Source organism: Mesorhizobium sp. WSM4829 (assembly GCF_055811475.1).
Map to the genome: position 1 here is coordinate 19,944 of NZ_JBVVQJ010000041.1, position 42,377 is coordinate 62,320.

Here is a 42,377-nt window from a genome sequence, read left to right on the forward strand (position 1 = left end):
CCCCCCCCCCCCCCGGTGGGGGGGCCTCCGGGGGGGGCCCCCCGGGGGGGCCCCCCCCGGGGGGGTGGCGCCGACGGCGACGGAAGAGGGGCATTCGTCAAGCTGGAACACCCCTCATCCGACCGAGCTTCGCTCGGCCACCTTCTCCCACAAGGGGAGAAGGGACATCCGCGCCCCTCATCCGCCCTTCGGGCACCTTCTCCCCGTGAACGGGGAGAAGGGATAGATGAGCCCCGCCAAGAAGTCCGACCTTTTGCGCGAGAACGAGCTGATCTATGGCCGGCTGCTGACCATCGACGAGCCGCATCTGATCCAGCGCTACAATAAGGCTTTGGTCGCCTTCGGCCTGAAGCCGACGAAGCTGAAGAGCTTCGAGATTGACCGCACCGGCTTCTCGCCGCAAGTGGCCGAGGAATGCGGCGACTACAGCTACCTCGATCCCAACGAGATCAATCGCCGCTTCATCCTCCTGACGCCGTCGCAGGTCGACCTGCCGGTGGTCCACACCGCCTTTTCCAACACCTCGCAGCTGATGTTCGAGTTCATGTCGACGAACCAGCGCGCCATCGACGCGCTGACCATCAAGGATGTCATCTACGGCGAGATCGAGGATTCGGTCCCCAAGGTCGACGACATCGAGGACCTGCTGTCGATCAACCAAGTCGAGTTCAAGGTGCTGTCGGCGGAGGACGTGCTCGGCAAAGCCGCCGAACTCGGCAAGCTCGTCGACCGGTTGAAGCAGGAGCCGGACGCCTGGCGCGACAGCGCCATGCTCACCCGCATGGTCGAGCTTGCCAAGATCTGCGGCGACATCCGCGAGAACGCGCTGGTGCCGGATCAGGTGATCTTTCGCCACAGCGCCTATTGGACCAGCCATTTCGGCGGGCTCTATGTGTTCATCGACCCCGACATGACGACGGTGATCAGCGACCCGGCAGCACCCGGCTTCCGCCGCTCGCGGCCGTGGCAGGTGAGCTACCTCTCGATCAATGATGCCGACAGGGTGTTCAAGTTCCTTGCCGCGACCGGCCGCATCGAACTGCCGCGGGCCTCGTGGATCGAAACATCAGGCTATCTCGAGCACCGCGCCGAAATGGTGGTGCGGGCGCTGATCCGCGACGCCGAGCCCGACCGCAACCTGACCGACGTCGACAAGGTCTGGCTGCAGACCTGGATCCACAGCCATGCCGACCTGATCACCAGGGACGGAAATTTTCCCTTTCTCAACGCCGCCAAGCGCGAGATCGCTCACCTGGGCTATCTCAAGATCGAGGACGTGTTCCCGCAGCAGCGTTTCCTGACGATCCGGGCCAAGCCCGGACATCCCGACGCCTGGCTGACCAACCAGTTGATCTCGGATTTCGTGCCGCAGGACTTCGTCTCGCGCTACGTCTTCAACAAACCGGGTTTTTACAGGGACTATGACGGCTTCAGCGACGCTTGGCGATCGCATGTTGTGGACGTTCTGAAAACCACATATCTGAAAGACAAGGTGGCGTTTCGCACACGCCTCTACGGCCTTACCGATTGAATGCCTAACCTTATCGAATACTTGGCTGACTGACGAGGGGTGACATCGCCATGCTTGATCCGATCGTGAATTTTTTCACACGGATATTCCAGTGGATCGGCCGCGGCATCGGCTTCGTCGTCGGCGTGATCCTGTGGCCGTTCCTGTGGGCCGGGCGCTGGTATACGCAGCGTGGCTGGATCCTGAAGGCGGTGCTCGGCCTCGCTCTGCTCATGCTGATCGGCCTCTACGGCTATTTCATCTGGAACACGCAGGTCTGGAGCAATTTCAATCCCGCCTATGCGGAAGCATATAGGTTCACGCAGCCGGCCGGAACCACGCCGGCACAGCCCGCTCCTTCCGCCACCGGGGAAACCGCTGGCGTCGAGGGAGAGGTCAAGACCTGCACCCACTCGGCCATTGTCCAGGTTACGGCCGATCTCATCGATTTCAACGTCAACGAGAATGCCTGGATCTCGTCGATGATACTCTACAAGCTCGGGCTCTTCGGCATGGACTGGGACCGCACGCCGTTTCTCGACAACAAGGCCTCCTTCCAGCGCGGGGTCAATCAGGCCATCCGGCGCACCACGGTCGAGCTTGTCGACACGCTGGGCCGCGTCCGCGGCACCAGCCAGATCGACCAGAACCTGCAGGATGCGCGCGGCGCGATCACCTTCGACGAGGAAACCTGGTATTTCGGCCTCAGGCCCTTTGGTCCGAAAACCCCGACGCCGAGTTTTTATCGCACGGCGGCGAACAGCCTTCGCGCCTTCAACGACCGGCTCATGAAATGCGAGGTTGTCTTCAACGCGCGCGCCGACAATCTGTTGCAGTTCGTCGACCGGATCGCGAGTGACATAGGCTCGACGTCTGACCTGATCCGTGACCGTTCGCAGAACTTCAACAGCGGCTGGTTCGACACGCGCGCTGACGACCGCTTCTGGTTCGCCTACGGCCAGCTCTACGGCTATTACGGCATCCTGACGGCGGCGCATCACGATTTTCAGCAGGTCCTCGACAATCGCGGCCTCACGCCGCTGTGGAACAGCGTGGAAGGCCAGCTCAAGGCAGCGCTCGCCATCCAGCCCCTGATAATCTCCAACGGCCGCGAGGATGGCTGGATCATGCCCACCCACCTCACCACGATGGGATTCTATGTGCTTAGGGTGCGATCGAATCTCGTCGAGGTCAGGTCCGTTCTGGATCGGTGAAGCAAGCGATTGGTGAAAGACGCCTTGGCTTGAATCACCGCTGGCCCCGTCGGGATCGGCAACGTGCTGACGCGGCAGTTCGGCTGCGCATTGCGAGGAGCGGAACCTGATCGTCTCGTCGTCGTTCAACCGTGGGCGGCAGCCAGCGAGGACACGCGATGGATATCCGGGAAATTGCTCGAAATTTCTATGCCACGATCGATGCGCGGGACTGGGATAGACTGGCCGGTCTGGTCTCTCCGGATCTCGCCGTTCACCTCGCCAGCGCCAATCCGATCGGCTTTGATGACTGGCGAAAATCCCTGACCGAATTCTTTGTTGGATTCCCCGACGGCCATCACGTCGTCGACGACTATGTCGGCGATGCCGACAGGGTGGTCACGAGCGGTCGCTTTCAGGGCACGCACACCGGCACCTTCCACGGCGTCGAACCGAGCGGAAATTGCGTCTCGGTTGGTGTGATTAACATTGATCGCGTCGAGAGAGGCATCGTGGTCGAACATTTCGGCCAGCTTGACGGCTTGGGGCTGATGCACCAGATCGGCGCATTCTAGCGAGACCCCTCGAAGCGCCGACCGGCGCTCGAACCCTGTCGCATTCCGTGCATTCCGCGGCTGTTTTGAGACGGCAGGACGGCGCGTGCTCTGGCTTCTATACGGCGCGACAACCCGCGAAGATCCGGGTCAGGTCGACCAGGAGCCGTCTTTCTCTAGAGGAAACATAGTTGCATGCAAGTTGACGCCACGGCAGCGACAGGGATAGAACGTGCCCTCGCCTGCAGCGCCAGGCTGTTCCGAACAGGCTTGCGACCACACTGATCAAACCCGTCCCCTCCACCGTCCAATCCAGAGGAAAGCCGCCATGGCCGAAGTGAAGTCCGACATCGAGATCGCGCGCGCCGCCGACAAGAAGCAGATCCAGGCGATCGGCCAGAAGATCGGCATTCCAAGCGAGCATCTTTTGCCTTACGGCCACGACAAGGCGAAGATCTCGGCCGAGTTCATCAAGTCGGTGAAGGCAAACAAGGACGGCAAGCTGATCCTCGTCACCGCCATCAACCCGACGCCGGCCGGCGAAGGCAAGACGACGACGACGGTGGGCCTCGGCGACGGTCTCAACCGCATCGGCAAGAAGGCCATCGTCTGCATCCGCGAGGCCTCGCTCGGGCCGAATTTCGGCGTCAAGGGCGGCGCTGCCGGCGGCGGCTATGCGCAGGTCGTGCCGATGGAGGACATGAACCTCCACTTCACCGGCGATTTCCATGCCATCACCACGGCGCATAATCTGCTTTCGGCGCTGATCGACAACCACATCTACTGGGGCAACGAACTCGGCATCGACATCCGCCGCGTCGTCTGGCGCCGCGTCATGGACATGAACGACCGCGCACTGCGCGAGATCATTTGCTCGCTCGGCGGCGTCGCCAACGGTTTTCCGCGCGAGGGCGGCTTTGACATCACCGTCGCCTCGGAGGTCATGGCGATCCTGTGCCTCGCTACCGACCTGAAGGATTTGGAAAAGCGCCTCGGCGACATCATCGTCGCCTATCGCCGCGACAAGTCGGCCGTCTATGCCCGCGACCTCAAGGCCGACGGCGCCATGGCCGTGCTGCTCAAGGACGCCATGCAGCCCAACCTCGTGCAGACGCTGGAGAACAACCCGGCCTTCGTCCATGGCGGCCCCTTCGCCAACATCGCGCATGGCTGCAACTCGGTCGTCGCCACCACGACGGCGCTGAAACTTGCCGACTATGTTGTCACCGAAGCCGGTTTCGGCGCCGATCTCGGTGCCGAAAAGTTCTTCGACATCAAGTGCCGCAAGGCCGGCCTGAAGCCGGCGGCCACGGTCATCGTCGCCACTGTGCGCGCCATGAAGATGAATGGCGGCGTCAAGAAGGAAGATCTCGGCAAGGAGAACGTCGAGGCGGTCAAGAAGGGCTGCGCCAATCTCGGCCGTCACATCGAGAATGTCAGGCAGTTCGGCGTGCCTGCGGTGGTCGCCATCAACCATTTCTATTCCGATACCGATGCTGAAATCAGGGCGATGAAGGACTACGTCGCCTCGATGGGCGAAGAGGCGATCCTGTGCAAGCACTGGGCCCACGGCTCGGCCGGCATCGAGGAACTCGCCAACAAGGTGGTGACGCTGGCCGAATCCGGCTCCTCGCAGTTTGCGCCGCTCTATCCCGACGCCATGCCGCTGTTCGAGAAGATCAACACCATCGTCCAGCGCATCTATCGCGGATCCGAAGCGATCGCCGACAAATCGGTGCGCGACCAGCTCCACGCCTGGGAGCACGCTGGCTACGGCAATTTGCCGGTTTGCATGGCCAAGACGCAATATTCGTTCTCGACCGATCCGAACCTGCGCGGCGCGCCGACCGGCCACACCGTGCCGGTGCGCGAGGTCAGGCTGTCTGCCGGCGCCGGCTTCATCGTCGTCATCTGCGGCGAGGTCATGACCATGCCAGGCCTGCCCAAGGCGCCGTCCTCGGAGAAGATATTCCTGAACGAGATGGGCCAGATCGACGGCCTGTTCTGAGAATTTCGAAGGCCGCAATGATAGGGGCGCCGCATCGCTGCGGCGCCCTCTTTTGCTTGGCCGCGCCAAACTTCTAAGCGGCGTTGCGCGCCAGCGCGCGCTGGTTGGAGGCATAGGGCGTATCGCGCTCGGGCAGCACGCCGGTCTTCAGGCAGTCGATCCATTCGGCGGTCTTGAGAACGGCGGCGAAGCGCGACTGCAGGACAACCGTCACCACGCGATGGATGTCCTCGGCCGAGGCGTAGCCGGCGCTGTTGGCATAGGGTAGCGACCCCGTTGCATCCGACAGGAACTCGACGGCAAAGCCCATATGGACGGCGTGGATGATCGTCGACAGATCGCAATTATGCGTCATGTAGCCGATGACCGTAATCGTATCGATAGCGTTGGCGCGCAGCCATTCCTCGAGGTCGGTGCCGGTGAAGGCGCTTGGCAAGGTCTTTTCGATGTAGTGGTCACGGTTTCGCCTCGCGATCTCGGGATGCAATTCGGCGCCATGGCTGCCCTTGGCGAAGACCGGTGAGGTTTCCGGCGCCAACTGCTTGACGACCACCACCTTGACGCCTGCCTCGGCGCCCGCGTCCATGGCGCGCGCCACATTGGCGACGGTGTCGCGGAAGGGCGGGTGCTTGATGGCGAGATTGCCGCCGTCATAGTCGTTCTGAACGTCGACGACGATGAGGGCACGGCGCGGCGCTTTGTCTTTGGCTGAGTCCGACATGGAGTTTTCCTTTCCCGTTGACATTGATGGATCGAGGATAGACTCGGCATCAGGCCGCAAAAGTGTCCCGATTGACATTGTTCGAAAGAATTGGGACATTCCGGAAACTCTCATGGTGCTCATCATGGCCGATCCGATCGTTGCCGCCATCGCCTTCGATGGCATCAGCCCGTTCCACCTCTCCGTGCCCTGCCTTGTATTCGCAGAGGATCGCACGACGCTCGGCCTGCCGCGCTTCGAGTTCCGGGTCTGCGCGATTGAGGACGGGCCGATCCGCACCGATGCGGGGCTGACCATCAGCGTCCCGCACGGGCTTTCCGCGCTTGATGACGCCGACATCGTCATCTTGCCCAGCTGGAAGAACCTCGAAGTCCCACCGCCGGCGGCACTGATCGAGGCGCTGCGTCGCGCGCACCGGCGCGGCGCGCTGATTGTCGGATTGTGCTTGGGAACGTTCGCTGTTGCGGCGACCGGCCTGCTTTCGGGGCGGCGAGCCGCGACGCACTGGGCTTTTTCCGACCAGCTGCGGGCCCTCTATCCCGACATTCTCGTCGAGCCGGAGGTGCTCTATATCGACAACGGCGATGTCGTGACCTCGGCCGGTGTCGCCGCCGGGCTCGACTGCTGTCTCCACATCATACGGGCCCGCTATGGCGCGGAGGCGGCACTCCGGCTTGCCCGGCAGATCGTGCTTTCTCCTCATCGGCAGGGCGGGCAGGCGCAGTTCATAGAGCGTCCGATCGCCAGGACCGAAAATGCCGACCGCTTCACCCACGCCATCGACACCGTGCGCAAGACGTTGCACGCGACGCACAGCCTGGACAGTGTCGCCGCTACCGCCGGCCTCACCCGCCGGACCTTCACGCGCCGCTTCCAGAAAACAATCGGCACCAGCTTCGGCGACTGGCTGATCGATCAGCGCGTCGCGCTGGCGCAGCGGCTGCTGGAAGCAACGGAAAAATCAATGGACACGGTTGCCTTCGAGGCCGGCTTCGGCAGCGCCACCTCGCTGCGCCAGCATTTTGCGGCGCGGCTCAGAACCACACCCGCGCAGTACCGCCGCGAATTCTCGAAGAGCGCTCAGGAGCGCGTGGTAAGATAGTTCCAACTCATGTTGGAACAACTACTGTCGATGTCGGCGCTGCCCCTCATCTGCCTGCCGGCATCTTCTCCCCGTGAACGGGGAGAAGGGGCTGGCCGCAACCTCGGTACCCTTTCTGCAACGCTGGTGATTGGCGAAATCGCCGATGACGGCATCTTTCTCCCCGTCACTATACGGGGAGAAATGCCCGGCAGGGCAATGAGGGGCAGCGCCGACATCGAGAATTGGTCATCCAACCTGAGTTGTACGCTATCTTTTGTCCTGAAGCGATTGCCCTGCGCTCGATCCTGCCGCTTCGAGCCATGGCGGCCCTCCCATCCTACCCCTGCTGTATCAATATGGCGAATGCCAGAGATCGCAGGCCTCTGGTCAAATGCCGAACCTATGCTAGCCTGCCCCGGCTGGGCTGTCCCAGGCCGTGTGATCGAGGGGTCAAATCATGCTGTACATCCTTGCGCTTCTGATCGGCGTCGTTGCCGGCCTTCGCGCTATGACCGCGCCCGCCGCCGTCGCCTGGGGCGCCTGGCTTGGCTGGCTGCCGGTCGCCGGAACCTGGGCCAGCTTCATGGGCCACTGGATCACCGTCGGCATCTTCACCATCCTGGCCATTGCCGAACTGGTCACCGACCAGTTGCCGTCCACGCCTAGCCGCAAGGTGCCGCAGCAGTTTGGCGCGCGCATCGCTGTCGGCGCCTTCACCGGCGCGGTGATCGGCGCGACCGGCGGCGCCACCGTCGGCGGCCTGATCGCCGGCGCCATCGGCGCGGTTATCGGCACGCTGGGCGGCGCCGAGCTGCGCAAACGCCTGGCGCTGGCTTTCGGCAAGGACCAGCCCGCCGCCCTCGTCGAGGACGCGGTGGCGATCGTCGGCGGTCTGCTGATCGTGGCGGCGGTGGCATGACGGCAAAGTCATTCGACGCCATCATCATCGGCGCCGGCCAGGCCGGCCCGCCGCTCGCCGGCCGGCTGACGGCGGCCGGCATGAGCGTGGCGCTGATCGAGCGAAAGCTGGTCGGCGGCACCTGCGTCAACACCGGCTGCATGCCGACCAAGGCCATGGTCGCCAGCGCCTATGCCGCGCATCTCGCCCGCCGCGCCGCCGACTACGGCGTGACGCTCTCCGGTCCGGTCGGCGTCGATTACACGGCGATCAAGGCGCGCAAGGACAAGGTGTCGGACGACGCCCGCGGCAACCTCGAAAGCTGGATTGCCGGCATGGACAGATGCACGCTTTATCGCGGCCATGCCCGCTTCGAGACGGCCAACACCGTGCGCGTCGGCGACGACCTGCTGAGCGCCGAAAAAATATTCATCAACACCGGCGGCCGTGCCTCGGTGCCTGATCTGCCAGGCGTCGACGACATTTCGTTCCTGACCAACTCGTCGATGATGGATCTCGACGTGCTGCCGCGCCACCTCGTCGTCGTCGGCGGCAGCTACGTCTCGCTCGAATTCGCGCAGATGTTCCGCCGTTTCGGTTCACAGGTCACGGTGATCGAAAAGAGCCCGCGGCTGATCGGCCGCGAGGACGAGGATGTCTCGGCCGCCATCCTGTCCATCCTCAAAAACGAAGACATCACGGTTCATCTCGGCGCCGGCGACATCAGCTTCGCCAGGCAGGGCAGCGACATCGCCGTGACTTTCACCGCCGGCAAGGCGCCGGCTGTCGGCTCGCATGTGCTGCTGGCAGTAGGCCGGACCCCCAACACCGACGATCTCGGCCTCGCCAAGGCCGGCGTCGAGGTCGACAAACGCGGCTTCATTGTCGTCGACGACCAGCTTCGCACCGGCGTGCCCGGCATCTGGGCGATGGGCGACTGCAACGGCAAGGGCGCCTTCACCCACACCTCCTACAATGACTACGAGATCGTCGCCGCCAATCTGCTCGACAACGACCCGCGCAGGGTGAGCGACCGCATCGAGACCTATGCGCTCTATACCGACCCGCCGCTCGGCCGCTGCGGCATGACCGAGGCAGCGGTCAGAAAGTCCGGCCGCCGCGCGCTGGTCGGCCAGCGGCCGATGACCCGCGTCGGCCGTGCCGTCGAGAAAGGCGAGACGCAAGGTTTCATGAAGATCCTGGCCGATGCCGACACCAACGAAATCCTCGGCTGTTCGGTGCTCGGCCCCGGCGGCGACGAGGCGATACACTGCGTGCTCGATCTGATGTACGCCAAGGCGCCGATCAGCACGCTGGCGCGCGCCATGCACATCCACCCCAACGTCTCGGAACTTCTGCCCACCATCGCCCAGGAGTTGAAGCCGCTGGCATAGGCCGGGCAGGACCAGTATGTCCACCGCGCCCGGCCGGGTAGGCCCTTGCGCCCATAGCGTGAAAAGCTGGACCAATCGACAGCGTATCGACGAAAGGGCATGAGTTTTCCTGGAGGATCATCATGCAGAAATCGATCGAGCGCATTGCCGGCGACAGCGAAGGCCATTCCTACGAATTCCCAGTCTTCCGCTTCGAAGGAACCGACAAGGCGGCACCTTCGGCCTATCTGCAGGCGGCACTGCATGCCGGCGAACTGCCGGGCGTCGTCGCCATCGACGCGCTGATGCCGATGCTTGAAAAGGCCGAAGCCGAAGGCCGCATCAAGGGCAGTATCACCGTCGTGCCGCAAGCCAATCCGATCGGCCGCGCCCAGTATCATTTCGGCGAGCACCAGGGCCGTTTTCACCTGGGCACGCGCACCAACTTCAACCGCGGCTTTCCGCTGCTGGCCGCGCCTGACGTTGAATTGTTGCCCGACACCACGCTTGGCACTGCCGATCAGCGGCTGAAGACGCGGCTGCTGCAGCTGTCGATCGGCCACGACATCGTGCTGGACCTGCACTGCGACGACGAGGGCCTCGCCTACCTCTATGTCCATGCCAGCCTGTGGCCGGCCATGTCGGATTGTGCGGCGGCCATGGGCGTCGATGCGGTGATCCTGTGGGATGAAGATACCGACGGCACCTTCGAAGGCGCCTCGATCACGCCGTATCTGAACCTCCCTGCCGAGGTGGCGCGGTTCGACCGGCGCGTCGCCACCACGGTTGAGTATCGCGGCATACTCGATGTCGACGGCGCTCTGGCCGGCGCCGATGCCGAAGGGCTCTATCGGCTGCTGGTGGGGCGCGGCGTGGTTTTGGACCAGGCCTTATCCACGTCCGGCAGCTTCACCGGTTTCGTCGCGCCGCTCGAAAACATCGACATGATGCCGGCGCCGCGGGCGGGCGCGGTCCTCTATGCCGTGAAGCCCGGCGACCGTGTGGCAAAAGGCGCACTGCTCGCCACCATCGTCCATGCGCCGGGTGAAGCCGGCGGCCGCACCGAGGTGCTCGCGCCCCAGGCAGGCATCATCCTGACACGGCGTTCCCGGCGCATCATCCGCGCCGGCGAAGATCTGCTAAAACTGGTCGGCGACAGGAAAAGCGCCGATGCACGTTCGGGAACGCTGGAGGATTGAGGGCTCATGCCCTTCTCCATGCCCTCGCCCTTCTCCAGCCCCCTCATTGAATCCAGTTGCGCGGCCGTTCAATCGCCGCTATTGGAATCGCCATGAACATGCGCTCGATCAAGACCGTTTGGTGGTGGGCTCGCTGACAGCGGCCTGTTCGAACGCGTGCGCGTGAAAAATGGAAGATGGCCGCAACGGAATGTCCGGGCGGCCATTTGTTTTTCAAAGCCATGCCCCGGGTCCGTTGCCCCCAAGACGCTGAACTATCCAAGACGCTGAAAAGCCCAAGACGCTGATGGAGACGGCAATGACGACGAAAATTCTGGAGAACGGGGCGGAGCGCTTCGTCACGGCGGGTGGCGTGACGATTACCCGCGAGCGCCATGACCGGCCTTACCAAGGCGCGATCGACGCCTATGTCGACGGGCTGAATTCGCGCCGCGGCGCCGTGTTTTCCTCGAATTACGAATATCCCGGCCGCTATACGCGTTGGGACACCGCCATCATCGACCCGCCGCTGGTGATCTCGGCGCGTGGCCGCGCCATGCGCATCGAGGCGCTGAACAGCCGTGGCGAGATGCTTCTGCCGGTGGTCGGCAAGGCGCTCGACGGCCTTGACGAGGTGACGATCGCCGAGGCGTCGAAGCGACTGATCCGCCTCGACGTGGCCATGCCAGGCCGTGTCTTCACCGAAGAAGAACGCAGCCGCGTTCCCTCCGTCTTCACCGTGCTGCGCGCCATCACCGCTCTGTTCAAGACGGAGGAAGACGCCAATCTCGGTCTCTACGGCGCCTTCGGCTACGATCTCGCCTTCCAGTTCGATCCGGTCGACTACAAGCTCGAGCGCCAGCAAGGCCAGCGCGACCTCGTGCTGTTCCTGCCCGACGAGATTCTGGTCGTCGACCACTATTCGACAAAAGCCTGGACCGACCGCTACGACTATTCCAGCGATGGGTTTTCGACGCAGGGATTGCCGCGCGACGAAATCGTCGAGCCGTTCAGGACCGCCGACCGTATCCCGCCGCGCGGCGACCATGAGCCCGGCGAATATGCCAATCTGGTGCGCAAGGCGATGCAATCGTTCAAGCGCGGCGACCTGTTCGAGGTGGTGCCCGGCCAGATGTTCTACGAGCGCTGCGAGACGCCGCCCTCCGACATCTCCCGCAAGCTGAAGGCCATCAACCCCTCGCCCTATTCCTTCTTCATCAATCTTGGGGAAGGCGAATATTTGATCGGCGCCTCGCCCGAAATGTTCGTGCGCGTCAACGGGCGCCGTGTCGAGACCTGCCCGATCTCCGGCACGATCAAGCGCGGCGGCGACGCCATTTCCGATAGCGAGCAGATCCTGAAGCTGCTCAATTCGAAGAAGGACGAATCCGAGCTGACCATGTGCTCGGACGTCGACCGCAACGACAAGTCGAGGGTCTGCGACCCGGGCTCGGTGCGCGTCATCGGCCGCCGCCAGATCGAGATGTATTCGCGGCTGATCCACACCGTCGACCATATCGAGGGGCGGCTGCGCGAAGGCATGGACGCTTTCGACGCGTTCCTGTCGCATGCCTGGGCGGTCACCGTCACCGGCGCGCCGAAATTATGGGCGATGCGCTTCATCGAGCAGAACGAGAAGAGCCCGCGCGCCTGGTATGGCGGGGCGATCGGCATGGTCAATTTCAACGGTGACATGAACACCGGCATGACGCTTCGCACCATCCGCATCAAGGACGGCATCGCCGAGGTGCGCGCCGGCGCCACGCTGCTCTTCGACAGCATTCCCGAGGAAGAAGAAGCCGAAACCGAACTGAAGGCATCCGCCATGATCTCCGCCATCCGCGACGCCAAATCAGGCAATGCCGCCGACACCGAACGCGCCACCGCGCGCGTCGGCGACGGCGTCAACATCCTGCTGGTCGACCACGAGGACTCCTTCGTCCACACGCTGGCCAATTATTTCCGCCAGACCGGCGCCAATGTCTCGACCGTGCGCACGCCTGTGCCGGACGAGGTCTTCGACCGGCTGAAACCCAATCTCGTCGTGCTGTCGCCCGGTCCCGGCACGCCGAAGGATTTTGACTGCGCCGCCACCATCAAGCGGGCCCGCGCGCGCGACCTGCCGATCTTCGGCGTCTGCCTCGGCCTGCAGGCGCTGGCCGAGGCCTATGGCGGAGAGCTGCGGCAGCTGCACGTGCCGATGCATGGCAAACCGTCGCGTATCCGCGTGTCGAAGCCGGGCATCATCTTTTCCGGCCTGCCCAAGGAGGTGACGGTCGGCCGCTATCACTCGATCTTCGCCGATCCGGTCCGCCTGCCCGACGGTTTTGTTGTCACGGCCGAGACGGAAGAAGGCGTCATCATGGCCTTCGAGCACAGCAAGGAGCCGATCGCCGCGGTGCAGTTCCACCCGGAATCGATCATGACGCTCGGCCACAATGCCGGCATGCGCATTATCGAGAACATCGTTGCGCATCTGCCGCGCAAGGCCAAGGAAAAGGCGGCTTAGCTCCGGTTTCGGCGGCCGGAAGCAATCGATGACCGCTATTGATTCGAAAAACGCCGCCAAGCGCAAGGTCGCCAGCCTCGCCTTCTGGTCGATCATCATCGCCTTCGTCGTGCTCGGCCTGAAGCTGGCGGCCTGGTACGTCACCGGCTCCGTGGCGCTGTATTCGGACGCGCTGGAATCGATCGTCAACGTCATTGCCTCTGCCGCCGCCTATTGGGCGATCCAGGTCAGCCACAAGCCGGCCGACCAGGATCATCCGTTCGGCCACCACAAGGCCGAGTATTTCTCGGCTGTTTTGGAAGGCGTGCTGATCGTGCTGGCAGCCCTTCTGATCCTCAACGAAGTGTGGTGGTCCCTGCGGCATCCCGTCCCGCTCGAACAGCCCTGGACCGGCCTCGCCATCAACGGCGTCGCGACGGTGATCAACGCCTTCTGGGCCATGACGCTGATCCGTGCCGGCCGTGCGGAGAAGTCACCGGCACTGGTCGCCGACGGCAGGCACATCATGACCGACGTGGCGACCTCGGTCGGCGTGTTCATGGGTGTGGTCGGCGCCGTGCTGACCGGCTGGCAAGTCCTCGATCCCGCTCTTGCCGTCATCGTTGCGCTGAACATCCTGTGGCAGGGCTGGCACGTCATCGGCTCGTCGATGAACGGTCTGATGGACCGCGCCGTCGACACGCAGGAGCACATGCGCATCCGCGACATCATCTCGGCCAATTGCAAAGGCGCGCTGGAGGTCCACGATCTGAAGACGCGGATTGCCGGCCGCGCCACCTTCATCGAGTTCCACCTGGTCGTCGACGCCGACATGTCGGTGGGCGCCAGCCACGTCATCTGCGACCGCATCGAGGATGCGCTGAAGGCGGAAATCCCCTCGGTGCGCGTCACCATCCACGTCGAGCCCGACGACGAGGCGAAACTGCCCAGGGGCACGACCGCCGTGCCGTTCGCGTGAGGCGATTCACGCAGTAACGCTGCACAGAGAATTTTGACGGGCTTGCCGACAGGCAACAGCCATCGTTCGTTTCAGCGGACTATCAAACGCTGGAGATTGGCCGAAGCCTCCCCAACTTCGTCATCCCTGGGCGAAGCAGGAGCGAAGCTCCGTCGCGGAGACCCTGGGATCCATGCCGTAACCTTAGTCGGAGAGTGCAGCGGAGCAGAATTCAGCAGCGCAGCAGCGCTCTGAAGTCACGGCATGGATCCTGGGGTCTGCGCCGCGTCGCTTCGCTCTTGCTCCGCCCCAGGATGACGAAGCGACGGCTGTTTTCCGCCGATCGCCAAGGCATGCGCCTGTCTATGCAAGCACATCCAACCCTTCAAAACTTCTGCGCCGATGAACCAGTCGCTATCGGCCGTTCTAAAGCTGCCTCGACAAAGTCGTCGTCAAGCGGCCCAGTCACCTGGTCGAGCCAGCCCCAATCCGGATCGAGCGGCTCGAGGATGACCGCTCGGCCTTGGCGGCGGATCGAAACCTCCTTGGTTTCGAAACGAAATTCCTTGGGTAGGCGCACCGCCTGCGAGCGGCCTGACCAGAACACCTTTGCCTTGTTCATACGCCGTCCTTTCTGACCCAAAATCTCAAAGCGCGCAGGCAGCCTGCGGCATCGGCTCCAGCCGATAGACCTTGTCGTCGGATGCGGTCTCGCCGTCGGCCGCCTTCGAGCACAGGTCGACGATCGGCAGGCTGCTGTTGGGATTGGCCAGCATCATGGTGCCGTTGGCGCCGCGGCGCAGATAAATCTCCCTGGCCGCGATGTCGCAGGAAAAGTCGCTCGTCCTTCCGCTCGCCACACAGCGCCACTGGTCCGCTTCGCCGTCACAACTGTAGCTCTGCGTGACCTCTATGGCATTCTGGCGCGTGGTGACGGAAACGGCAATCTCGGCGCCATCAGGCCAATTTGCCGTCTCGCCATCCTTGGCGAAGGCGGCCAGTTCGATCGGGCCCCGGAAAACCCGGATGGTGTGGGTAAGCTGATCGGGATGCGAGCCGAGATGCGCGGCATCGTAGTCGCGCCCGTAGCAGAACGGCTGGTCCGGTTTCAGCCGCTCGCGCAGCGGTGCTCCCAGCGCCGGATCGACCGGATCGATGCGCGCGAATTCGGCCTTGCAGGTCTCACCCGGCATGCGGTCGAGCCGGAAGCCGTCGTCTTCCGTGCCGAGTGCCTGCCTGGAAAACTCCGTTTCGCCAAGTTCATCCTCGGCGCCGGCATCGAGATAAAGGCTGCGATGCACGCCGGAGACGATCAGCCGGCCTTTTTCGTCGACGTTCAGCAAGGCCATGGTGCGGTCGCATTCCATGCCGCAATGGATCTCGCCCGATTGCGGATCATCCTTGCCGCACCAGCCGCCGACCCATTCGGGCTTCCTAGCGCCGCGCACCGTCGTCGCCAAAAAACCGTTGTAGCCGGACGGACCGCTGCTCGGCTCCTCGTTCGGAGAGCTGACCGGATCGCCGCCAAAATAGAAGAAAATCCGTCCCACCTTCTGGTTCGGGTGCAGCTTGAGATGCGCGGCATCGTAGATACGCCCGAAACAGCCATCCTTGCCGTCCGGGCTGAGTTCGGTGAGCTCAGGCATATCGTCGGCAAGGGCCGTGCCGGCGACAGCGGCCAGCAAGGCGACAGCAAGTCCGGCGCCCACAATGGTCTTCCCCACAATGGTCTTCCCCCGAATGGTCTTCCCCCGAATGGTCTTCGATGTCATGTGCCCCTCCTCGCCCCTCTTCGCCCGACCACGACGCAACGTCAATTTATGCTAGGATCGAGGCCGAAGCCACGCAATTTGCCAGGACAAAGTGGAGAACGACATGATGCGACGCCGCGATATTTTCCGCGTGGCCCTTGCCGGAGCGGCCGGTCTTCTCGGGCTGCGCCAGGTCAAGGCGGCGGCCGTGGAGGAGGAAAGGCAAAAGGTCGCCTATCACCTCAGCGACCTCGACAAGGTCGGCTTCGCGCTTGGCAATATCAGGAACCACTATGAGGGCACCGGCGGCAAGGTCGACATCGTGCTGGTCGTGCACGGACCGGCACTTGCCGCCTTCAAGTCGAAGAGCGCCTCGGCTGCTATTTCCAGCCGTTTTTCCGGCCTGGTTCGCGACGGGCTGGCCCCGCATGCTTGCGCCAACACCATGCAGGGCATGGACGTTGCGCTCACCGATCTGCTCGACGGCTTCCATGCCGCCGAGACCGGCGGCGTCGTCAAGCTCGCCGAATTGCAGCGCCAGGGCTACGCCTATTTGCGGCCCTGAACCTCTACGGACTCGGACATGAGCATGGCGAGGCCCTACGAGGAGCAGGAGAGCCCCGGAGGAATGCCAGCCACCACAACCGCCCCAGACACCGCCATACGTGTCACCTCCACCCCCGTCACTTCCGCCCTTGTCACCCCCACTTTGGCGACCTCGCCGGCAAGGCGGTGCTGGTCACCGCGACCGGCATCGGGGCGGCACTTGCACTGGCCTACGCCGCGCAGAAATGCCGCGTCGCGCTGCATTACAATTCAAGTCGGCGAAAACCTGGCCAAAACCATCCGCAACGGCGGTGGCGAGGTGTTCCCGGTCCAGGGCGATTTCTCGTTTCCTGCCGATGTCGAGCGCGTCGTCACGCGCAGCACTTCGGCCGGCTCGATGGCCTGGTCAACAATGCCGCCTCGGCCGCGTGCCTTGGCCGAACTGACCGAGGCGCATTACGACGCGGACCTCAACGCCCGCCCCGTGCTGACCGCATCGCGCCAGGCGATGCCATAGCGCCAGGGCGGCTTCATCGTCAACACCTCAGGCACCATCGCGACAGCTTTCCATGAGCGCTATTCGACGAGGAGCAGGCCATGGTTGCCACCATTCCGCAGGGCCGCGCCGGCACGCCGCAGGACTGCGTCGGCGCCGTTCCTCTCGTCAGCCCTGTTGAGCGGTTGCATCACCGGGCACGACGGTGGCCAGTTGATGCCGTGAGCGGCGGCCTGCATACTTGTCGCAGCAAGCAACGGAGAAACCGGCAATGTATGGTCTGATCGGCAAGATGCGGGCGACGCGCGGCCAGCGCGACGCAATGATGGACGTCCTGCTTGCCAGCACCGGCGCCATGCCGGGCTGCCTGAGCTATATCATCGCCACCGATCCGGCCGATGCCGACGCGATCTGGGTGACCGAGGTATGGACCGACCAGGCAAGCCACAAGGCTTCGCTGCAATTGCCGGAAGTCCAGGCGGCGATTGCCAGGGCGCGGCCGATCATCGCCGGGTTTGAGTTCCAGGTCGAAACGCATCCTGTTGGTGGGTTTGGGTTGGCCAAGGCGGGATAGGCTGGCGGGACAGCGCCCCCTCTGTCCTGCCCTCTTTGCTACAACTTGGCACCTCCCCCACTTGGGTGGAGATCGGCAGCTTCAGCCTGCCGCCCACTCTTGCGCCATCAGAGATTGGCGAAAGCCGGCATGATGGCCAATCTCCCCCAAGTGGGGGAGATGTCCGGCAGGACAGAGGGAAGCGCGAAGGATCGCAACGTAGGCGACGCGTGCGCTGCCGCAGATCGTCGGCTCGATCATCATCCTCATCGCCTTCTGCGGCGGCCTCGGCTTCATGATCAGCCATGTGCTCGATCCGCTGACCGCCTATCTGGCGACCAGCCCCGGCGGACTCGCCATCATCGCCGCCGCCGCACAGCATGTCGCCTTCGTTATGGCGCTGCAATCGGCCCGCTTCCTCGTCGTGCTGCTGGTCGGACCGAGCGTGGCGCGGCTGGTGGCGCGAAGTCTGAGGGAATAAAGCTGCGGCTGGGGCGCGAGCTTATTGACCTGGCTGCGCAGTGTGTCGAGACTTTTGGTAATGCGAGCGCTGGCGTCTTTGCCATGACAATTCCCTTCCGCCCTTGGGGGGCAGGTTGAGATTTTAAGGACGTTGAATTATTGAGGCCGACGGGCGCGGCGGCCGTTAGGCTGGTTCAAGTGGGTCCGTCACAGATCGCTTGTTCGCTCGACGGCTTTGTAAACCCCGGGCCGCCCGCACAATTTATCGCCAGTAGGAGCACATATGTCAGACGAGCAACATGCAGTTAAGCAGACTGAGAATCTTCGAGAAAAGAAGCGGCCCGACGTGGTCTTATTCGACCCTTGGGAGAAGCACTTCGTTTCCCAGAACGGACGTAGCGATTTCCAGAAGGCTCTAGAATCATCCGTAAGAAACGAGTTTTAATTTCTGTCTCCGACTCGGATCACATTTGGTGTCGCTGCGGGGGCGTGACATCAAAGCCCGACAGTAACTAACCGAGGCCTGATCGGCCAAGCGTAGACGCTGCCCGGCTTTCAGGAATCGCTGCGCCAACCTGGGCTATAGGGTGCGACGAACCGCGGCTTCCGAGCCGGCGCGTTCGGTAAGCGCTTGAACAATATAGGGTTGCGCGTGGCCAATCATACGAGCTTGTGTCGGAGATTGAACTCGCCGCGAATTCACTCGGATTTTCCTTCGGGTGGCAATTGACTAGATGATCTTCGGCGAGATAGGCCGATGCGACTGTGAGGAGAATTTCGATGAGCCAAAATTTCCTGCACCGGACTTATCCAGAGATGATCGCGGGGGGCTTCTCACGCGTCGACGGGACTATACAGTTCTATACGAGGGTTAACGCTCTGCTTTCGGAGGATATGGTCGTCGTTGACTTTGGGTCCGGGCGCGGCGGATGGTTCTCTGATAGCGATCTGACATATCGAAAATCGTTACGAACACTTCGGGGCAAGGTCAAGGAGGTTGTGGGTGTCGATGTCGATCCGGTCGTGAAAGACAATCCGTCGGTTGATCGTGCGCTGGTGTTCGACGGCCATCACATCCCATTGGCGAATGCGTCTGTTGATATTATCGTAGCAGACCATGTCTTTGAGCACCTCCCGGATCCGGTCGTAACGGCTGCTGAACTGGACCGCATACTCGTGCCAGGCGGCTGGATTTGCGCCAGGACGCCGAACAGGTTCGGCTATGTGGCCGTAGCCAATCGAATTATCCCAGAGAGCATAAAATCAGGGATTCTTCATTTCGCACAGCCCGGCCGCAAGGATGAGGATGTCTTTCCAGCCCACTACCGATTGAACACGGAACAAGCGTTTCGAAAGCACTTTCGTGACTATGAGATAGCCGTATTCGCATGGGATGCCGAACCTAATTATCATGGTGGCAAGGCGCTACTCTTCCATCTAATGCGTGCGTGGAGTGCGGCGGTGCCGACAGCCATGGGTAATGCTCTGATGGCCTTTATGCGGAAACCACTTTAGCTTCAGGTCGTGCTAGCTGCGATCTTGCCGCCTTTGATCATGACGACCTTGCTTGTGTCACCGAATACACCACCGGAAGTCTCGCCGATGATGCATGCAGATAGACCGTCGCCCATATAGATGTCGTTCTTCCTTCCGTTCATGACCCGTGAACCGATGACCTGCAGGTGACCGAATGGCCCGAACTCCGAAGACATCTGGACTGCGGACCACACTCGGTTTCCCGGAATGATCTCACATCCGATGACGTTCAGGGCTGACGATTCGTTGCCGCCAGCAAAGAGAATGTTGGCCCTGCCAGGGTTCAACTCGACGTGGCATCCCATCATAGTGACCTTGCCGGCGTCCAAGAATTCCATGATCGCAATGCCGTCGTCCTGGTGGCCGTCCGTGTTGTTGCCCTCGATCTCGCACTGATTGAAGGTGATCGCGCCGTTGGGGAACTTTTCGGCAAAGCCGGCTCGAGTGTTCTGGAAGATGTAGCACGACGTAAAATGGATATCGTTCGGCGCGAAGGTTGGCGATCTGCTGAAATGATACCCCCAAGCGTTGTTGTAGAGCTCCACCTCAAGGAACCTCAGGATCAGAGCGCCGACGCCGTCCACCCCTTTTTCGTAGGACCGAGCCTTGCAATTTCGAATGCTGACGGCGGCGCCATTGATCACGGAAATCCCGACCGATCCGGCGACGTCGGGACCTGGACCGAAAAAAGACAACCCCTCGATTTCGCTTCGCTGCTTGATCTGTGGCGCCGGCGTCGGGTGCGAGGGATCAAACTCAAAGGCCGGGCCTGCATGGGTCGAAACGATCTCAGCATTGTCGCCTGCGATCTTGATGCTACGAACACCGAAGTTCCCGTGGACCCGGATGGGCTCACTGATCTTGTAGGTGCCTTGTATTCGAAGGACGCCGCCGCCTGCTTTCTGTATGCTGACCACTTCTTTCTGGATTGCTATCGTCTCATCTGCGAGATTCGCGAGCGCTGGCGTAGCCGCAATGAGCGGGACTGCACCCAAAAATTGCCTTCGATCCATGTGCCTCTCCCTCTTGGTCGGCACTAGGCAACTACCAAAACTCCTTGTAAATGTCTCCCCGCAGAAACGCCCTTTTCGGGATTGAGCTTTATGACGGTCTATCCGACCCGGCGCGTTCGACAGTTCGACGCCATGGCTGCGCTCCGCACACTCCTCATCATCGCGCTGCCAATCGCGGGAGATGCTGGATACGTCTTGGCCTACCTTCTATTGGCCATCTGGGCGCTTAGAGGACCAATGAACGCTGTCGAGGCGCTCTGCCTCTCGGCAATTGTTGGTCTGACGAACGAGGGCCTATTCGAGCCGCCCGACACGGTCGCGCTGTTGCGCTGGCCCGTGCTTTTCGCGGCGTTCTGGACGGCTGTGTTCACCAAGCGCCCGAAGCCATGGGAATGGCCACCTCTGCTCACGACTGTGGCCGTGTTCACTGGCGTTATCGTGGTCGAGACCCTAATCGCCAGCTATGCGAAGGACGTGTCGTTATCCAAGTTGGTGATTTTCGTCGTCGGTGTCGCTGCGATCGTCCTGAACGTGCAACTCGCCAAGGAAAAAAACCCGGAGCAGTTAGCCGGCCGGATGCTGACCTTCTGCTCCGTCTTCGTGATCGCCAGCTTCCCCTTGCTGTTCACGAGTTTCGGGAACATTGCCACCAAGCACGGCTTCCAAGGTTTGTTCAACCAACCGCAGGCCTATGGTGTCTTCCTTGCGCCTTTCACCGCATGGATGATCGTTCGGGTCTATACGGGCCGATCGAGCCATTGGTTCTGGTGGGGCGTTATGGCGCTTTCGCTCGTCTCTCTGGTTGCCACGCAAGCCCGCACCGGCATTTTCGCTGCGCTAATTGGGCTTTTGTTCGCCGCCATTGTTGGCCGCATATCGAGTGAGCGCCACGCTTTCAGATCGATCCTAGTTGCTGTTGGCATGTTCGGCGGCGGCGTTTTCGTATTCGGCTACGCCTACGATACTGTCATGCCGGCAATCCAGGAGATCGCCTTCAAGCTCAACAATGCCAATACCTTTTCTGGCGCGCTGATAGAATCGCGGGGCGTTCTAGCCGAGCGGTCGATGCCGAACTTTTACGCCAATCCAATCTTTGGCATTGGCTTTGGACTACCCTCGCGGCCGTCGGAATTGGACGTGACCCGATTCATGGGTATTCCGATTGGAAACCCGGTCGAGAAGGGCGTGATCGTGATTTCCGTGCTGGAGGAAATCGGCAGCGTTGGCTTCCTCGGCTTCCTCATTCTCATCATCGTCGCCGTCTACCGCCCCATTCTTTGGAGGTCGGGGCAAGCATCTGCGATTGTCTTCGCGGCCCTGGCTACAAATGCCGGAGAGGCGACCTTGTTCTCTCCCGGCGGTATTGGAATGATCGTCTGGGCGTGGATTGCTTACGGAACATGCATCCCGTTCCAACTAGTTCACCTTGGCAGAGATTTGAGCGCATCGATCACCGGGTCAGAGGCTTTCCTGCCCAAGTCCATTTGAACGGCTTTGCCATGGTCTTGTTGAAATAGTTGATGATTCGCTCGATGCGGTCTTCGAGAGAGCGGCCTTCGAGGTGAAGGAGGCGCGGCGAAGCACCTTGCGCACCAAAATTGAGAACCAGATTTCGATCTGATTGAGCCAGGAAGCGTGTTTTGGTGTGAAATGGAAAGTAATGCGATGGCTTTTATCGCTGAGGAACGTGGCTCGGCTGGCCTTTGTTGCCAGGCGCCGTCGCGGCCTTTGCGGCCCAGCGTTGCTTGGTTAATGCCGCACTGAGCGGCCACCAGCCGCACGACGCCTTCCGACTTGTAGGTGTCCAAATTGTCGCAAACGACACGCCAGCCCATGGTTTTGGGTGCCGTGGCAAACAGGGCCTGCGTGCCATGACGGATGTATTCGAACTCGCGTCGCCCGACCCCGGCCTGGCGTCAGGCGAAGACCTGCTGCGGCCTCAGACCATAATGGCGGGCGACCTCGGAAATGATGGTGTTCGGCTCCAGCGTCTCGGCAACAATCCGTGCTTTTGTCATCCACCGACCACCGACGCCGGCCGCCAGCACCGTTGATCACCTCGAAACGTCGAGGCTGCCGCTCAAGGTTAAACGTAAGGTCAAGTCCAGACACGAGCCGATCTCCGATTCCAATGCAGAACCGGCAACCTCACAAATGGCGACCAATCTCGAAAGGTGGGCCTGAAACTCCGATTTTGTTCATCGACCTTTGTAGATCCTCAATCACCATAGTGCCGAACGCCCATCCGACAAATACATGCGACCAGTGCCCGCGCCAGTTCGGCCGACTATTCTACGAGAGGGAAAGCCCTCCCACCTCGAACGGGAGCTCAGCGCCTCCCCATAAGGCGCAGATCTCGGCATTATGGAGAGGGCGTGGAAAGCGCTTTTACGATCTGCGACACCGCCTGCTCAGCGGAGAACTGGCTATCGAACAATCGCCTACAGCGTTCGGGCAGATCGGCGTCCGTCTCTACTTGCACCAGCAACATTTCAGCTTTCGCCACCAGTTCATCCATCCGATCGTTCTGGCACACTTCGCCAACCCGCTCATTTCGGATCATATCGACCAGGTCATTGCCGGGGTTCAGTCGCACGAGCGCGGGAAGCCCGCTTTGCATATAAGTCAGGAACTTGCCTGGTATGTTGTGTGATTTGTGGCGGAGATCCAACGAGACGATCCCAATCCGACACTGTGCGTAAAGGTCGGGGATTTCATCGGGGTGGATCTCATCGAAAAACAACACATTAGTGAGACCGCGAGCCTGCGCGATTTCTCTAAGTTTTCGAGCCTCACTCCCTCGACCGACCAGCAGGAAACCTACGTCAGCCCGGAAGGCCATTCTCTGAGCCAAGTCCAGTACAATGCCGACGCTTTGCGCCACGCCCATGTTGCCCGCGTACACGAACAGCTTGCGCCCGGCCAACGGCGTCTCCCTGACGCGGATCGAACAACTCACGTTTGATGGTTTTCCCAGCCAGTTCTGCAATACCTCGAGGACACGCCCCGACTTCCGCCGCCAGCGATCGAAGTAAACCAGGTTGCCCGGCGTCTGTACGCCGATCACATCAGCCACCGAATACTGGTAGCGCGCGACGGCATCGAAAAACCGGTAAGGTAGACCGCGGCCCATCAGGCCCATATCAACCGCCCATTCGGGAAAGATATCGCGAATGATCAGATACCCCTTGCAGCCACTTTCGCGCTTTAGCGCGCTCGCCATTGGCCCATGGAAGATGGAAGGGGAATACCAGACAATTCCGTCCCATCGCTGTCCCGCTAGAGGACTTCTGCGCAAATTACGCAACATAGCAAAAGGCATGACGAACTCATTCCAAGTTCGCCGCACATAGCCAATTTCCTTTGTCGGCGGTGCTCGCAGGCGCAGAACCGTCACCCCATAAAGCTCTTCAATTGCCCAAGGGCAATGCAAACCGGCCTCTGGCAACATGACCGTCAGGCTGTGCCCTTGTCGTGCGAATTCTCGCGAAAGATCCCTCAGCTGCACCGCACCCGACGTTCGCAGTGGCGGAAAAGTATCCGCAATCAAAGCGACCCGCATCTATCGCCGCTCAGTACTTCTTCCACACAACACGGTTTATGTAATCGGTATAGCTGTGAATGATGCGCACCACCTTTTCGCTGACGTTGGGCACGTTATAGTCGGAAACCACGCGAAGGCCGCGCTCGGCGCCACGCGGCTGGCTTTCCAAGATTGCAAGGCCTTGAGATACCCTGTCTACATCCAAGCCCACCATCATTACCGCCCCCTCCTCCATTCCCTCCGGACGCTCGTGGGCTTCGCGCAAATTGAGCGCCGGGAAATTCAAGATGGAAGACTCTTCCGTAATCGTACCGCTGTCGGAAAGAACCGCTTTCGCATTCATCTGCAAATGCACATAATCTAAGAAGCCGAAGGGCTTCATAAAATGGATCCTAGAGTTCACCTCCAGCTGCAACGCGTCCAATCGCGCACGGGTGCGCGGGTGCGTCGAAACAATGAGTGGAACATCGTGATCCTGCGCTATGCGATTGGCGATCTCGGCAATCCGAGTCATTTTGTCTGGTGCGTCAACGTTTTCCTCGCGATGAGCACTCATAACGAAATACTTCCCTCTTTCAAGAGAGAGCTGCCCCAGGATGTCCGATTTGTTGATCTCATCCATATAATAATTCATGACCTCAAGCATCGGGCTGCCCGTCTTTATAATTTGATCGGGTGCAATCCCTTCTCGTAGCAGGTAGTCCCGTGCGATGTCACTGTACGTCAAATGAATGTCAGCAACATGATCAACTATTTTTCGGTTTATCTCTTCCGGCACCCGATAATCGAAACAACGATTTCCAGCCTCCATATGAAAAACAGGAATTCTCAACCGTTTAGCGGCAATAGCGGCGAGACAGCTATTTGTGTCTCCAAGCAGCAAAACCGCTTCCGGCCGCCGTTCCCGAAGCAACTTGTCGGTCGCCGCGATCACGCGGCCAATCGTTTCAGAAGCGGTGTTTCCAGAGGCTTTAAGAAATACGTCAGGGTTGCGAATTTTAAGTTGCTCGAAGAAGACTTCGTTCAACTCATAGTCATAGTTCTGACCCGTGTGCACGAGACATTGGTCACACGATTGATCCAACCGCTCGATGACACGCGACAATCGGATGATTTCGGGGCGCGTCCCGACGATCGTCATAACCTTTAGCCTATTCACCAATCCACTCCGCACGTTAAAATTCTTAGGGCTGAACAATGCCTTGGCCCACCAGATAAGGCCGCTTTGAGCAAGATACTTGCTGCCGTTTTACAGTAAGCCGAGCAAAAAATCGGCCAGAAAAACTCTCTCTATCCAGCGGAATCCAGTCCACTATTTTTCAATGATTGCCTCTTTGTATTTGAGATAGCCTTTGTGCATTTTTGATATAAGTTCTGGCCATGGGTCTGGTGAAAATCCGGTCTTTCTTCTAAACTTCTCGGAGTTCAAAGAACGATTGACTATAACATTACCATCCGGAATTATTTCTATTTCCTTCTGGTAGACCTTCGCAATTAAGGACAGAAGCTCAAACTTGTTAACTGGATCTGCCGACACATGAAAGAGGCCGCTCAATTCGTCACTTGGAATGACAAAATCGCTGATCACGCGCGCAATCTCGATTGCGGGCAGGCCAGAGAAAATAGCATTCTTGTAGCCCTTGACTTGGCCGTTCTGACTCAAGAACCAGTCTACAAGACTTTTTGCACTGTCGAGTTCGTGGCCGATTATTGACGTGCGGAGCGTCACCGCATTCGGGTAGTCAACCTCACCCAGAAACTTCGTTCTGCCGTACAAATCGTTCGCATCGGGAAAATCGGTTTCTAAATAATTTCCCTTGCTGCCCGAGAACACGCAATCCGTGCTCACATGCACCAAACGGGCGCCGGCCATGCGGCAAAATTGAGCTAGACGATGAGGGAGAGACGCGTTGATTGACAGCGAGGTGAGATGGTTACGCGAAGCGTCAAGCTGCTTGATGACACCAACACAATTTACCACGATGTCCGGTTTGGTGTCGGCAAACACGACCACCAGATCCCCATCGTTTCCAACATCGATATTGGAAATTAGCACATCATGCTCGTGAGGGGCAAAATAAGACTTTTTGGACGGGGATCGAAGGGTTCCAAAGGTCACATAGCGGTGATCGGCGAAGAAGAAGCGGAAGACCGCGTTTCCAAGCATTCCTCCAGCGCCCAGGACTAAGATTCTATTCGACTTCATGTCACGCATCGTCTTTCTGGTGCGAGCCTAAACCATACCCTCAGAAATCTGTGCCTGGGACCGCCTATTCAGAGCAAAACAGACAGTTTTTCACCGGCCATTGCAGATGGGGCGAAGGTCAGTCCGTCCGCGTCACTCTTCAGGTTCGACATGCTCACCACGGACAATAGCCTGCACAAACCGCAGCTTCATCAATAGCGCCTGCATTCCCTTGACATCCAATCTTGTGGTGTTGTGCGAGTTGTAGTCTGTCGAGTGCGAAATCTTGATCTCGCCCTGCTCGAAGAACTTTCCATAATTCAGATCGCGCAAATCCGGCGGCACTCGATAGTAGTCACCCAAATCTTCTGCAGCAACCATCTCCTCTCGGCTGAGCAAGCCCTCGAACAGTTTCTCGCCATGGCGCGTACCTATTATACTGATTGGGTGATCGGGAACTCCTAGCAGTTCAGTCAAGGCGATGGCCAAAGTTTCAATTGTAGCGGCCGGAGCCTTCTGCACGAAAATTTCGCCGGGATTGGCGTGCTCGAAGGCATAGAGCACCAAGTCGACGGCGTCGTCCAATGTCATCATGAAACGCGTCATAGTGGCATCGGTGATAGTGATCGGCCGCCGGGCACGAATTTGACTGGCAAACAGCGGAATTACCGAACCGCGAGATGCCATCACATTGCCATAGCGGGTGGCACATATGACGGTATTGTTGCTTGAGCGCGACTTGGCAACGATGACCTTCTCCATCATCGCTTTGCTGATGCCCATGGCATTGATCGGATATACCGCCTTGTCCGTGCTCAGGCAGACCACGCGCTTCACATTGCAGTTTAGGGCTGCTTCCAAGGTATTTTCCGTGCCGAGCACGTTCGTCTTGACGGCCTCAAGCGGGTAAAATTCGCAGGAGGGTACCTGCTTGAGTGCGGCAGCGTGATAAATGAAATCGACTCCGCGGACGGCGTTGAGAACCGACTGGTAATCGCGTACGTCCCCGATATAGAACTTGACCTTGGGACTGTTGTACTTCTTGCGCATGTCATCTTGCTTTTTCTCGTCCCGGCTGAAGATGCGAATTTCTGCCAAATCGGAATCGAGAAATCGCCGCAGAACAGCGTTTCCGAATGAACCGGTACCGCCGGTGATAAGTAGGGTCTTGCCGGTAAACATCAAACGTCCTTTTCTAAGTTTGATTGGCCGCGACAGAACGGAACATCTTCAAGGTTTCCGATCGTGCCTCGTCAGATCCGACGTAGCGTTTCGCGTATTCGATCGTAGCCATTTGGACCGATCGTTGCTGTCGAGTATCTCTGTCCGCTGCGACCGCTATTTGCTGTCGCCATACATCGATTGAATCGAGGGGGGCTACAGTGATTACCCCGGATGAGACCTCCCGCCAAGGTGTTCGATCACTTACCAAGACGGGCGTGCCGGCGCGCAAAGCTTCAAAGATGATATGCCCGAAATTTTCCCCCAGCGTAGGAAACGCGAACAGGTCATATGCAGCGAACGTTTCGGAAACACCACCAGGCTCCAGCATTCCACGATATTCGACGCTGATATGGGAAGGGAGGCGTTCAATCGTCGCCTGACAATTCCGCCAATAGCTCGCGTCCTCTATAGGGCCAAAGATCGCGAGTTTGATTTTGCGATCCACTCCAGAGAGAATCTCAAGGAGGCCAACCAAATTCTTCATCGGCGAAATACGGGATATGAAGGCAATCGCCAGTTCGCCGGCCGTTTTAGACGTACGTTCCGACACATTGTCACAAACACCTCCCGCGGACACCGGATCGGCAGCGAGATGAATCTTGTTTCCCGCATGTCGAAACTGACGCAAGATATCTTCTGCTTCCAACGCGGTGGAGGCGTGCCAATGCACATCCCGATACAGTCCAACCAGCCTGACGAGATCCAGATAGGTCCTTTTCTTGAGGCGCTTGATTGAGAGTGCGCCCGCAGAGAATTCGCCTCGCGGTGCAATGCAGATGTTCGCGCCATTTTTCCGGACCGCGCGTTGGTCGAGATAGATCGAAATAGATGACCGGTATCCAAAGAAACTGTTGAGATACAGAACGTCGAAACTATGTGGCGCGGCCGCCTTTGCCATGCCCCTCGCGCCAAATGTGCTGGGCTCGGCATAATATATTGGACCACTCGGGGTATTCACCCATTCATTCGCGCGGATTCCCGAATACGGCTCATCCGATCCTAAATCACGATCCCTGGTGAAGATCGAAAACTCAACGTTACCGGCCAGAGCCTCTCGCATGTTGGCAAGCGTGCGAATCGGCCCCCCCCCTTTGAAGCCTGGCAAATAGAAATCCGCTACACACAGAACTTTAATCCCGTTCGACGTCATGCTCACACACGGAACGGTACGGCTGCAGGGTGATTTCGATCCGCCCTTTCAAGACGATGACATAGAACGCCGCTCACGATCTCACCAATGCTCTCATCAGAGTTTGCCTGCCGGAAGTCGCGTGGAGCCACTTGCCGGAGTTCGTTTCACGAACAATGCCATCATCGTCCCGAAGTTCAGCCTGTGATTGGCGTTAGCCATCGCAAATATTCTCGCTCAGTTCAGGAGCTCGGTCCGCATGGCCCGGTACGGCTATCTCTTTCCGTTTCAAATTGTTCAAATGTCCGGATTTTAGCAACTCACCATAGACATGCTTGGCAGCCTGAGCGGCGCCCTCGTGGCCAACCATAAGATTAAGTGTTCCCGGCAAAGTAGACAGCCAGTAGGCGCAGACGAAATCATGATTGTATTTTTCATCCCAACTTGTCGTCGAGGCCAGGCCATCCAAAAGAGTGCGACGCAAGTCTGCAGGATTCACTACCCGGATGACGCCCTTATGAAACTCGTAAAATACCCGACCATACAGAAACACCCGCTTTTTAAGCAAAAGCGCTTCGTAGCCAACGGTGCTTGTGAGGGTGATAATCCCGGCCGATTGTTTGATCAACTGCTTGGTTGGCTCGTCCGGCCCCAGCAGCCTTACATTGGGAAGGGACCGGACGCGACGATAGAATTCGAGCGACGGGTACGCCCACGCGCTGATGTGATCCTTAACGTACAAGCGAACGCCTTCGGGCAGACTAAAGGCGATGTTGCGGATCACTTCATATTCATCGAGGTAAGCCCCAGCCAGGATGGATGTTGAGGCCTCAGGGTGGAAGTGGATCGGGTATAGCAGAAATCGCTCTCCAGTTACCGGTTTCTGGTACATGCGGCGAACCCTGCCGACTTTGAGACGACGACGCACATTGCGCAGCAAAAGGCTTATGTGCGTACGTAGGGGGTTGCCGATCTGGAACGAATTGGTACGACTGTCGAGTAAGTGACGTATCAGGGCCTTGATCCTGCCGACACGGTCACGCCTGAAGTAGCGCTTAATCAATGCGACACGTTCCAGGCCATTGATTTTCATGTAATCGGGAACGATCGTCTCGATATTGTCGATGTAATTGTCCACCCAGTGGTGAACATCCGGGCCCACGGTCTTCTGCCCATTTTGGATTGCGGCAAACGCTTTCTCAACCGAGTCATCCGCTAACGGATCTGCTGAAACGGAGAACCGACCGGGCAGGCGAGAGCCGCCTAGGCCAATATAGACAGCCTTCCGTTTCTGGGCCACGAAGAGCGCGAAGTGCGCGAATGCATTGGAGACATTCTCATATAGAACGAAATCCGTTCCATGCTTGTCGAATATTTCCTCGAAATAGGTCAGCAGAGCACTTTTAAGTCGATCGAAGAAATCGAGATCGGCACTGTCTCCCCAGATCCCATAGGCCAGCGCACGCTCGAAATCGGAAAGCAGGGCAGAGTTCAGATCATATTCAGCATAGCGAGTAAGAATATCAAAATCGACATGATGGTTCGCAAAGAAGGAAGAAAAGTCGTAGATCTCGGCGAAGCCTACGGAATCCAAGCCGTTCTCCTCACGAGAAAACGCGCTATCGACAGCCACGACTACCGTGGCGCCATCACTACGAAATTGCGCGGCGAGCGCGTTGAAAAAATGAAAGTAGTTCGGTGCGCTATTTGATAGAAACAGAACGTTCATCTTCGGGGCCAGCCTTCAATCAATTCAGGGCGCACGGCGGTGGCGGAACGAATGTCCTGAGTCACTGTACGGCCCAATACTATTTCAAGATTTTTGGGCGCAAGTCCAAACCCTGGACGCACGCTACGTATACTGTCTCGCGTGATGACATCACCTGCCTTGAGATCTCTCACAAAATACAGCGATCTGCGAAACTTGACATTCGCTTGCTCGCTCGATTTGCGCCCATAGTCCACCTTGCCGAGCGCCTGCCACGCCGTTTTCGCGCTAGCGCACAATGCGGCCATTTCGGCAGGCTCCAGCGAGAAACTGTCGTCTGGCCCACCTCCGCTGCGGTCGAGGGTGAAGTGCTTTTCTATGATCGAGGCGCCTAAGGCCACGCTGGTGATGGCAGTAGTATTGTCGAGCGTATGGTCTGAAAGGCCCGTAACCAACCCGAACCGCTCAATCATGTCGGATACGGTATGCAAATTATAGTCTTCCGCCGGAGCCGGGTAACCGCTGACGCAATGCAGGATGGCCAGTTCCCTGCAGCCGCCTTCACGGGCGGCGTCGATTGCCTCTTGTATCTCTTCGGCGTCGGCCATGCCCGTCGAAATGATCATAGGCTTGCCGGTGCCGGCAGCGTATTTGATCAAGGGCAAGTCAACCGCCTCGAATGAGGCGATTTTGTAAGCGGGCGCGTTCAAGTCCTCTAGGAGATCAATCGCCGTACTGTCGAAAGGCGAACTGAAGATGGTAATGTCCAGCTTGCGGGCATGATCGAACAAAAGCTTATGCCACTCCCATGGCATATGAGCCTCTTCGTAGAGTTCATACAGCGAGCGCCCATTCCACAAACCGCCCTTAATCTGGAACTCCTCGCTGTCGCTGTCGAGGGTGATTGTGTCGGGCTTGTAGGTTTGGAGCTTGACGGCGTCCGCTCCGGCCTTTCGGGCCTCTTCGAGTATGCGGAACGCCGTTTCGATCTTGCCGTTGTGGTTCGCGGACACTTCGGCAATTACATAGGGTGGCTGATCCCTCCCGATCCGACGTCCGGCGATCTGGATAGAGGTCATTTGTGTTCTCCCAAGACGGTTCACTCGGCTTTCCAGTCGTTTCTCAGCAGCCCGAAGCAAATAAGGGAGTGATACAATCCCTGGATGCGTTGTTGGTCGCGCAATATGCCCTCCTGGGTGAAGCCCAGGCGTTCGTGAAGCGCAATGGAGGCTTTGTTGAAATCAATGGCTTGGCCGCAGACCTTATGGAGGTTCAATTCGCGAAAAGCATAATTTAGCGCTGCGGAGCCGAGTCTTTTCCCAGTTCCTTTCGCTGCGTCTGGGCCCGCGTAAAATCCCCAGTTCGACACCCCTCCGTCGGCAACATTGTCAAACTGCACATAGCCGATAGGGACTTCTCCATCCACAACTATCATCAGTCGCCGCGTTTTATCATTGCGCGCTTGGAAGAACCAATTGCGGTGCTCGTCCAGGCAGATTTCGTGCTGCGTAAACATGAAACGACGCACGTCCCAATGGTTTCGCCATGCCAGCACCATCGGCAGATCGTCAACAATCATCGGCCGAACGAGGTAAAGCTCAGACATATCCACCGACCATCTGATCGGCAATCCGGGAAACGCCTTCTCCGTCTGTGATCTTTGCGGTTGCGTTGCTTAGGTCAAGGAGGAACTGACCAACTGTCCCTGACAACAGGTGCTGTTGCAAACGGGTCGCAATTTGCGAAGCCTTCTGGACAGCCACAGCCGCGCCTGACCTCTGGAGTGCCGCGGCTACGGCATGCTGGTTGTCCGCCAATACCAATACGAAGCTGGGCAGGCCCATGCAGCAGCGCTCCCATGAGGTGCTCCCAGCGGCGCCAATGGCAACGTCACTTTCGACCATCAAGCGAGCCATGTCGTTCACGCCGACCAGAACCTGGGTTGGGCGGCGCATTCCGGCCGCATGGACCAGCACTTGATCCAGCCAAGGAGCGTGAGGACCCATCACCACGACAACATGCAGATCGGGCGGCAGGTCGCAGGAATTGAGCGCATCAAGGACGTGTCCCGTTGCATTGTCCTTGTCGACGCCACCCATGGCAACCAGCAGCTGCCGTAGCCGGGGGACCTGTCGGCGGGTCAGACTCTCAGCGCGCAGCCGCGCGAACTCCGGGCGCAGCAGGGCAAAATGCGGGCCAAGAAGCGTGCGGGCTTTTGGCGGCAGAAGACTCGTGTAGTCGGCTACATTTCGCCCCAGGCCCGGGTCCAGCAGCAAATCACAGTCATGCGGTCGATCAGCCAGATCGTCCATGACCATCAGCCATCGGCAGTCCGGGCGCAGCGCCTGTTCCCAGCGCCTGTCCAGAGCGTAGTGATCCACCACCAGCCAGTCGACCGCTCTCTGCAGGACATGGTGGGTGTGTTCAGCATCGGCCGCCCAGTCGGTTCCGAGCCAACAAGCATGGGCTGGGTCCTCAATTTTCCGCGCTGTATTGGACGGCATCAATGCCGGCAGAGCTACTGTCGTATGGCCTCGCTGCTCAATGGAGTCCAGAAGATTCCCATGGTGCGGCCGACAGATGAACAGGCATTCCGCCCCGCGCTCGCGAAGCGCATCGGCCAGCGTCAGGCAGCGCATCACATGGCCTGTCCCGATCTGAATCGAGGCATCGGTCCGAAAGCCGATGCGAAGTCGGCTTGCCATCACCAGGCGGTCCACCCGCCATCCACTCGGATGTCAGCGCCATTGATGAAAGTTGACGCCTGCGAAGCAAGCAACAGAACAGCTCCCTGGATTTCTTTGGCGTTGCCCACCCGCCTCAGCGGCACTTTATGAGCCAAGCGGCTCACAAAAGCTGACGACTTCTCCTGCACGGAAGGCGACGGAAAAGGTCCTGGTGAAATTGAATTCACCCTTATGCCTTCGGGTCCAAACTCGCATGCTGCATACTTTGTCCATTGCGCGAGCGCCGCCTTCGCAGCTCCATAGAAGGGAGGGTTTGCTGTTCCATCCGCGTCGTAAACTCTGAAGTCGGGACTCACCGATGCATACATGGAAGCCACATTGATCACCGACGCATCACCTGAAGTGCGCACCGCGTTGCGTAGGCACGGGAGTGCGGCTCGCAGCAGGCTTTGCGCCGCCACCACGACAATTTCGTAGCTCTGCCGGTACGACGTCTGACTAGAGGTCTCGATCGTTCCCGCGCCACCTAGATACGCATTGTTGATCAAGCAATGCAGTGGATTTGTGCCGCGGCGTTCGAAAAATTCCCTAACCGCTAATTCATCCAAAATGTCAAAAGCAGCAGTCCGTGCCTGGTAGCCGGCCTCTGACAAAGCAGTTACCAATTCCTGGCTCCGCTGCTCGGAGCGTGAATTCACAAGCACGCAGGCTCCTGCTTCTGCCAGGCCCCACGCCATCGCACTGCCAAGATGGCCCGTTGCCCCGGTAATCATGATATCGCGGCCTGACAATGAAAATCGTTCCATCAAACGCATAGCCTGTCCCGCATCCAAAGGGCAGGGTCTATGCTTCGAGCATCAATCTGCGGACGCGTTTCGCGTGCAAACTGCACTTCTGAAACGTCGAGCGGCGGATTCGCAAGGCAGTCCAGATTTTGCGAAAGTTGATCAATCGTCTCCACGCCAATGACAATCCCATCCACCCAAGGAATCCCCGCAGCGAAAGCAATACTTAGATCTACCAGGGAAATCCGGCGGAATCTCTGCTGCATTTCATCCAACCAATGCCATAATATTTCCGGATTGCAAACGTTGGCCTTCCTCCAATGCTCAATATTTCGACTGTTGATCAATCCTTGTAATAAAACACTACGGACATGGACTGTAATATTTCTATCAGACTTTGCTCGTTCAATATTCGCATCATAGGCGTCCCACCGATAATCTAGAATGTTAAATGGAATTTGAAGGTGAGAAACGTCTTTATCAAGTAGAGCTAAATTCAGCTCTTCTACGTTCTGGATTGAAACCCCTAATTTCTTTATTATCCCGCCATCACGATGTTCGATCAATCTTTTCCAAACGTCACCATTCCAGACGTGCAGATGACTCGCGCGATGCAACAGCAAGGTGTCGAGTTTCTGAACACCCAAAGCGCTCATCGAGTGAAACAGACTACCATCAACAAAGGCATTGATAGTCGCAGTTGACGCATCTTGGGGACAATCGTCGAGAGGTGCCAGTTTGGTAACAACCTGAACGCGATCTTGCCATCCACCAAGAAGGGCATGCCTTATGACCTCCTCACTGTCGCCATAAGCTCTCGCCGTATCGACATACCTCACGCCATTGACGATAGCAGACCTGATCAGCTTGCGACTGACTTCCAAGCTGGGCTGGCCATTCGCGTTGGCGATACCATACTTAAAACCAAGCTGAGCCGTCCCCAATACGAGTTTGTTGCTAGGCCCATCGACTTGCGGTTGCAGGCCTGCCCCCTTCAGCCACCGACTAAGCTCTATTGCCCCCACGTCAATTGGATCGGCTATATCTCTGAATAGACGCTCAACATGAAGGTAATCGTCCAGAACGTCGACAGTACACCGGCGATCTCCCATTTCTTCCTTTATGTACTTTTCAAAATAAGCAGGCCCAAACTTCCTTATTACGTATGGCGTAACATGCTCCAAATCATGCATGTCTTGGGCAAACCGATGAGCTTCTCTCAAATGGCATAAGCGCGTGACCTCTACGCTTACTCCATAGGGCAGGCCCGACCTGCTGCCGTTGCAGGCAAGATATTCAAGTTCTCGATTCAGAAAATCTGCTTCAATTTCATCTATGAGACTGCCGTCTGGAACGATGTTGTCCGCCGTCAAACGAAACACAATCGTCTCGTCCTCAAACTCACTTAGCGCCTCAACGTAACGCGCCAATGTATTTTCCAAGCTGCCTCTGTAGTACGGAAGGCCATAGCGTCGCAAAATACCGATAAGTACATCATCGCTCTCATGCGTCGAAGTGGCGACGATAACTTTTCGCCCCGTATTGGGGGGCCGTTTTGGCGCCAATACAACGATGGGCAGCCCTGCGATGGGTAACAAGACTTTCGCAGGCAACCTGACAGAACTGGTCCGCGCCTGTATAACGACAATACTGGTCATGCCAGGATCTGCTTCAAGGTCCCAACTACCTCGTCCAGCTCAGTACGGGTCAACGTCGGGTGCATTGGGATGCTGATAGCTTCCCGATAGTAGCGTTCGGCCTCCGGAAAATCGCCGTTTCGGAAGCCCATCTTCTGGTAGTAGGGTTGAGTGTGCACCGGAATGTAATGCAGATTGACCATAATCTGCCTGGCACGCAACGCCTCGAAAACCTCCCGATGGGAGGCGCCGATATTCTCCAGTTGCAGGCGGATCACATATAGATGATAGGCCGAATAGCCGTCGGGATGCTGCCACGGCAGGTTAAGTGGCAAATCGGCGAGCAGAGTATTATAATAGTCGGCGATCTCATGTCGCCGCTTCACGTAATGGGTCAGGCGATTGATCTGGCTAACGCCCAGTGCAGCCTGCATGTCGGTCATGCGATAATTGTAGCCGAGAGCCACCTGTTGATAATACCAGGGGCCATCCATGGGCTGTGTCATAAGCGCTGGCTCTCGGGTGATGCCGTGGCTTCGAAGCAGACCCAAGCGGGTTGCCAACTCATCATTGTTGGTCAAGGCCATCCCGCCCTCAGCAGTGGTGATGATCTTTACCGGATGAAAACTGAAGACGGTGATGTCGCTGTATCGACAGTTTCCGATTGGCTCTCCCTTGTAGCGACCGCCGATGGCATGTGAGGCATCTTCGATGACCTTGAAGCCGTATTTCTGACCGAGAGCATGGATGGCCTCCATATCGCATGGCTGTCCAGTGTGATGGACAGGCACCACAATCTTCGGCAAACGGCCAACCATTTCAGCTTCGACGAGCTTTTCCGCCAGTGCTTTTGGACAGAGGTTGTAGGTGCGCGGATCGATATCCACAAAATCCACCCGAGCGCCGCAATAGAGCGCACAATTGGCCGTGGCTACGAACGTGTTCGGCGTGGTCCAGAGCAGGTCGCCAGGTCCGAGATCCAGCGCCAGACAGGCAATGTGAAGTGCCGATGTAGCGCTGTTGACAGCTATCGCATGAGTGCTGCCGGTATGGGCCGACACACTCTGCTCAAACGTCGGGATGTTGGGGCCTTGAGTAAGGTTGACGGACTTCAGAACGTCCACAACCGCATCGATGTCAGCCTGCGTAATGTCTTGTTGTCCATAGCGGATCATAAGGTTCTGACCGTGTTTGAGCAAAGTTTGAAGTTAAGCCATTGACTTCGGCGCTAGTGATTTCTGTCGATTTGATGGTAGGCGATGGCTTTCCAGACCATGATCAGCGTGAACGAGATCGTCATGCCGATAGGAACCGCCAGTTCAGCGTGACTTCCGCTCAGGCACCAGGTCGATACAACAAATACCGGCAACGCAGCAATGTGACTGTAGATAATGGGCTTGTCGGAACCACGGGCATAGAGAGCATAGTGGGGCACCATGCCGACGGCATTGATGATGGCCGCGAGCAGAACCCATGGATATAGGCCAAGGGCGTGCTGATAGACGGACTTGCCCACCCAATCCAGCAGGTAAGGCAGTGACGCCCAGCTTGCAAAGCCGAACACAACCGAAGTTGCCAGGGTCTGAAAAAAAATCTGTCGCACCTTTGCACGGGCAAGGGCGTATTCCTGATTGTGGGCATGGCTGATCAGTGCCGGGTAGCCGAATGAGAACACACCCGCGTCCAGAAACACCATCAACGTTCCAGCAACGCCGAGGAACAACACATAGGCACCAACCGTCTCTATGCCGCCGAGCGCTTCCATCCAGTACCGATCGGCTGTCTGAATACCCCGCAAGGCGAGGGTCGCAACCAAGAACGCCGTGCTGACGGAAACACCCTTCTTGACCCAAACCCAATCAATCGGCCTGGACCAACCACCAATATTTAGTTGCCCCAGCCTCCAAATACCCAATGCTGCGGCGGCGACGCCTGCACATGCCCACAGCGCCATAATAACACCGAGGTTTCGACTTCCCGCATCCCCGATCATCAGTGCCACGATCGCAATCGCCCAGCTGCCTTGGCGCACGAATAACGTTATGCTGGCGGCCACTTGGTCCGATAGCACAATGAGCAGTCGGGCCACTTCCTGGTTGAAATGCTCTAACGCCAAAATTGGGACGAACCACCACAGCAGATACGCTGGCCAACCGGCGTAGATCAAGAACAAGACGAAGGCCGGGACTACAATCAAGTAGAGGAAGCAGCACAAGCCCAATTGTCCTTTTAACATACCTCCTCTCTGGTCTTCGGGAACTTTCAGAATTTCGCGCGAAACAAAGACGTAAAAATCCAAGCCGACCAAAAAAACACAATAGCCAACTGTGGCCGTGAAAAGCCCGTAGTAGCCGACTGAAGCGGGGTCGAGGTACCGGGCTAGGAAAAATACAAACAGAAATCGAATGAATAGCGTGGTGAAACGCAAAATGACGTTTACCAGCCGGGTCGCTCCGGCAGCCAACCGATCATTCCCCCTTCGCGCGGGCACTGAGCTTCTGTTTAACGGTCGCCAGCCTCGACTCCGACACGCACCGTCGCTCATTCATTGACCTTGCACGCGAAAGAAGCGCGAGAGTCGTAATACTAATAGTGGCAGTTGACTTCTCACAATAGCGGTCACCCACGTGTCCTCTTAGGCGTGACCCGCGTGTCCTCTTCAACTGCGAAACTCCTCCGCAAAAACTCGACATTTCTTGGTAAGCGCGTGTGAGAGGTCGCCTGCAGTACGTGGCCGCTCCCCCATACCGGACTCAGAGTGGGTTGTAAGCAGGATCCAGCGCGGGTCTTTCGCCGGAGCCGTTCCTCGAATCCCTGGGCAGGCAGGAAGTTAGCAAAATAGGCGCCGTCCTGGCCGGTAATGCCGGCGATAAGCGCTAACTTCCCGATCGTTGTCGCTTCCGCGGTCTCAATAGGACAATATCTTCATCGCTGATTAGCCTCGGAACGGATCCTCGTCCAAAAAACGTGCTGCTCCGACCACCCCGTGACATCAGGTGAGTTAGCCTCGTCACATCAATCGTCGATCTTTGCCGCATGTCAACGCGCGCCAAAACCTGTCAGCATGGTTCGGATGGTGCGAAACACAATCAGCACGTCGAGCCAAGGGGAGAAATTCTTGATGTAGTAGAAGTCGTAGTGAAGTTTTTCCAGGACATCGTCGACGGCCGCAACGTGGCCCTGGTTGACTTGCGCCCATCCGGTAATGCCGGGCCGAACGATGTGGCGGTATCGATAGAATGGCAGCTCGGCCTCGTACCACTTGGAGAGTACGAGTGCTTCCGGGCGCGGTCCGATCCAGCTCATCTCGCCACGCAGAATGTTGAAGGCCTGCGGCAATTCATCGATCCTGGATTTTCTCAAGAACTGCCCAAGGCGCGTGATGCGCGCATCGCCGGCCTTTGTGATGGCCTCTTCCTTTTCATCGCCAACCGGGGCGCCGAGTTTCATTGTCCGAAATTTGTAAACTTCGTAGATCTTTCCTCTGTAACCCATTCTCTCTTGCCTGAACAAGGCCGGGCCAGCTGAGTCAAATTTTATCGCTGCCGCCACGAACAGGAGCAACGGCGAAGAAACCACTAGAATAACTAGCGCAGATATCCAATCGACTGCTTGTTTAATCTTTAAATAAGCATGGTTTGGATTCAAAGATCCTAACGTATTTTCGGAAAGATGCTCTATTTCTACTCGGCCCGTAAGCGATTCGCTGATCTGCTTGACATGATAGACCGGCGTTCCCGAGAGCGCGCGATCGGCAATATACCGTTCCCATTCATCCGAAAGATCGGCTCGAAGGTCGGCCACCACACCGCTTGCATGTTCGACAATCGTCTCGGGCGAATGAATCCGGTGCCAACAAACGCCTGGTATATCTTCCAGCCTATCAACATCTCCTCCGGGGATTACTGCCAACCGGTATGGGTCGAGCCGCCGTGTGGCCAAGCTCAAGCCAAAATACCACAGGGTGGATTGAATGAAGCTCGCTGCGGCCTGAAACCGGCTATAATCAAACCTGAAAAAGAAGATGGCCATGAATACGAGGCCGTAAGTCAGGGCGAAGGTGGGCAGAATGTAACCAGCCGCCGCCACACCCGGAAAATTGCCGATGCGCTTATAAAGCAGGTAACCCGACGTGTGAGCGATGAGGGCAGCAAAGATCGTAACCTGCATGTTCGATGACCAAATCACATGTTGGCCGAACGACATGCGGATGAGCGCCGGGAACAGGATCGCGAAAGTCAATCCGCCTAGCAATTGAAAGCGCATCCGAAGCAGAAGATGCCTCTGGTTGGGCAGGTTGACAGTTGAGGTGTTCAAATTCGTGAAGCCACTAACCAATTTAACTGATCATCCGCCAAGACAAGCAACAGATCTGCATTGCCACGTCCATCGACATCCTTCGGCTCCAAATGGCTACCGCACTCCCGGGTGAACCCGAGAGCCGACTTTGCAGCACTTGCACCGCGTGACCTAGCGTCAGTTGCGGCTACGCGATCGCGACGAGTTCCCTTGAATCCATGTCAACAGGGATCTCGCCATTCATGATGGCAACCAGTACTCGGGCCCTTCCGGCTGGATCGAGCCGGTCAAGACGACCGATCATCTCCGCGAAAGGACCTGAAAGAATCCGAACCGAGGCGCCTGCAGTAAGGCCTCCGCTGAAATCAAGCAAGCCGTCCTTGCCAGTCAGGGCAATGAACCGTTCCACCAGCCCCGAGGGGACCGGCAATGGCCGCTCGCCCTGCATGATGAGGGAGCGCACACCGAACGTCCCGTTGACCGAGCGCCACCGCTGCAGCGCGACATCGAGGGCGATGAACATGTAACCTGGAAAATAGGCTGCCGGTCGCGTCTCGATGCGCCGGGCATGACGAATGGTCTTCTCGCAGCGAGGTATAAACGGTTGGAACCCCTGCAGCCGGAGATGCCGTTCGGCGACGTCTTCCTTTCCCGGAAAAACGCTGGCGGCATACCAGCGCGCTGCGGCGACCGCGGGCCGTTGCAACGATGAAGTCGCCTTGTCTGTTGTTTTTTTCGGGCTAATCACGCGTCTCGCTCTCGGCGGTCTTCGGCATGGTCGATGTCAAGGGTTACGACAGCGCAACGATACCGGTCGAGCAGCTATGTCGCGGGGATCAAGGCGGTTGGTCGATTTTTTGCTATTTGTCCATTAATTTTTAGCTTTGCCTAACAAGCTACCGAGCCACATTATTTTTTAGCCACCCAACCACGGTATCGACCGATTTTTGCGCCGATGCGTAGCCGCCTGGTTACAGCGGCTCGCGACGAATCGCCGGCTGTTGTGGTCCTTAGCCCTTGGTCTTGACCATTGTGTGACGGTATCGTTAGCAAATCGTTGCACAGCAGATGCCGGCCAATTGGCGCCGCCCTGCGTTCCCGACGATCCGTCGCAGAGACAGGATCATTCCTGTGCTTGCCGATCAGTGCTGCGCCCGAGAGCTCAGGAACGCTTGAGCAGCGACCAGACGGCGGGCACAAGGCTCGCCGCCAGGCCTACCTTGATCAGGTCGCCGACGATGAACGGCACGACGCCGAACTGCCATGACTTTTCCGGGCCGATGAGCAGCGCCAGCCAGGCAAAGCCCATCGCCATCATGATGATTTCGGCAACCAGAATCGCGTTGAAGAGCTTGACCGGATGGCGATCCCAGCCGCGATCGGCAGCCCAGCCGACGATCGCCGCCATGACGACGAAGCCGAAGAGATAGCCGCCGGTCGAGCCGAGCATGTAGGCAATGCCGATGCCCTTTTCCGGCGTGCCCTGGAAGACCGGCAAGCCGATGGCGCCCTCCGCCATGTAGAGAAGCAGCGTGGCGACGCCGAGGCGCATGCCGAATGCAGCTGATATCAGGAACACGGCCAGGGTCTGCATCGAGATGTCGACCGGTCCGAGCAAAACCCTGGTCTTGGCCGACAAGGTCAGCAGCAGCGTTCCAACGATCGCCAGCAAAAGCTGCGTCGCCAGGCGGGCCGCGCCCCTTTCAGGCAGAGCGAGAGAAACAAGCGGCGTCGTTGCAATTGCCATGGTCTTCCTCATTGCGGACTGCCGCAGATCGCGGCCTTGCGTTTTCCTATATTGGCTTCCGTGCTATGCGGCAATCGGTTTTGCCGACATCGGTTTTGCCGCCTCTGGAACAGGGCTGAACTGCCATGGCGCTGAAATTCGACACCGACTTCGAACCGGCCTACGGCCAGGGCGTGACCGTTGCGCCCGACGTGCTCCGGATCACCGCGAAAAATCCCAGCCCGTTCACCTTTCACGGCACCAACAGCTACATCGTCGGGCGCAAAACGCTGGCGGTGGTCGATCCGGGGCCGGATGACGATGAGCATCTCAAGACGCTGCTCGCGGTGATCGCAGACAGGCCGGTCAGCCATATTTTCGTCAGCCACACACATCGCGACCATTCCCCGCTGGCAGCGCGGCTGAAGCAGCACACCGGTGCAATTGTCCTGGCCGAGGGTCCGCATCGGCCGGCGAGGCCGCTGCGCACAGGCGAAATCAATCCGCTCGACGCCAGCGCCGACACCGCCTTCAATCCGGATACCGCGCTTGCCGACGATTTTTTGGTCGAAGGCGACGGTTGGGCGATCAGAACGGTGCTGACGCCGGGCCATGCCGCCAATCATGCAGCCTTTGCGCTGGAGGGAAGCGGTATCCTGTTCTCGGCCGATCATGTCATGGCCTGGGCGACCTCCATCGTTGCGCCGCCGGACGGCGCCATGGCCGACTATATGGCCTCGCTGGATCGGCTGATCGAGCGCGACGACCGCCTGCTGCTGCCCGGCCATGGCGGGCCGGTGACAGCGCCGCGCAGCTTCATGCGCGAGCTGAAGTCGCATCGCAGGATGCGCGAGCAAGCGATCCTGGAGCGGATCAGAAGCGGCGACCGGACGATCAAGGAGGTGGTTGCGGCGATCTATCGGGATACCGATCCGCGCCTGCACGGCGCGGCCGCGCTGTCGGTGCTTGCCCATCTCGAGGACCTGGTGGCGCACGGCCTGGTGAGCACCGACGGCGACCCTGACATCGACGGCATTTTCAGCCTGCCTGGCTAAGAGACCGTTTGGAAACTCTACTCTGGCGGCCATCTGATGGCGTTTTCTGCGCTTCCGGTGCTCATATGTGGACGGC

The 42,377-nt window shown here is 58.7% G+C and carries 38 protein-coding genes and 3 pseudogenes; 18 read left to right on the top strand and 23 right to left on the bottom strand.

Annotation, left to right across the window (positions count from 1 at the left end; translation table 11 throughout):
- The 5 genes from AC0L17_RS28535 to AC0L17_RS28555 form a co-directional block, all read left to right on the top strand.
- The coding region (locus AC0L17_RS28535; RefSeq protein WP_473518220.1) for a hypothetical protein at positions 1-226 on the top strand (226 nt) is incomplete at its 5' end.
- Positions 227-1,531, top strand: coding sequence for a DUF6638 family protein (locus AC0L17_RS28540; RefSeq protein WP_473518221.1), 1,305 nt, complete (start codon positions 227-229; stop codon positions 1,529-1,531).
- Between the two features lie 50 nt (positions 1,532-1,581).
- Positions 1,582-2,724, top strand: coding sequence for a DUF2333 family protein (locus tag AC0L17_RS28545; RefSeq protein ID WP_473518222.1), 1,143 nt, complete (start codon positions 1,582-1,584; stop codon positions 2,722-2,724).
- Between the two features lie 131 nt (positions 2,725-2,855).
- Positions 2,856-3,278 (top strand): ester cyclase, encoded by a 423-nt coding sequence (locus AC0L17_RS28550; RefSeq protein WP_473518223.1) that lies wholly within the window; start codon positions 2,856-2,858, stop codon positions 3,276-3,278.
- Between the two features lie 307 nt (positions 3,279-3,585).
- The gene (locus tag AC0L17_RS28555) at positions 3,586-5,265 is read left to right on the top strand and encodes a formate--tetrahydrofolate ligase (RefSeq protein WP_473518224.1); all 1,680 of its coding nucleotides are present in this window, start codon (positions 3,586-3,588) and stop codon (positions 5,263-5,265) included.
- Between the two features lie 73 nt (positions 5,266-5,338).
- On the opposite strand, the gene AC0L17_RS28560 is transcribed toward AC0L17_RS28555, so the two are convergent.
- On the bottom strand, positions 5,339-5,986 hold the full coding sequence (locus AC0L17_RS28560) for a cysteine hydrolase family protein (protein ID WP_473518225.1): 648 nt from the start codon (positions 5,984-5,986) through the stop codon (positions 5,339-5,341).
- Positions 5,987-6,110: 124 nt separating this feature from the next.
- Between AC0L17_RS28560 and AC0L17_RS28565 the strand changes: the two genes are divergently transcribed.
- The 4 genes from AC0L17_RS28565 (at position 6,111) to AC0L17_RS28580 (ending at position 10,540) form a co-directional block, all read left to right on the top strand.
- Positions 6,111-7,088 carry a helix-turn-helix domain-containing protein gene (locus AC0L17_RS28565; protein WP_473518255.1) on the top strand — a complete coding sequence of 326 codons (978 nt, stop codon included), beginning with the start codon at positions 6,111-6,113 and terminating at the stop codon, positions 7,086-7,088.
- A gap of 439 nt (positions 7,089-7,527) precedes the next feature.
- The gene (locus tag AC0L17_RS28570; protein ID WP_287171575.1) at positions 7,528-7,989 is read left to right on the top strand and encodes a DUF4126 domain-containing protein; all 462 of its coding nucleotides are present in this window, start codon (positions 7,528-7,530) and stop codon (positions 7,987-7,989) included.
- Positions 7,986-9,362, top strand: coding sequence for an FAD-containing oxidoreductase (locus tag AC0L17_RS28575; protein ID WP_473518226.1), 1,377 nt, complete (start codon positions 7,986-7,988; stop codon positions 9,360-9,362). The genes AC0L17_RS28570 and AC0L17_RS28575 overlap by 4 nt, the downstream gene beginning before the upstream one ends.
- Before the next feature lie 122 nt (positions 9,363-9,484).
- Entirely contained in the window at positions 9,485-10,540 is a 1,056-nt protein-coding gene (locus AC0L17_RS28580; RefSeq protein ID WP_473518227.1) for a succinylglutamate desuccinylase/aspartoacylase family protein, read from the top strand.
- 43 nt (positions 10,541-10,583) lie between these two features.
- On the opposite strand, the gene AC0L17_RS28585 is transcribed toward AC0L17_RS28580, so the two are convergent.
- Entirely contained in the window at positions 10,584-10,763 is a 180-nt protein-coding gene (locus AC0L17_RS28585; protein ID WP_473508291.1) for a hypothetical protein, read from the bottom strand.
- Positions 10,764-10,838: 75 nt separating this feature from the next.
- On the opposite strand from AC0L17_RS28585, the gene AC0L17_RS28590 reads away from it, so the two are divergent.
- Entirely contained in the window at positions 10,839-13,028 is a 2,190-nt protein-coding gene (locus AC0L17_RS28590) for an anthranilate synthase (RefSeq protein WP_473518228.1), read from the top strand.
- A 28-nt stretch (positions 13,029-13,056) separates the two neighbouring features.
- A complete protein-coding gene (locus tag AC0L17_RS28595; RefSeq protein WP_473518229.1) occupies positions 13,057-13,986 on the top strand; it encodes a cation diffusion facilitator family transporter in 930 nt (309 codons plus the stop codon).
- A gap of 364 nt (positions 13,987-14,350) precedes the next feature.
- Here the strand turns inward: AC0L17_RS28595 and AC0L17_RS28600 are convergent, their stop codons facing one another.
- Entirely contained in the window at positions 14,351-14,587 is a 237-nt protein-coding gene (locus AC0L17_RS28600) for an antitoxin (RefSeq protein ID WP_473518230.1), read from the bottom strand.
- A 25-nt stretch (positions 14,588-14,612) separates the two neighbouring features.
- Positions 14,613-15,737, bottom strand: a complete 1,125-nt coding sequence (locus AC0L17_RS28605; RefSeq protein ID WP_473518231.1) for a hypothetical protein — start codon at positions 15,735-15,737, stop codon at positions 14,613-14,615.
- A 106-nt stretch (positions 15,738-15,843) separates the two neighbouring features.
- On the opposite strand from AC0L17_RS28605, the gene AC0L17_RS28610 reads away from it, so the two are divergent.
- The 5 genes and pseudogenes from AC0L17_RS28610 (at position 15,844) to AC0L17_RS28630 (ending at position 19,288) form a co-directional block, all read left to right on the top strand.
- Positions 15,844-16,281, top strand: a complete 438-nt coding sequence (locus tag AC0L17_RS28610) for a DsrE family protein (protein WP_473518256.1) — start codon at positions 15,844-15,846, stop codon at positions 16,279-16,281.
- Positions 16,282-16,448: 167 nt separating this feature from the next.
- Positions 16,449-16,983, top strand: a pseudogene (locus AC0L17_RS28615) (SDR family NAD(P)-dependent oxidoreductase).
- A gap of 46 nt (positions 16,984-17,029) precedes the next feature.
- Positions 17,030-17,332: a putative quinol monooxygenase gene (locus AC0L17_RS28620; RefSeq protein WP_473518232.1), complete on the top strand. Its 303-nt coding sequence runs from the start codon at positions 17,030-17,032 to the stop codon at positions 17,330-17,332.
- A 202-nt stretch (positions 17,333-17,534) separates the two neighbouring features.
- A pseudogene (locus tag AC0L17_RS28625) lies at positions 17,535-17,792 on the top strand (AbrB family transcriptional regulator); the annotation flags it as partial.
- A gap of 761 nt (positions 17,793-18,553) precedes the next feature.
- The gene (locus tag AC0L17_RS28630) at positions 18,554-19,288 is read left to right on the top strand and encodes a methyltransferase domain-containing protein (protein ID WP_473518233.1); all 735 of its coding nucleotides are present in this window, start codon (positions 18,554-18,556) and stop codon (positions 19,286-19,288) included.
- A 2-nt stretch (positions 19,289-19,290) separates the two neighbouring features.
- On the opposite strand, the gene AC0L17_RS28635 is transcribed toward AC0L17_RS28630, so the two are convergent.
- Complete coding sequence (locus AC0L17_RS28635) at positions 19,291-20,322, bottom strand: hypothetical protein (RefSeq protein WP_473518234.1); 1,032 nt, start codon at positions 20,320-20,322, stop codon at positions 19,291-19,293.
- A 90-nt stretch (positions 20,323-20,412) separates the two neighbouring features.
- Between AC0L17_RS28635 and AC0L17_RS28640 the strand changes: the two genes are divergently transcribed.
- Positions 20,413-21,810 carry an O-antigen ligase family protein gene (locus AC0L17_RS28640; RefSeq protein ID WP_473518235.1) on the top strand — a complete coding sequence of 466 codons (1,398 nt, stop codon included), beginning with the start codon at positions 20,413-20,415 and terminating at the stop codon, positions 21,808-21,810.
- Positions 21,811-21,878: 68 nt separating this feature from the next.
- On the opposite strand, the pseudogene AC0L17_RS28645 reads toward AC0L17_RS28640, so the two are convergent.
- The 18 genes and pseudogenes from AC0L17_RS28645 to AC0L17_RS28730 all read right to left on the bottom strand — a co-directional run.
- Positions 21,879-21,984 (bottom strand): annotated as a pseudogene (locus AC0L17_RS28645) (transposase); the annotation flags it as partial.
- A gap of 254 nt (positions 21,985-22,238) precedes the next feature.
- A complete protein-coding gene (locus tag AC0L17_RS28650; RefSeq protein WP_473518236.1) occupies positions 22,239-22,340 on the bottom strand; it encodes a transposase in 102 nt (33 codons plus the stop codon).
- Between the two features lie 344 nt (positions 22,341-22,684).
- Positions 22,685-23,884 (bottom strand): glycosyltransferase family 4 protein, encoded by a 1,200-nt coding sequence (locus tag AC0L17_RS28655; RefSeq protein ID WP_473518237.1) that lies wholly within the window; start codon positions 23,882-23,884, stop codon positions 22,685-22,687.
- Positions 23,885-23,894: 10 nt separating this feature from the next.
- Positions 23,895-25,007, bottom strand: a complete 1,113-nt coding sequence (wecB, locus tag AC0L17_RS28660; RefSeq protein WP_473518238.1) for a non-hydrolyzing UDP-N-acetylglucosamine 2-epimerase — start codon at positions 25,005-25,007, stop codon at positions 23,895-23,897.
- Positions 25,008-25,178: 171 nt separating this feature from the next.
- Positions 25,179-26,081: a dTDP-4-dehydrorhamnose reductase family protein gene (locus tag AC0L17_RS28665; protein ID WP_473518239.1), complete on the bottom strand. Its 903-nt coding sequence runs from the start codon at positions 26,079-26,081 to the stop codon at positions 25,179-25,181.
- A gap of 123 nt (positions 26,082-26,204) precedes the next feature.
- On the bottom strand, positions 26,205-27,233 hold the full coding sequence (locus AC0L17_RS28670) for a polysaccharide biosynthesis protein (protein ID WP_473518240.1): 1,029 nt from the start codon (positions 27,231-27,233) through the stop codon (positions 26,205-26,207).
- A gap of 13 nt (positions 27,234-27,246) precedes the next feature.
- Entirely contained in the window at positions 27,247-28,425 is a 1,179-nt protein-coding gene (locus AC0L17_RS28675; RefSeq protein WP_473518241.1) for a glycosyltransferase, read from the bottom strand.
- A 193-nt stretch (positions 28,426-28,618) separates the two neighbouring features.
- Positions 28,619-30,133, bottom strand: coding sequence for a capsular polysaccharide export protein, LipB/KpsS family (locus AC0L17_RS28680; RefSeq protein WP_473518242.1), 1,515 nt, complete (start codon positions 30,131-30,133; stop codon positions 28,619-28,621).
- Positions 30,130-31,191, bottom strand: a complete 1,062-nt coding sequence (gene pseI, locus AC0L17_RS28685) for a pseudaminic acid synthase (protein ID WP_473518243.1) — start codon at positions 31,189-31,191, stop codon at positions 30,130-30,132. Before pseI ends, AC0L17_RS28680 begins: the two co-directional genes overlap by 4 nt.
- Positions 31,192-31,211: 20 nt before the next feature.
- Positions 31,212-31,718 (bottom strand): UDP-4-amino-4,6-dideoxy-N-acetyl-beta-L-altrosamine N-acetyltransferase, encoded by a 507-nt coding sequence (gene pseH / locus AC0L17_RS28690; RefSeq protein ID WP_473518244.1) that lies wholly within the window; start codon positions 31,716-31,718, stop codon positions 31,212-31,214.
- Positions 31,711-32,832, bottom strand: coding sequence for a UDP-2,4-diacetamido-2,4,6-trideoxy-beta-L-altropyranose hydrolase (pseG, locus tag AC0L17_RS28695; RefSeq protein ID WP_473518245.1), 1,122 nt, complete (start codon positions 32,830-32,832; stop codon positions 31,711-31,713). The genes pseH and pseG overlap by 8 nt, the downstream gene beginning before the upstream one ends.
- Complete coding sequence (locus tag AC0L17_RS28700; RefSeq protein ID WP_473518246.1) at positions 32,817-33,614, bottom strand: SDR family NAD(P)-dependent oxidoreductase; 798 nt, start codon at positions 33,612-33,614, stop codon at positions 32,817-32,819. The genes pseG and AC0L17_RS28700 overlap by 16 nt, the downstream gene beginning before the upstream one ends.
- Positions 33,605-35,242, bottom strand: a complete 1,638-nt coding sequence (locus AC0L17_RS28705; RefSeq protein ID WP_473518247.1) for an aldo/keto reductase — start codon at positions 35,240-35,242, stop codon at positions 33,605-33,607. The genes AC0L17_RS28700 and AC0L17_RS28705 overlap by 10 nt, the downstream gene beginning before the upstream one ends.
- Positions 35,239-36,396: a UDP-4-amino-4,6-dideoxy-N-acetyl-beta-L-altrosamine transaminase gene (pseC, locus tag AC0L17_RS28710; RefSeq protein ID WP_473518248.1), complete on the bottom strand. Its 1,158-nt coding sequence runs from the start codon at positions 36,394-36,396 to the stop codon at positions 35,239-35,241. Before pseC ends, AC0L17_RS28705 begins: the two co-directional genes overlap by 4 nt.
- A 53-nt stretch (positions 36,397-36,449) precedes the next feature.
- On the bottom strand, positions 36,450-37,685 hold the full coding sequence (locus AC0L17_RS28715) for a lipopolysaccharide biosynthesis protein (RefSeq protein WP_473518249.1): 1,236 nt from the start codon (positions 37,683-37,685) through the stop codon (positions 36,450-36,452).
- Positions 37,686-38,260: 575 nt separating this feature from the next.
- A complete protein-coding gene (locus tag AC0L17_RS28720) occupies positions 38,261-39,538 on the bottom strand; it encodes a sugar transferase (RefSeq protein ID WP_473518250.1) in 1,278 nt (425 codons plus the stop codon).
- Positions 39,539-39,707: 169 nt separating this feature from the next.
- Complete coding sequence (gene nusG, locus AC0L17_RS28725) at positions 39,708-40,268, bottom strand: transcription termination/antitermination protein NusG (RefSeq protein ID WP_473518251.1); 561 nt, start codon at positions 40,266-40,268, stop codon at positions 39,708-39,710.
- Between the two features lie 414 nt (positions 40,269-40,682).
- A complete protein-coding gene (locus tag AC0L17_RS28730) occupies positions 40,683-41,267 on the bottom strand; it encodes a biotin transporter BioY (protein ID WP_473518252.1) in 585 nt (194 codons plus the stop codon).
- 125 nt (positions 41,268-41,392) lie between these two features.
- Here AC0L17_RS28730 and AC0L17_RS28735 point away from each other — a divergent pair, with 125 nt between their 5' ends.
- On the top strand, positions 41,393-42,301 hold the full coding sequence (locus tag AC0L17_RS28735; protein WP_473518253.1) for an MBL fold metallo-hydrolase: 909 nt from the start codon (positions 41,393-41,395) through the stop codon (positions 42,299-42,301).
- The last annotated feature ends 76 nt before the right edge of the window (positions 42,302-42,377 follow it).

Excerpts from the sequence above, each read along its gene's own strand:
- AC0L17_RS28630 (WP_473518233.1), top strand. The coding sequence starts at position 18,554 with ATGAGCCAAAATTTCCTGCACCGGACTTATCCAGAGATGATCGCGGGG.
- AC0L17_RS28585 (WP_473508291.1), bottom strand. The coding sequence starts at position 10,763 with ATGGCTTTGAAAAACAAATGGCCGCCCGGACATTCCGTTGCGGCCATC.
- AC0L17_RS28560 (WP_473518225.1), bottom strand. The coding sequence starts at position 5,986 with ATGTCGGACTCAGCCAAAGACAAAGCGCCGCGCCGTGCCCTCATCGTC.
- AC0L17_RS28670 (WP_473518240.1), bottom strand. The coding sequence starts at position 27,233 with ATGTTTACCGGCAAGACCCTACTTATCACCGGCGGTACCGGTTCATTC.
- AC0L17_RS28540 (WP_473518221.1), top strand. The coding sequence starts at position 227 with ATGAGCCCCGCCAAGAAGTCCGACCTTTTGCGCGAGAACGAGCTGATC.
- AC0L17_RS28680 (WP_473518242.1), bottom strand. The coding sequence starts at position 30,133 with ATGAACGTTCTGTTTCTATCAAATAGCGCACCGAACTACTTTCATTTT.
- wecB (WP_473518238.1), bottom strand. The coding sequence starts at position 25,007 with ATGACGATCGTCGGGACGCGCCCCGAAATCATCCGATTGTCGCGTGTC.
- AC0L17_RS28610 (WP_473518256.1), top strand. The coding sequence starts at position 15,844 with ATGCGACGCCGCGATATTTTCCGCGTGGCCCTTGCCGGAGCGGCCGGT.
- AC0L17_RS28605 (WP_473518231.1), bottom strand. The coding sequence starts at position 15,737 with ATGACATCGAAGACCATTCGGGGGAAGACCATTCGGGGGAAGACCATT.
- AC0L17_RS28595 (WP_473518229.1), top strand. The coding sequence starts at position 13,057 with ATGACCGCTATTGATTCGAAAAACGCCGCCAAGCGCAAGGTCGCCAGC.
- AC0L17_RS28730 (WP_473518252.1), bottom strand. The coding sequence starts at position 41,267 with ATGGCAATTGCAACGACGCCGCTTGTTTCTCTCGCTCTGCCTGAAAGG.
- AC0L17_RS28700 (WP_473518246.1), bottom strand. The coding sequence starts at position 33,614 with ATGCGTTTGATGGAACGATTTTCATTGTCAGGCCGCGATATCATGATT.
- AC0L17_RS28590 (WP_473518228.1), top strand. The coding sequence starts at position 10,839 with ATGACGACGAAAATTCTGGAGAACGGGGCGGAGCGCTTCGTCACGGCG.
- AC0L17_RS28655 (WP_473518237.1), bottom strand. The coding sequence starts at position 23,884 with ATGCGGGTCGCTTTGATTGCGGATACTTTTCCGCCACTGCGAACGTCG.
- AC0L17_RS28635 (WP_473518234.1), bottom strand. The coding sequence starts at position 20,322 with ATGGATCGAAGGCAATTTTTGGGTGCAGTCCCGCTCATTGCGGCTACG.
- AC0L17_RS28575 (WP_473518226.1), top strand. The coding sequence starts at position 7,986 with ATGACGGCAAAGTCATTCGACGCCATCATCATCGGCGCCGGCCAGGCC.
- pseH (WP_473518244.1), bottom strand. The coding sequence starts at position 31,718 with ATGTCTGAGCTTTACCTCGTTCGGCCGATGATTGTTGACGATCTGCCG.
- pseC (WP_473518248.1), bottom strand. The coding sequence starts at position 36,396 with ATGATCCGCTATGGACAACAAGACATTACGCAGGCTGACATCGATGCG.
- AC0L17_RS28545 (WP_473518222.1), top strand. The coding sequence starts at position 1,582 with ATGCTTGATCCGATCGTGAATTTTTTCACACGGATATTCCAGTGGATC.
- AC0L17_RS28580 (WP_473518227.1), top strand. The coding sequence starts at position 9,485 with ATGCAGAAATCGATCGAGCGCATTGCCGGCGACAGCGAAGGCCATTCC.
- AC0L17_RS28675 (WP_473518241.1), bottom strand. The coding sequence starts at position 28,425 with ATGACGTCGAACGGGATTAAAGTTCTGTGTGTAGCGGATTTCTATTTG.
- AC0L17_RS28640 (WP_473518235.1), top strand. The coding sequence starts at position 20,413 with ATGACGGTCTATCCGACCCGGCGCGTTCGACAGTTCGACGCCATGGCT.
- AC0L17_RS28555 (WP_473518224.1), top strand. The coding sequence starts at position 3,586 with ATGGCCGAAGTGAAGTCCGACATCGAGATCGCGCGCGCCGCCGACAAG.
- AC0L17_RS28665 (WP_473518239.1), bottom strand. The coding sequence starts at position 26,081 with ATGCGTGACATGAAGTCGAATAGAATCTTAGTCCTGGGCGCTGGAGGA.
- AC0L17_RS28735 (WP_473518253.1), top strand. The coding sequence starts at position 41,393 with ATGGCGCTGAAATTCGACACCGACTTCGAACCGGCCTACGGCCAGGGC.
- AC0L17_RS28570 (WP_287171575.1), top strand. The coding sequence starts at position 7,528 with ATGCTGTACATCCTTGCGCTTCTGATCGGCGTCGTTGCCGGCCTTCGC.
- AC0L17_RS28565 (WP_473518255.1), top strand. The coding sequence starts at position 6,111 with ATGGCCGATCCGATCGTTGCCGCCATCGCCTTCGATGGCATCAGCCCG.
- AC0L17_RS28600 (WP_473518230.1), bottom strand. The coding sequence starts at position 14,587 with ATGAACAAGGCAAAGGTGTTCTGGTCAGGCCGCTCGCAGGCGGTGCGC.
- AC0L17_RS28705 (WP_473518247.1), bottom strand. The coding sequence starts at position 35,242 with ATGACCAGTATTGTCGTTATACAGGCGCGGACCAGTTCTGTCAGGTTG.
- pseI (WP_473518243.1), bottom strand. The coding sequence starts at position 31,191 with ATGACCTCTATCCAGATCGCCGGACGTCGGATCGGGAGGGATCAGCCA.
- AC0L17_RS28650 (WP_473518236.1), bottom strand. The coding sequence starts at position 22,340 with ATGACAAAAGCACGGATTGTTGCCGAGACGCTGGAGCCGAACACCATC.
- AC0L17_RS28620 (WP_473518232.1), top strand. The coding sequence starts at position 17,030 with ATGTATGGTCTGATCGGCAAGATGCGGGCGACGCGCGGCCAGCGCGAC.